Origin of the sequence: Jezberella montanilacus, from assembly GCF_003003055.1 — a bacterium.
Classification (GTDB): Bacteria; Pseudomonadota; Gammaproteobacteria; order Burkholderiales; family Burkholderiaceae_B; genus Zwartia; species Zwartia montanilacus.
Map to the genome: position 1 here is coordinate 287,179 of NZ_PVTV01000013.1, position 55,763 is coordinate 342,941.

Consider the following 55,763-nt stretch of genomic DNA (forward strand, 5'->3'; position numbering starts at 1 on the left):
CGCAGTTATTTGACTGTTGCAATCGGCTGTACGGGCGGTCAACACCGCTCAGTTTATGTGGTCGAGTCGCTCGCCAGGCGGTTTGAGGGTCATGAGCACACGCTGGTCAGACATCGAAACCAGGTCGAGGTGGGGTAGCATGACGGCAAGATGGCGCACCCTGCGCTTAGTTCTTTTTTGCTTGCTCGTCGCGGTGCTGACCGCCTGTTCGTCAACAGGCTCGCGCCGAGGGGGTGGTTACTATCAAGATGACGGTCCCGATGCCAATCCACCGAGCAATCTGGATGCCGTGCCGGATGCGGTGCCCAAGATAGAGCCCTTTGCAAGTGGCGCGAACAAACCCTATACGACGCTGGGCAAAAGTTACACCCCGGACACGTCAGGCGCTCCTTACCGTCAACGCGGGCTGGCCTCGTGGTACGGGAAAAAATTTCACGGGCATCAGACTTCAATTGGTGATCGCTACGACATGTATGGCATGACCGCCGCTCACAAGACTTTACCTATACCCAGCTATGTCAGGGTTACCCGGGTCTCAAATGGCAAAACTGTGGTCTTGCGAGTCAACGACCGTGGGCCGTTTCACGAGGATCGGATTATCGATTTATCCTACGTGGCAGCCTATAAACTAGGTCTGCTTTCGCCTGGCAGCGCCGAAGTGCTTGTTGAACGGATTACGCCTGACCAGATTCGCAACTGGGATAGAAGCCAACCAAACAATGCCGTGGCCGACGCTCAACCAGTCGCGCCACCCCCCGCGGCTGCGCCTATGCCACCCAGCAGAACAAGCGAATCCTGGCAAAGCACCTCTCAAGATAGCGCCCAGAGTGGCTCTCAACGCCCCAGTAGTAGCCTGCTGCAGGGGCGGCCGCTCGACCCAGTCGCGCCGGGCAACACAGCCCCGCCTAACCAAGCATCGTCTCAGCCCAATCCTTCATCTGGTGCTTCACCCAGCACTTCAGGGTCAAACAGTTCGTCAACGAAAGCGCTACCCGCAGGGTCCATGTTCTTGCAAGCAGGTGCCTTTAGCGATCAGGCCAAGGCCCAGGCGTTGGCGGATAAATTGAGTGGGCAAATCACCAGTGGCTTAGGGCATCCTGTCTTTGTTGAACAGACGCCAAGCAATCTCTACCGGGTCAGGATAGGCCCTTTTGCTAGCCGCGCCGATGCCAATGCAGCAATTGCCCCGATCCAGTCAGCGACGGGTTTAACTACCAGCCTTACTGCTCCTTAGCCCTGGACAGGGTCCGTGCGTAAACGCTGTCCCGGGTCACGCCCGTCGCTTGCGAGATAATTTTGGCAATATCTCTTACCGATACAAGCGGCAGCATCGCGTCAATCCAATGATCCAGACTAGCGGCCACTTCCTGCTCGGTATCCGCTTGACTGTCGGCGCGCAACTCAGGATGAAGGATAACCACGTACTCACCCTGCTCGCGATGAGAATCCTCTGCAATCCAGGTCTCGGCGTCGCTCAGCGCAATCGTGCAGAGCTGTTCAAAACGCTTGGTCAACTCGCGGGCCAGCGTGACTTTTCTGTCAGACCCGACGGCGGCATAAAGATCTTTTAGGCTTGCCGCAATGCGATGTGGCGTTTCGTAATAGACCAAGGTGTGGGGCTGCGCAACCCAGCGTTTAAACCATTTTTGGCGCGCCATCGCTTTAGCGGGGGCAAAACCTGCAAACATAAACTCTGGGTGTTGATCATCTGTCACGCCCGCCGCCATCAGCGCACAAATCAGTGCGCTCGCACCGGGCAACGGGATGACGCGAAATCCCGCAGCAAGCACCGTAGCCACGACTCGCGCGCCCGGGTCACAAACAGCCGGGCTGCCCGCATCAGAAACCAAGGCCACACGCTCACCGGACTGCAGTCGCTGGACAATGGAATCCGCAGCTTCTGCCTCATTGTGGCGGTGCGAGGCCATCAAGGGCGTTTGAATCCCCCAAGCATCAAGCAAGACTCTTGTCGCGCGGGTGTCCTCTGCAGCAATAACATCGGCGCGACATAGCGCCTGCCAGGCTCGCAAGCTTAAATCACCCAAATTACCAATTGGCGTTGCCACAACATAGAGGCAAGCGCCAGGCCAAGATTGGGCATCTACTCGACTGACCAGGCGGGACCAGTCAGGCGCAGGCTCGGCGGGATGGATATTTTCAGTCACAGCGCATCACATTGAGGGAGTAATCGTGGCAGTGTAGTCCGACCCGCCCCCTGCGTCATACCAAAGCCTATGCACAAATTAGAACCACTCTCAGATTTTGACCTTTGTCATCTCGCCCAACAAAAAGCCCGATGCAAAAGGCGTAGCCAGTTGCGCCGACGGTCAAAAGCCACGACGGCGCCAACAAAGCCACGGGCAAAACCTCAAGGAGCACCCCGTCCACCGACGACACTCCAGTTGACAGGCCTATATTTTGAAAAAAAAGCTGAAGCGCTTCTTTGCAGCCAAAATTACGTGATTCTGGCGCGCCGTATCAGCTGCCGCGTGGGTGAAATCGATCTGGTTGCCAAGGAGGGCGCAGTGCTTGTCTTTGTTGAGGTTCGCTGGCGCAATCGCAGCGATTTTGGGGGCGCTACTGCCAGCGTTCATTCAAAAAAACAGGGTCGACTCATCCGGACTGCTATGCGGCATCTTCCGGAATTAACGCGGTCTCATTTTGGTGGACAAACCCCCGTTTGTCGGTTTGATATTATCGGCTTCGAACCAGGCAGAACCAGTTGGCTCAAAAATACAATTCAGGATCACCTATCAATGCGATAATTGTCGCAATTAACTCAAAATACAGCTATGGATTTCACAGACAAACTCACTGCCCACTTCGAGGATCACATTGTTGCCACCCAGCGCAGCATGGCGCTGACCGCCCCACTCGGTCAAGCCATTGAGATGTGCTTTTCTGCGGTCACCAATAATGCCAAGATTCTTGCTTGCGGCAACGGAGGCTCTGCTGCCGACGCTCAGCACTTTATCGCCGAACTGGTTGGTCGTTTTGAGCGAGATCGCCTGCCCCTGGCGGGCATCACACTTAATACCGACACGTCGATCATGACCGCAGTCGGCAACGATTACAGCTTCAACCAGATATTCTCGCGTCAAATCACCGCGCTCGGGCAACCCGGCGACGTGCTTGTTGCGATCTCAACCAGCGGTAATTCAGTCAATGTCCAGCTCGCCATACAGGCTGCTCATGAACGCGAAATGCGAGTCATCGCACTCACTGGCCGAGGCGGTGGCCTCATCACCGACTTATTGAAACCAGAAGATGTGCATTTGTGCGTACCGCATGATCGAACCATGCGAATTCAAGAGGTTCACATTCTGTTGCTGCACATGTTATGCGATGGTATCGACGCATTACTCTTAGGAGACCCCGTCTAATGATAGACCGATCCCCACTGGTTAAAGGCCTACTTTGGATAAGCGTCGCAGCAGCGACTTCCTTGCTGCTGCAAGCCTGTGTCCCGCTTGTGGTTGGGGGTGTTGTCAAAGGTGTGTCAATGGTCAGAGATCGTCGGTCTACTGGCCAGCAGGTGATTGATCAGGGGATAGAACTCAAGGCGGCGGGTAAGTTCTCCTCAGAATTTGCCTCAACCGCAAGCATCTCGACCAACAGCTATCAAGGCAAAGTCTTATTGACTGGTGAGGCCTTAAGCGAAAAATCCAAACAAAAAGCAGCTGAGATTGTGACTAGCCTCGACGGGGTGAAGTCTGTCATCAACGAAATCACCGTTGGGCCAACTTCGTCCTTCGGCGACGTCTCACAAGATGCGTGGATTTCCAGTTCGGTGTTTACCGTCATGAGCACCGCCAACGGCGTCCCCTCCAGGACGATCGTGACCGTGGTCAGAAAAAGTAATGTGTACCTCATGGGCCTGGTGACAGAAGCAGAAGCCACTCTCGCGACCACAGTCGCCTCGCGAGTCAATGGGGTCAAAAGCGTCAATAAAGTGTTCGATATCATCAGCGCGCAACAAGCAGCTAAGCTTGATGAGCAGGCCGGATCGACCGCATCGGGCAATAATGGTGCGAATAACGCTGCAGCGCCTATTAAAGATACCGATACATCGGCTAGCTCAACAACAACCAGCTCTGGCACCGACGTTCAGGTCATGCCAATCAAATGAAAAAGATTGTTAGTCTAATCCTCGCGGTTGCGGTTACAGGCATCATTGCCTGGTTGATAGTAAAGCCCGCCGCGCAAGCCCCCGAAGTCGCTTTCTCTACCTTGACAGGCCAGAAGGTAAAGACCTCTGAACTCAAGGGCAAAGTCGTTTTGGTCAAGTTCTGGGCAACCAGTTGTGTGACCTGTATTGCACAAATGCCGCAAACAATCGAGACCTACAATCGCTATCACGATCAAGGCTTCGAGACCATTGCAGTCGCGATGCAGTACGATCCCGCCAACTATGTCATCAATTACACCGAAACCAAGAAGCTGCCCTTTACCGTTGCCTTAGATCCAATCGGTGAACTGGCAAAAGCTTTCGGTGACGTCAAACTGACACCTACTGCGTTTCTAATCGATAAAAACGGCAAAATTATCAAGCGCTATTTAGGCGATTATGATTTAGCGGATTTTCACAATACCCTAGAAAAAGCGCTTTCCGTTCAACCCAGTTGATGCACTTGAAATCACCAACATGACCACAATCAACAGCCATTCCCTGCCCTTGGACGTCGTTGCACAAGTTCTGGCCGAAAGCCTGCCATACATCAAACGCTTTCACGGTAAAACCATCGTCGTTAAATACGGTGGCAATGCCATGACAGAAGAAGTCCTACAGCGCAGTTTTGCCCACGATGTCGTCTTGCTCAAGCTTTTTGGCCTGAACCCCGTTGTTGTCCATGGTGGCGGCCCTCAAATTGACGATGCACTCAAGCGTATTGGTAAACAGGGTACGTTCATTCAAGGCATGCGCGTGACGGATGAAGACACGATGGAGGTCGTTGAATGGGTACTGGGTGGCCAAGTGCAGCAAGACATCGTCCTCATGATCAACGAGGCAGGTGGCAAAGCGGTCGGGTTAACCGGCAAAGACGGCAGCATGATTCAAGCCGTCAAAAAACTGATGCCGAACAAGGAAGACCCTAGCTTGCCCATCGACATCGGTTACGTGGGCGACATCGCCAAGATCGAACCCGCTCTAGTGAAAGCACTGCAAGATGACCAGTTCATCCCCGTGATTTCACCGATTGGTTATGGCGAGGACGGTTTGGCTTACAACATCAACGCCGATGTCGTTGCAGGCAAAATGGCTGAAATCCTTGGTGCAGAAAAACTGCTGATGATGACAAACATTACCGGCGTACTGGATAAAAACGGTTCCTTGTTGCGTGTGCTCTCAGCCAAGACCATTGATGCGCTGTTTGAAGATGGGACGATCTCGGGTGGCATGTTGCCCAAGATTTCTTCTGCCGTTGATGCCGCCCGCAATGGTGTCAAGTCGGTGCATATTGTTGATGGTCGCGTCCCTCACTGTCTGTTGCTTGAAATTCTGACTGACCGTGGTGTCGGCACCATGATCACCTCTGATTAAACAGGGATGCGACGATTGCAACGACCGTCAGTTCGCAAACGTCGCTCAAAGTCGACAGCTTGCAATCCAGCACTTTGGCTGTTCGATCTTGACAATACTTTGCACGATGCTTCGTACAAGATTTTCCCCAAAATAAATGTCGGCATGACCGCCGCGGTCATGGAAACCCTTGGTGTCGACGAGCTGACAGCAAATCATCTTAGAACCAAATACTGGAAGCGCTACGGGGCAACCATGATTGGTATGGTCAAGCATCATCAAATTAACCCTGAGCGATTTTTGCGGCGCAGTCATGATTTTGATGTCGGGCCGTTAATCCGTGCAGAAAAACACCTCGCGCGAAAGTTGACCCAGTTACCCGGCAGAAAGATTCTCGTCACGAATGCACCGTTTCACTACGCCTATGCCGTCATGAAACATCTTGGGATCTTGCGCTGTTTTGACGGCGTCTGGGCAATTGAACATATGCGTTTGCATGGTCATTTTCATCCTAAACCCGCCCCTAAATTAATGCGACATATCCTTGCCCACGAAGGCGTGAGTGCCCATCGCGCAGTACTGGTAGAAGACACGCTCGAGAATTTACGGGGCGCACGCGCGGCTGGGCTTCGAACCGTACATGTTTATCATCCGGGTACACCGTTCGCGAAGGGTCAACGAGGTCGTCCAGATTTTGTGGACTTGCGCGTCAACCGCGTTGGCGACCTGCTCACGCAAAAACGGTCGGTTAGACACCACACGATTGAGGGATGAAACATGGCCAGCCGAACAGGTGAGCGTCGCACTGAGATCTTGCAAACCCTAGTCATGATGCTAGAGCAACCGACTGCCGCTCGGGTTACCACGGCCGCACTGGCTGCCAAGATAGGCTTATCCGAGGCAGCGCTTTATCGCCATTTTGCAAGCAAAGCGCAAATGTTCGAAGGTTTGTTTGAATTCATCGAAGCCACCATCTTCGGTTTGATCAACCAAATTCAGGCTGCAGAGCCCAGCACCCTCGAGCGATTGCGACAGACGACAGGCATGTTGCTGTCTTTTGCCAAACGTAATCGTGGCATGACCCGCGTGCTGACCGGCGATGCGTTAGTCAATGAAGATTTACGCCTGCAAGAGCGCGTCAACCAGATCACCGGTCGGCTAGAAACCACCTATAAGCAATTGATTCGCGAAGGGATTGCAGAGGGTCAACTCAACCCAGCAATAGACGTTGTGGCGATTGCCAGTCTGTTAACACACTATGTCATGGGTCGTTGGCTGCGCTTCACGCAAAGCGGCTGGCAGATTGATCCAACAGATCATATGCTCGCCAACATGAATATCGTATTGCAGTCCGCCATCCTCGACTCGTAGGCTCAGTCAGTTTGAGTCTGGATCTTGCCCTGTGAGGTTTTGCCGTGACCACACACTTGGCAAGCCGGATCGCGATGCACTCGAACACTATGCCATTGCATATCCAGCGCATCAAGCAATAAAAGCCTGCCATTCAATGAGCGACCAATTCCTGCCAGCAACTTGATGGCCTCTGCTGCTTGCATACTCCCAATAATCCCAACCAAGGGGGAAAACACGCCAGTTGAGGCGCACGTCAGCATTTCACCCTCCCCAGTGGCCGGGAACAAACAGCTGTAGCATGGGGCATCTTCCTGCCGCCGATCAAACACGGTGATTTGACCGTCAAAGCGAATCGCTGCGCCAGAAACCAGCGGCTTGGAGAACGCAACACAGGCCTGATTAATTGCGTGCCGCGTGTCGAAGTTATCGGTGCAATCCAGCACCAGGTCAACCGTGGCTACCAGATCGCCAAGCGCCTGAGCGTCCAGTCGTTTAGCCAGCGCCTCAAGAGTGATATCAGGATTGAGTGCATGCATCGCCTCGCAACCAGACTCAGCCTTCAGTTGACCCAAGCGGCTGGTCGTGTGCATGATTTGACGTTGCAGATTACTGATTTCAACGGTGTCGTCATCCGCAAGAATGATGTGCCCTATGCCGGCTGAAGCGAGATAGAGCGCAACGGGAGAACCCAATCCACCCGCCCCGACGATGAGCACTCTCGCAGCCAAGAGCTTTTCTTGGCCCTCGATACCCAGCTCATCCAACAGGATGTGCCGGGCATACCTGAGCAGCGCTGCATCGTTCATTTGGGCGTTGCCGCGCCTCCGGGTGACGGGGCAGGAGCTGTTGCAGGAGCTGTTGCAGGAGCTGTTGCAGGAGCGCTGGGTTTGCGAGCTGCCTGCGGTTTTTCAAGCTTATCTAGCTTGGCAACTGGCGTGGTCACGCCTTTCTGGATGGGCTTGCCTTCCAGGTAATTGACACCCTGTTGTAATTGAAAATCGTCAGGTGTACCAAACTGAAAAATCTTGGTCGAATCAGCAAGTGGTGGGTCGTCTGCGTTGCCCTTGACCTCACCATCCTTAGCTTGATCATTGCCAAGGTGACGCTGCAAGTCAGCCTCGCGAGGCACTCTGAACAAATCCCCTTGCGCGGTGTCAGTCACAATAAGATCCGGCGCGATACCCGTTGCCTGAATCGACCGACCAGACGGCGTGAAATAACGTGAGGTGGTGAGCTTAATGGCGGTATTTTCCGAAATGGGCAAAATCACCTGAACAGAGCCCTTACCAAAGGAGCGATTACCCATGATGGTTGCACGCTTGTGATCTTGCAGCGCACCAGCCACGATTTCTGACGCTGATGCAGAGCCAACGTTAATCAGTACGACCATCGGTACGGTCTTCGCCCAGGCTGGCAATTTAGATAAGTAGTCCCCCTCGCCGGCGTCGTAATCCTTGGCCGCGGCGACATACTTGCGCTTTGCGTCGGCCGTCCGCCCGTCAGTTGAGACAATCAGTGTGTTTTCTGGCAAAAAAGCACCAGCCACGCCGATGGCCGAGTGCAAGAGCCCACCCGGATCATTACGTAAGTCGAGGATAAAGCCTTTTGGTGCAGCTTTTGCACCTAGTTCATTCATTTGTTTAACCAGATCGGTGCCAGTGCGTTCTTGGAACTGCGCAATACGCACGTAAGCGATCCCGTTATCAAGCATTTTGCTGCGTACGCTTCGAACGCGAATGGTGTCCCGAATCAGTGTAACCACGATGGGCTTATCCATGCCCTGACGAACGATGGTCAGGGTAATTGGGGTCTTGACCGGACCGCGCATCGTCTTGACTGCTTCAGTCAAGGTCATGCCTTTGGTTGAGGCGCCGTCGATCTTCACGATCAAGTCGCCCGCTCGAATACCCGCTTTGGCAGCTGGGGTATCCTCGATTGGCGAGATAACTTTCACTGCGCCTTCCTCAGCGCCCACTTCGATACCAAGCCCCCCAAACTCACCTTGAGTCGAGCTCTGCATCTCTTTAAAAGCATCCGCGTCAAGATAGGCTGAATGAGGGTCCAGATCGGACAGCATGCCTGCGATGGCCCCATCAATCAGTTTTTTATCGCCCACCGGCTCAACATAATTATTTTTAATGGTGGAGAAGACGCTGGAAAACTGCCGAATCTCATCCAAAGGCAAGGGAGCGCCGCGCTGCGCCACTGCACTGAGCCCGAGGCTCAATAAAACCCCTGCGAACAAACCAGCCGCTAGCAGACCTAAACTTTTTAACTTACTGGGGCTCATGCACAATCCTGGAAATAGACGTTATTGCGAACACCAACCAAAGAAGCGAATCTCACTACTTTTCCAGATAGGGGGTAGGATCGATTGCAGCGTTGCGGCGTCTCAATTCGAAGTATAGGGCGGAATCTAATTGACCGCCGGTATTACCCACAGTTGCAATAGTGTCACTGTCAGTGACAGCATCACCGACTTGCCTGAGCATGCTCTGCAGATAGGCGTAAATACTCAGGAATTGTTGGCCATGATCGACAATGACGATGTTGCCAAAGCCGCGAAGCCAGGTGGCATACACGACCGTACCACTTGCGATCGGCTTCACGGGCGCCCCCTCGGGCGAGGCAATCAACAGCCCGCGCCAAATACCACCTTCAGGCCTGTCCGTGCCAAAACGCGCCATCACATTGCCGCGAACTGGCCATTTGAAGCCAGATTTCAAAGTACTGGGCTCAGCGGGCAACACGTCTGGTCTTTTCTTGTTCGCTTCGGCCGCTTGCCGAGCAGCCTCGGCTTTTTTTGCCTCCTGGTCTCGCTTCACCGCCTCTGCAAGCTGGCGAGCGACCACAATTTGTTCATCCAGGCTAGAAATTAGCTGATTCAAATGTTTTCCGTCGCGATCAAGCCTGTCAGCCTCTGCACGCTGCGCGGCAAGCTGCCCTTCGATCTGAGCTAACAGCGTCGCCCGATCTTTTCTCTGAGCATCGAACAAGGATTTTTGTTCGTTCTCATCGCGAATCAAGCCAGCTATCTCAAGCTGCTTCCCGTCAGCCCGCGCTTGAAGGTCGGCTAAACGGGACAATTGCTCTTGCACCCGGGCGACCGAGGCTGTCCGCGCTTTCGCGACGTAATCCAGATAAGCCAGGTTGCGGCCAAGTATTTGAGGATCATTGCCAGAAAGCCACGCCGATAGCGGTGACAAGCCACTTTGGTATTGTTTTCTCAACTGTTCGCTTAACGCTAGTCGAATTTGAGTAAGCAACGCTTGTTGGGTCGCAATCTGGAGGTTCAGCTCGTCCAGCTCTGTTTGCGCCTTTTTTTGCTTAATACTCAGATCATTTAACTTTCGAACCGATACAGAAATGGCCGATTCTGATGCTTTGAGCGCGTCACTGGCTTCTTTGCGCGAGCTTTCTTTGGACTCGATTTCCTTTTGGATCAAAGCGATTTTGTCGCGCAGCTCGGTTTGCTCCTGTTGACGCTGGGCAAGCGCGCTAGCCGTGTCGTCTGCATAAGCCGGCACGGGCAGGCTAAAAAGCCAACCGCAAAGCAAAGCCAACCACCACCCCGAGCTGTTGCGCACGTCAGTCTTTTTTAGCTTTACCCTGCGCAGCCACAGCAGCCATCGCGGCTTCGATCTCAGCAGGATCCCCCAAATAATAGTGCCTGATCGGTCGAAGCTCATCGTCTAGCTCGTACACCAATGGTTGCCCCGTTGGAATATTGAGGTGAACAATATCATCGTCTGAGACGTTATCCAGATGCTTGATCAAGGCTCGTAAGCTGTTGCCGTGTGCTGCGACGAGCACGCGACGACCGGCTTTGATGGCGGGCGCGATGCTTTCGTTCCAGAAGGGCAAAACACGCGCCACAGTGTCCTTCAGGCATTCGGTAGCCGGCAGTTGATCTGCGGGGATCTTGGCATAGCGTTTATCAAATCTCGGATGACGGGGGTCATCCAAAGCGATCGGATTAGGCGCGATGGCGTAGGCGCGGCGCCAGATCAGCACCTGCTCATCACCAAATTTGGCTGCAGTCTCAGCTTTATTGAGGCCTTGCAAGTCGCCGTAATGACGTTCGTTAAGACGCCAATTGCTATGAACAGGCAAATACATCGTACCCATCGCGTCCAGCGCGATCCAGAGCGTGCGGATCGCCCGGGTCAACATGGATGTGCAGGCAAGATCGAATTCGAAACCCTTCTCTTTGAGCAACAAGCCCGCCTGGCGGGCCTGTTCACGTCCGGTTTCAGTCAAATCGACGTCATACCAGCCAGTAAAACGGTTTTCGAGATTCCATTGGCTTTCGCCATGACGCATGAGTACAAGTTTATGCATGACAGACACAGGTTAAAGTTGCAGATGTCAGCATTTTATAATTGTTATGAACTTTGCCCCGAATCGGGTGCCAACCAACCTGGACTTACCGTGGATTTCTTTCTCGCCCCTACCAATCTTGTCCTGATCGCTGTCGCCCTCGGCTCTGGTCTTTTACTCGCTTGGCCCGCCCTCGCAAAAGGCGGGGCTGGCGGTGCAATCAGCACGACGCAAGCCGTGCTCATGATGAACCAGCAGCACGCTGTGCTGGTCGATGTCAGACCCTTAGAACTGTTCAATAACGGCCATATTGCTCAGGCACGGAGCCTGCCAGCAAGCGACCTGCCCCTGAAGGCCAATAGTCTGCCCAAAAACAAGCCTTTGATTATCGTCTGCGATCTGGGCAAATCAGCCGTTTCAGCGGCTGCTGAGCTTAAAAAGCTGGGTTTTGCTGAAGTGTCCGTGCTCGAAGGTGGCCTTAAGGCCTGGGGCGAAGCGGGTTTACCGATTACTGCAAAAAAATAAGGAATGATCATGAATAAAGTCTTGATGTACAGCACCGGCGTTTGCCCTTATTGCACGCGTGCAGAAATGTTGCTGAAGCAGCGCGGTGTCACAGAAATCGAAAAAATACGTATCGATCTTGACCCCGAACAGCGCGACGCAATGATGACGCGCACAGGGCGCAGAACAGTCCCGCAAATCTATATTGGTGACACACACGTTGGCGGCTTTGACGACTTGGCGGCCTTGGATAAAGCAGGTCAACTCATGCCCTTGCTGAACCCTGCTACAAATTAATCTGGCCTAACGCGACTTTGCTTGCCCCCTGAGGCAAGTGATTTCACCTTCTCAAACATTGTTTATCCGCTAACCACTTACCTGGAAACCTTCATGTCTGATCAAAACGCTCAAGCCGGTAACGCGCCTATTTTTAATATGCAGCGCGTCTACATCAAAGATCTGTCGCTTGAAATGCCCAACGCCCCCAATATCTTTCTTGAGCAAGACGCGCCAAAGGTTGAGGTCAATATCAACGTGGGAGCCAACCCTCTGGCTGATACGATTTTCGAATCAACAATTACCGTCACAGTGACGACCCGTATCAACGACAAGGTGCTGTATCTGATTGAAGCCACCCAAGGCGGGATTTTCGAGATGAGCAACATCCCCGAAGATCAGCTGGATCCTTTGCTCGGGATCGTGTGCCCAACCATGCTCTACCCCTATCTGCGCGCGAATGTTGCGGATGCGATTACCCGCACGTCAGTGCCACCTTTGCATTTGGCAGAAGTCAATTTTCAAGCACTCTATGAGCAACGCATGAGCGAGCTTGCTCAGCAAAACGGCGAAAGCGGCAATAGCTCAGAATCTGGGTTGATCCTGCCGGCCAGCGCAACGCGTCAATGAGCTTAAGACTTGGCAACAACGTTTCGCCAAGCTTCGATGAAAAAGCCTGAAGGACCTAAGCGGCCCGTCCTCGTTCTCGGGGCGGGGGCTTGGGGTTCAGCCTTGGCCATCGCTGCAGCAAGGCAGAGCGCCACGACGCTATGGGGGCGCGACCCCCTGCTGATGCAGAATATGGCTGACTACAACCAGAATCGCCAGTATCTGCCCAATATTGAATTCCCTGACTCGTTACAAGTAACCAGCGATTTCGACGCCGCACTGGCAGCTGTGTCGTCATCCACCTATCCGGGCCTGATCATCATTGGCACGCCCATCGCGGGATTGAGGGCCACCTGCCGCGACATAGCCGACTGGCTCGGCCAAGCTAGTCGCTCAGTCACCTCAGTCGTTGGCGTTATCTGGACTTGCAAAGGACTCGAAACGGGCAGTGGCGAATTGCCTAACGAAATTGCCCGTCAGGCATTTGCCTCGCAACCAACGCTAGCGACGGGCGTGCTGTCAGGACCATCGTTTGCCAAGGAAGTCGCAGCTGGATTGCCGGTCGCGCTCACCGTGGCAAGCCATCACGCGGCGCTGCGCACCGCGACGATAGAGGCCTTGCACGGTGGTGCGGTGCGGGTGTACGCCAGTGATGACGTCACGGGCGTAGAGATAGGCGGTGCACTCAAAAATATCATGGCCATTGCCTGTGGCATCGCCGACGGATTGGGACTTGGTACAAACGCCCGTGCCGCGCTGATCACACGCGGCCTAGCTGAAATTACCCGCTTTGGCTGCGCGCTCGGCGCACAAGCTGCAACCTTTGCAGGCCTAACCGGCTTAGGTGATCTGGTCTTAACCGCGACAGGTGATCTGTCCCGCAACAGGCAAGTGGGCTTAGCGATCGGTCAAGGACAGTCCGCGATTGAGGTGCTGGGTCAAGGCTTGACTGCGGAGGGTGCTCGCTGCGCCTTAGCCGTCAGAGAACGGTCAAATCAGATGGGCTTGACGTTACCCATCACCGAAGCGGTCTGCGCAGTGCTTTTCGAAGGAATGCCGCCCAGGGATGCAGTCGGTCAATTGTTGTCTCGGGAGGCCACAACCGAATGAACCGCTTTGCTCGCAATCTTAAATTAGCGATCATGGTCACCATGTCCTTGATCGCGGCCGGTGCCATCACCACGGCCAGAGCCGCTTGGCCTCAAGATAGACCGATCCATTTGGTGGTGCCTTTCCCCCCGGGATCATCGCCGGATTTGTTAGCACGAACGATCGCAGAGCCTCTCAGCAAAGCCTTAGCCCAAGTAGTGGTGGTAGAAAACAAAGTAGGGGCGGGAGGCAATATCGGTACACGGGCAGTTGCAAAAGCAGCCGCAGACGGCTACACCCTGCTCTACACCATCAATGGCCCCCTGGTGACTGCGCCTAAGCTTTTCAAGACCAAACTCGGCTACGAACCTTCAACCGATCTGGCACCCATCATGCTGGTGGCCTCGAGCCCAAACATTTTGGTGGTGTCCAAAAGCCTGCCGGTCGATAACCTGGCTGACTTTATTAAACAGGCCAAAGCGCAGGCTGGCCAGATGAATTATGGCTCGGTCGGCAACGGCAGCGCATCTCACTTAGCCATGGAAATGTTCATGCAAGCGGCCGGCATTGATCTCAAAAACATCAATTACCCCGGGTTTAATCAAATCACACTCGCTATGTTGGCGGGCGATATACAGGCCGGATTCATGGTTCCCTCAGGTGTGATGACCCAAATCAATGAGGGCAAACTGAAAGCCTTGGCGATCAGTAGTAAAACTCGAAATGAACTACTACCGACCCTTGAACCGATTGCGACAAAGGGTTACCCAGATTTTGAAGTGATATCCTGGAACGCCTTGTTGGCCCCGGCGGGCACGTCAGGTGAAGTTATTGACCGGCTTCAGCGCACCTTGACAGAGATCCTTGCGCAGGATGAGGTTCGCAACAAATTTAAGCTGCAATACTTTAATGTCGTTGCGTCATCGCCAGAGAAGCTGACTCAGCAGATGCGCGACGAGCGGGCCCGGTCAGAAGCGCTGATCGATCAGCTCAAATTATCGCTGGATGATTAATCGTCAACAAGAGCGACACAACTACACGCCGCCAACGTATCCTTGCTGCCGCCAAGCTTCAAAAACCACGACAGCCACTGAATTGGATAAATTCAAACTGCGCTGTTCGGGCAGCATAGGCAACCGGATTTTCTGGTCATCCCCGAACAGCGCCCGTTGCTCTGGCGATAAACCCGCCGTTTCGCGACCGAACACAAATACGTCGCCAGGCCGAAACTCAACTTGATCGACAAGTTTGCTTGCTTTAGTAGTCATGGCAAAACAACGGTTGGCAGGTGCGCCAGTAGCGGCCAAGGCTAGCTCAAGCGTGTCATGGATTTTGACAGGTTGCCACTCGTGATAATCAAGACCCGCGCGACGTAAACGCCTATCGTCAACCTCGAACCCTAACGGACGAACCAAATGAAGTCTTGCGCCCGTATTGGCACAGAGACGAATCACATTGCCTGTGTTGGGCGGGATTTCAGGCTGGACAAGGATGACATCAAACATGCTGCGTATTGTGCCAGACAAGTCTTGGAGTACGCATGGCCGATAGAGCGACCACCCCAGCAGCACCGCCCCGGCGTAAGGCAAGCGCCGCGAAATGCATCGTGCTGCCCGTCGTCATGACATCATCGACCAACCCAATCCAAACTGCGGGCAAATTTGGCCGACTTTCGTAGGCGTGCTCGGTAGCCAGTCGCCGGGCTTGCTGATCAAGATGTTTTTGGACACCACCAGCTTGCGTTCGGCGCAGCCAACTGACCTGACAAGGTAAGCCGAGCGCCTTGGCCAGGACTCGGGCGATCTCACCCGGTGGATTAAAACCTCGACGCCTGATCGACACATCGCTTGAGGGGATCGGCACAATACAGGCCAGCTTAGCCAGCGTATGCGGCTCTTCGCGGATAGCGCCAGCCAGCATCCGTCCCATCAGAGCCGCCAGATGCAACTGCATACGTTTTTTTAGCTCATGCATCAGTGCGTCTGTCGGGAAAGCATAGCGCATGGCGACAATTGAGCTTTCAAACGCTGGGGGGTTTTTTGCACAGCCCTCACAAAGGATCCGACTCGAGCTGAGCGAACGGGGCGCGGCTAGTGCACTGGGCAACTCATCGGCGCAAATGGCACACGTCAAGCATGCTCGCCTGGCTGCGGTGACTTCGCCCAAGCAAGCACGACAGAAATCACCGCCGCGTGCCGCCAGCCCGCATAGTGGGCATGGTGTCGTGAATTGCAATCGCAAAAAGTTCTGGATCAGGTAAAGTCTGGCTTGTCGTGGCTGGTTTCGCATCAAGGCATTTTGGGCGACCGTCACACCACCTGGCAAGCTAACCATGACAGACTCATCCACCCATCCCCTACTTCCTCTCTCAACCACAGCAGTGAAGGCGCAATTTGCGCGCAGAGGTGACTTGAGCGATGCTCAGTTTTTGTACGCCGAAATCGCGAACAGAATGCTGGATCGGCTCACACTGATTCGTATGCAACCCGAAAACATCCTCGATGCGGGCTGCGGCCCAGGGTCAGGCATTACTTTGCTAAAAAACCGCTACCCGACAGCACGAATAACCGGCCAGGATTTTAATGCCCAAGCGTTAGCGATCGCACAAAAAATGCACGACCAGGGCTGGTCGGGTTTATTCAAAAAACTCACAACGGGCAAATCCAACTCAATGCGGTGGGTAACCAGTGATCTTGCTGACACGGGATTGGTGCCAGAAGCACTTGATTTGATCTGGTCCAACCTCGCCGTGCACTGGCACCCAGCCCCGCATGACGTGTTGCGTGAATGGGCGCGTATCGTCAAGCTTAATGGGCTTGTATTTTTTTCTTGTTTTGGGCCCGACACCTTGAAAGAAGTGCGACAAGCGCTCGTAACCGCAAAGTTAGTGACGCAAACACCCTCGTTCGTTGATATGCATGACTTTGGCGATTTACTGGTCGAAAACGGATTTGGCGATCCAGTGATGGATCAAGAACGACTGACCTTAACGTACAACTCAGCAGAAAAACTTTTACAAGATGTCCGCGCGCTGGGTGGCAATCCCAGTTCGGGTCGACGAGCCGGTCTGGTCGGGCGCCAATGGCGCCAGCGACTAATCGAAGCGCTTGAGTATCAACGCCACACAGATGGCACGATCCATCTGACTATTGAGGTAGCTTACGGGCACGCTTGGCGCCTCGGGCATAGCCGTCAAAAAGACGGCGAAACCCGTGTCAGCATTAGCTCGATTGGCCGAAAGTCTAAATAAACGCGGCGTAAGCTTTGTATGCCATATAGGCAGACAAGCCAAACAGCAGATAGGCGAACACACGTTTTAGTTGTTTAACGGGCAGTTTATGCGCCAGCCGGGCACCGACTGGCGCAGTGAGCACACTGAAGGCCGCCAGGATCAATAAAGCAGGCCAGTAGACCAGGCCGATCATGCTATTGGCCAGGACACCGTCACTCATTTGTGCGTATTGAATCGTATTGAACAAGGCGATAGGAAATCCCAGCGCAGCTGACGTGCCAATCGCTTCACGCAAAGGCACGTTGCACCAGGCCATAAAAGGGACCGAGACAAAGCCGCCGCCTGCACCAACCAGGCCGGATAAGAAACCAATCCCCGTACCTGCAACAACCGTCCCGGCAGGACCCGGCATCTGTCTGGTGGGCTTGGGCTTTTTATCCAGCAGCATCTGCAAGCCAGAGTAAGCAACGAAAAGCGCAAATAACAAAGCAAGCCAAGCAGTAGGCAGCGTTTCAAACACATACTTGGCAAAGAGGCTGCCGATAAAAATACCTGGCGCAAAGGCGAATACCAGCTTCCAGCGAACAGCGCTCTTCTTATGATGGGCCGTCACACTCGACACGGAGGTGAAAAGGATAGACGCCATCGACGTAGCAATCGCCGCCTTGACGACAAGATTCGGATTGAGGTCAGTCCAGCCGAGCAGAAAGGTTAGAAACGGCACCAGAATCATGCCACCGCCAATACCCAGCAAACCCGCGGCCAGCCCAGTCACCGCGCCGAGTACGCCCAAAGAAATGATAAAAACCGGATCCATGTCAAACCCTAAGATGACGTCAAGAGTGACGATCAGTATACTGACCGGCGAGGCGGATGGGCGCTGTCACAATAACAATCACTCAAGATAAAAATGAACTCTCTCGACACCGAAGTACTACGACAGGCGTTCGACTGGCTCGAAGCGGGTCATCGCGTGCATTTGGCGACCGTCGTTAAAACATGGGGATCTGCGCCCAGGCAGGCCGGTGCGATGGCGGCAATCCGGGGCGACGGCAGGCTGGTCGGATCGGTTTCAGGGGGCTGTATTGAAGATGATCTGATCGTCAAAGCACAAGCGGGCGAGTTGCCAACCCGGCCCTCTCTCGTCAACTACGGGGTGACACAAGACGAAGCGGCAAAATTTGGGCTGCCCTGCGGGGGCAGCTTGACGCTCGTCATCGAAGCATTGGATCGCTTCGAGTGGATAGCATCGGTTGTTGAATCGACCGAAGCACAACAGCTGGTCGCTCGACTGATTAATCTCAAGACCGGCCAATCGACCACAGCGCCAGCAAGACCGGGGCAAAAGACCGAGCTGACCGGTGATAGCTGTCAATTCGTTTATGGTCCTCACTGGCGCTTATTGATCATTGGCGCAAATCAAACGGCGCTCGCGCTTGCTGAAATCGCGCATATGCTCGAATTTCAAGTCGTTGTATGCGATCCGCGCGAAGAATTCACAGCTGATTTCAATCTGCAGGGTATTGCACTTGAGCGTGGCATGCCGGACGACGTGGTCCTATCCATTCGAACCGATTCAAGGACTGCCATCGTTGCGTTAACTCACGACCCCAAGTTAGATGATATGGCGCTGCTCGAAGCACTCAAGTCATCCGCTTTTTACGTCGGCGCGCTAGGGTCGGTTCGCAACCAGAGCAGTCGCCGTGAACGTCTGAAGCTGTTTGAGCTCACCGATGCCGAAATCAATCGATTACATGGCCCAGTCGGGCTGCAAATCGGCAGTCGAACACCGGCAGAGATTGCCGTTGCAGTAGCGGCCGAACTCGTTCAAGTCAGACGAACGCTTGAAGACGAGCGGGTGCAATTAAAAGGGGCAGACCAAGAGGCTTGAATTAGGCGTCAGCTACCGCGCTTGCGTGACTCAATGCCTAATTGCTTGAGCTTGCGATAGAGGTGCGTACGTTCAAGGCCCGTTTTATCCGAGACCTTAGTCATACTGTGGTTCTCATTGGCCAGGTGATATTCGAAATATACCCTTTCAAAGGCGTCTCGCGCATCTCGAAGGGGCTGATCCAACGAGATATCACCCAACAGGCTTTGATCCACCTCTGGGAGTGGTTCAATCACGGGGGGCTCTTCACGCTTAAATACCCCCGACGTATCGAGAGGGCGTGGCGTAGCCGCAGAAGTCATCGCCGCAGTTTTCGGCGTTGTGAAACGTCCGCGGGCTAAACCGGACGAAACGGTTTTTAATAGTCGTTGCAGCGTGATAGGTTTTTCAAGAAAATCAACTGCCCCGATACGAGTGGCTTCTACCGCGGTATCGATCGTTGCATGACCGCTCATCATGACAACAGGCATATCCAAAAGGCCCTGCGATCCCCACTCTTTGAGCAAGGTCACGCCGTCAGTGTCAGGCATCCAGATATCGAGCAGAACCAAGTCAGGTCGCATACGCATACGAGCCGCTCTTGCCTCGGCTGCGTTTTCGGCGAGCTCGACTGTGTGCCCTTCGTCATAAAGGATTTCGGACAATAACTCGCGGATACCTACTTCGTCGTCAACAACCAAAATTCTGGCCATGTTCTTTTTCACCTGTTGCGCGGCGGAATTATCGCTGCATCATTTGTCTAATTCTACTCGGGTAGCCAGTCGCGTAAATAATATAGAAACTCGAGCACCACCATCACGCCGATTCGACACGTCAATTCGCCCGCCATGTTCTTCAACTATCTTCCGAACGATCGCCAGGCCCAAACCCGTGCCCTGAGCCTTGGTTGTGACGTAGGGCTCAAAAACCCGCTGCAAGACATGCGCGGGGAAGCCGGGGCCACTATCCATCACCGTCAAGCGAACAGATTGCTGGGGCGGCCCATCCTGCGGCTGCGCCTCGGCTACCTGCGTTGCCACCATCATTGCACCGGCCTCAGGCATATCAGCAAGTGCGTCGCGAGCGTTAGCCAGCAAGTTATGAATAACTTGACGCAATTGTGTCGAATCACCTTCGATCAACGGCAGATTCGGCGCTAAAGATACCTCAAGATGCCACGGCATATTGACATCTGCGGGGGACGCTTCATCGGGATCCCAACCATAAAGGGTCAACACTTCGTCGACCAACTCGTTAAGATCAATCGGTAGCATCGCGCTAGTGGGCTTACGCGCATATTCTTTAAAGTCGTCAACCATGTGTTTGAGCGAGGTCACTTGATTGACAATGGTCGTGGTCGCGCGCTCAAGCAGTTGCGCATCTGCGGGCTCAAGTTTATGCGTGAGTTTCATCGCCAGTCTCTCGGCCGATAGCTGTATGGGCGTGAGCGGATTCTTGATTTCATGTGCGAGCCGGCGTGCCACCTCACCCCAGGCAACGGTTCGATTGGCGGAGATGACTTCACTGATGTCATCGAAAACCACCATATAACCGTTGTTGCGATTATCGACTCGCAAATGGGTGCCACGAGCCAGTACAGTGACGGTGTGTTCGCTATCACGCTTCCCCGTGGCCTCAATGGTGAGCTCAAATTGTTCTTGCCAATGGGTCCGCTCAGAACCCACTGCAGAATGCTCAGCGAAGGCTTGTCGTATCCTGCCAGAAAACTCGAGCAGGCCATCAATCGTTTCGAGAGGTCGCCCAGGACTCGCCCTTAAATCGACCGCAAGTATCGTCTGAGCGCCCTGATTGAAGGTCGTGACACGAAACTGTTCATCAAAAACCAGCACCCCAGCCGATAAATTCGCCAAGACGCTCTCTAAATAGACATTGGATCGTTCCAGCTGGTTGCGATTGGTTTCGACAAGCCGCCTTGCATCGTCCAACTGCTTGGTCATCGCATTGAATGACCGGGTCAACTGCGCCACCTCATCGCGCGTCGTGGGTTCCGGCAAAGGGCGATAGTCACCAACGCTGACTGCGTGTGTGCCAGACGCCAAGGCGAGCAGAGGGCTCACTAGCTTCTTAGATAAATACAGTGCAACTGCAATCGCGGCAAACACCGCTAGCAGTAACGCTAAGGTCAAGGTGATGCCATAGAGATTGCGCAGACTGCGTCGCGATAAAGCAAGCTCTTGATAGTCGAGATTACCTGCCTGCACTTCAGCTGCATTGCGTGCGATTTTGTCCGATAGCGGTTGTATCAACTGAAGCCAGCGTGCATCAGCGGTAACGCCAAGCGACACGTCGCCACGGTCCTGAGAGCCTAAGGGGACAATTACCCGCAATTGCAAAGCAGCCTCGACAGGGCCTGCTGCCGATTCATCCATTGCGGCTGCAGAATAGCCACGCGTCAAACGCAATTGGTTGAGTACGGATGGTGGGGGCATAGGAGGCAACAGCGTGCCCAATTTGTCTGTTGAAAAAGCGATGAGCCTGCCGGTACTGCTGAACACCATGACATCATTAAGCCCGTTCGCTTCTCGTAGCCGCGTAATCACGGAGGCCATATCGGAGTCGGACGTTGTCGTCAGTTCTGGCATCATGGCGCGCGCACGCGAATCGAGTTCTGCGAGCTGCGCATCAATGGCTGCCCGGCCTAATGCAAGCCCGGATTCAAGGGCTGTGTCCACTCTGACGTTAAACCAGGATTCAATCGACCGGGACATGAACTGAACCGACAAGGTGTAGATCAAAGCGCCGGGCAACACACCAATCAAGGCAAAGGCAAGCGCAAAACGCGCGGTTAACCTTGCGCCAAATTGACCCCGGCGCAATTGTCCCAACAGATTGGCCGTCAACGCAACGACCCAAATAAACAAGGCAAGTGCCAGCGCGCCGTTTAGCCATAACAACAAAGTTTGATACTGAGCGACACGCGAGGCGTTACCGGTTGACCAGGCGAGCAGGCCGAACAAGGCGAACCCGCTCACGATGCCGACAACCATCGCCAGGCGCAACAACCGGTTCATTTGCGATACTCGTAGGTTCGAACTGAAAAATCGAATGGTGCCCATTCACTTGTCAGCAACCAGGCACCGCGATTCAGCGCATCAATTTGAAGTGGCCGGGCAAGCTGAGAATTATCCAGTCTTATCCGGACTTTGCCGTCATATTTAACGTTGGGATCAAACCGGTCGATTGGTGCGATGGGCCAATCTCGCAACTGTTGCAGTGCGGCCAGACCTTCTTTAAAACTGGCCATGGGGATACCCAAATCCCCTGCCGCCAAGCGCCATTGCCGAGTCAGGGTGTTATAGGTCAATCTGCGTATCAACGATGTTTCAACCACTTTGTGATCAAACCACCACCACCGCGACTGACCAATCTCAATATCAACCGTGAAATAAAGCGGTACCCCTCGCTCAAGGGCGTCGATCATGACGCGATTGAGTTCGAGTGAGAAATCTACATCCAGATTTAACTGGCCTTGAACTACCCTGGGCTCAATCTGGGTCACCTTAGCTTCTGCCGCGTGTGAGACGTGAGGGACGAACACGCACAGCAATAGCAAAGCGAGCACCATAGACAAGTGCTGCCGGGCGCAAGCCCGTTTTTGCTTACTCGACATCCAGGCAAAAGCTGTCATGGTCACCCTGTGGATCAGGCGTTACGGGAAAACAGCGCGTAAAAAAAGCCGTCGTGATCAGTCTGAATATTATCCACTGTGCGTATGACAGGCAACAACTGCCCTGGCGCAGGCAACCTCACTGCGTCCTCGTGCTGCGTGGCAAACTCAGCGGCAAGCAACTCGCCTTCTTGTGGGAAAACGGAACACGTTACTAATAGCAACTTACCACCAGGTGCCAAGGTTTGCCATAGCTGGTTCAGGATTTCCCGCTGCAACTTAGCCATCCGATCAATGTCTTTTTCTTGTCTGAGCCAACGAATATCAGGATGTCTGCGCACGATGCCAGATGCCGTGCAAGGCACGTCAGCCAGGATTGCATCGAAAGGCTTCTTATCCCACCAAGTATTCGTCTTGCTTGCATCGGCCGCCTTTAAATGTAGGGCGGGGGTCGACAAGCCCAAGCGTTTGAGATTGTGCTGAACCCGCTCAAGCCTTGCCCCATCGACGTCGATGGCGGTCAGTTCAATGGCGGCCAACTCAAGCAGATGCGCAGCTTTACCACCAGGCGCAGCACAAGCATCCAGCACCCGCATCCCATCTTTTACGTCCAGCAATCTCGCAGCCAACTGCGCACCGGCATCTTGAACAGACCACCAGCCTTCTTGATAGCCAGCAAGCGACGTAATCGCACGCGGTTGATCCACAATCAGACCAAAGTCATCAAGCAGTGTGCAGGTCAAGCCTTGTTTGGTCAGCGCATCCACTGCCGACGCGACTGTGGCGCGACGTCGATTGACCCGCAACGTTAAAGGGGGAGGCGTATTGGCAACATCGAGAATACTTTGCCATTGATCCGGGTAAGCACGACGCAATCGATGCACCCACCAGCTTGGATGGTTGTAGCGCGCCTCCAAGTTTGTACTGAGCTTTGCCAGCAACTGATCACGCTCGCGCTGAAACCGGCGCAATACCGCATTAACCATGCCTTGGTAGGACATCAAATCGCGCTGGGTCTGAGTTGCGGCAACGCTCTGGTCGACCAGGGTATGGACGGCATATAAAGGAGTGCCTGGCATGCTCGCGCCTTTTGCTGCTTGCAACGCAGCCTCGAGTAACACGAGGCTCAAACCCAATAAAGCGGACACCACGGCATTTGGCGGCGCCCGTTGCACCAATAAACCAGTCAAGCCTTTGGCCAGGCCCCAATGGCGCATGGCGTAAAACGCCAAAGCCTGCGTTGAAGGCCTCAATTCAGAGGGTATGTGGGTAATGGCTTCGGTCATGGAGCGACCGTTTTCAACATCGGCAAGCACATGGGCTGCCGCGACCAAACTGTCTGATAGCGCTGGGGCGTGATTCGTCATAGGTGCAATTGTAGGCTGACTCGCCCATTCACACGGTAAAATCCACTTCTTTTCTGAATGAGGGCGCAAGCCCCCAAGGTCTCTTTCATGTCATCCCCCAAAGTCGGTTTCGTCAGCCTAGGCTGTCCCAAAGCGCTAGTCGATTCAGAACGTATCTTGACGCAATTGCGAACAGAGGGATATCAGATCGTGCCGGATTACGATGGCGCAGACGTGGTGGTCGTCAATACCTGCGGGTTTATCGATAGCGCAAAAGCTGAATCCCTGGACGCCATTGGTGAAGCGATTGCCGAGAATGGTCGTGTCATCGTGACAGGCTGTATGGGCGTCGATGAATCAGTGATTCGAGCGGTGCACCCCAGCGTGCTTGCAGTGACTGGACCACAGCAGTACGAACAGGTTGTTCGTGCTGTCCATGACGCGGCTCCACCGGATTTGTCACACGACCCGTTTGTTGACTTAGTACCCCCTCAAGGGATCAAGCTGACACCGCGGCATTTCGCGTACTTGAAAATATCAGAGGGTTGTAATCATCGTTGTAGCTTTTGCATCATCCCATCGATGCGTGGCGACTTGGTGAGCCGCCCCGTTGGCGATGTACTCGATGAGGCGCAACGGCTCGTTAACGCCGGGGTCAAAGAAGTTTTGGTGATTTCTCAAGATACCAGCGCCTATGGCGTTGACGTCAAATACCGTAGCGGTTTTTGGGGTGGTCGCCCAGTTAAGACTCGCATGACTGAACTGTGCGCTGCGCTCGGCGAGCTGGGTGTGTGGGTAAGACTGCACTACGTCTACCCTTACCCAAGCGTGGATGAAGTGATCCCGCTGATGGCTGAAGGCAAAATCCTACCCTACCTGGACATCCCTTTTCAACATGCCAGCCCGCGCATCCTCAAGTTGATGAAACGCCCTGCATTTGAAGATAAAACCCTGGCGCGTATCAAGAAGTGGCGTGAGCAATGCCCTGAGCTGACGATACGCTCGACGTTTATTGTTGGCTTTCCCGGTGAGACTGAAGAAGATTTTCAGTATCTGCTGGATTGGATGACTGAGGCGCAACTTGATCGTGTGGGCTGTTTTCAATATTCACCCGTGGATGGTGCGCCAGCCAATGAGCTTGCTGATCCAGTACCGGATGAAGTGAAGCAGGATCGCTGGGAGCGCTTCATGGCGCATCAACAACTCATCTCAACCGCCCGCCTCGCCCGCAAAATCGGCACTGAAATCGATGTGCTCATTGACGAGGTCGATGAAGACGGCGCGATTGGTCGCTCAAGCGCTGATGCGCCTGAGATTGACGGCTGCGTCTATGTAGATAGCGAACAGGTGCTTAAGCCTGGCGATATCGTTCGCGTACGCGTCACCGAATCGGATGAATACGATCTGTGGGGCGAGAAGATTTGAGCAAAGGTACTGGGATAGGCGTGCGGGCCGGCGAGGATACCCTCAGCTCCCTCAAAAGTACTGAACCAGTGAAGGTCGGCTTCGCGGGTACGCCCGAATTCTCTCGTGTGGCACTGCAAGCGATTGTTAACGCTGGGTTTAGCGTTCCGCTGGTGCTGACTCAGCCGGATCGACCTTCAGGTCGTGGATTGAAATTAACCCCAAGTGCGGTGAAGGCTTGTGCCCTTGCGCTTGATATCCCCGTGATCCAACCACGTAGTTTGAGACTGGATGGCAAGTATCCGGAGGACGCACAAGCAGCTCAACAGGCATTGATTGACGCTCAGCTGGATGTCTTGGTTGTAGCGGCCTACGGACTGATTTTGCCCAAGGGGGTGCTTGAGCTGCCTCAATACGGCTGCCTGAATATTCACGCCAGTTTGTTGCCACGCTGGCGAGGCGCTGCCCCGATACAACGTGCGATTGAAGCGGGTGATCGCGAGACTGGCATCACCATCATGCAGATGGATGAGGGTTTGGATACCGGCGATATGTTGCTGGTTGAAGCTTGTCGGATAGATGACAACACAACTTCCGCTACCTTACATGACAAGCTCGCCGACATGGGCGGGCGTCTGGTGGTTCAGGCGCTCTCTGCGCTTGCTAAGAAGTCTCTCATTGCTACCAGGCAACCCGCAGAGGGTGTGACGTATGCGAGCAAGCTCGATAAGGCCGAGGCGGCTTTAGATTTGTCCCTACCCGCTGCTGTGCTTGCACGTCGGATTCGTGCCTTTAACCCAGTGCCGGGCGCGACCTTGGTGCTGCCTGGATTGGATGCTGCGGTGAAGGTGTGGGATGCGAGAGCGCTGCCCACCAAGGCGGATGCCGTCGCGGGTTCGGTCTTACAGGCAAATGCTCAGGGGGTGGATATCGCAACGGGCGATGGGGTGTTGCGCTTACTTGAATTGCAACGGGCGGGGGGTAAACGACAGCCCGTTTCGGTCTTTATACAAGGCTATGAATATAAACAATGAAGCCGGAGTTAGTGGCGACTTTGTCATAAAGCATGCGACCCGCTGCATTGGTTTCGTGAGTCAACCAATACACACGGCTATACCCGCCTTCACGCGCGGCGGCGTACACCGCTTCAATTAAGCTGCGACCCACCCCCTTGCCGCGCACGGATTCTTTGGTGAAAAGATCCTGCAAATAACAGTCTTTGAGCCGGCTGGTGCTGCGATGAAACAGGTAATGCACGAGCCCCACCACTTGTCCTTCGTATTCAGCTACAAAAGCGTTGACTGGTTCACCTGGGTCGAAAAACCGGCTCCATGTGGTCAATGTGGTGTTGAAATCGAGTGCCGTTGTGCCATGGCGACCGTAAAAGGCGTTGTAGCCGTCCCAGAGAGGTAGCCAGGCTTCGTAGTCAGTTTTTGCGATCGGTCGGACAAGGATAGCGTTTGTCATGGGTGAGCAAATAATGGCAAGCTGTTTTTTAATCAGTTTGATCTTTGTCGCTCAAGTCGAGCTGAGGGCGCTCTTTTAGTTTCAGCAACAAAATGATGCTTGAAAAAACAAGCGTGATCAGATTTGCGGACACCACCGGCACGGATTCGATCATCAAGCCATAGACGAGCCAGAAGCACACACCCGTCGTAAACAACAAGTACATGGTGAGAGAAATCGACTGCGTGTCGCGAGTTCTAATGACTTTAACGGTTTGCGGCAAGAAAGCTGTCGTGGTGAGGATCGCCCCGATAGTACCAATGGTCTCGTGGCTGATGCCGGACATCAGGCTTTAAGCGCTTCGCGCTCGGCTTTTCTGAGTTTGGCCTTGAGGCGTGTTTGTTTAAGCATTGAAAGGTGCTGCACAAAAACCTTGCCGTTCAAGTGATCGATCTCGTGCTGAACGCAAACTGCTAACAAACCCTCTGCATCGAATTCGTAGGACTCGCCCGATAAATCAAGTGCTCGCACCCGCACGGTAGCAGGACGCTCGACATCGTCGTAAACGTCAGGCACAGATAAGCAACCTTCTTCGTAAATCTTTTGCTCTTCGGACTTGTCCAAAATTTCTGGATTGATCAGAACCCGCAAATCGTTTTTTTCTTCGCTGACGTCTATGACAACGACTCGCTTATGCACGTTAACCTGCGTTGCCGCCAATCCGACGCCCGGTGCGTCGTACATGGTTTCAGCCATGTTTTGTACCAGGACGCGAATACTGTCGTCGACCGTATCCACCGGTTTGGCAACCTTGTGCAAACGCGGATCGGGGTAATGCAGAATTTCTAGCAGTGCCATGGTCGTCATAAAGGCGCTGGTCTGACGCAGCGTTTTATTGTGTTCAGTGAAGGTAAGTCCTTATTTTAATTGATTTGGTTAGGACAAGATAGCTAGTTGTTTTTACCCAGCCAACCGCTCACACGGACGCGCACTATGACAAACTTGGGCAATGAGCCTACCTTTTGCATCCCAACAAATTCTCACGTTTCACGATCCTGAATATCCAGAGCAACTCCGACAAATAAGCGGCGCCCCCAAAACGCTATTTGTTTGCGGTAACTTGGCACTGTTACAAAGCCGTATCCTTGCCATCGTCGGCGCTCGCAATCCGACCCCTGATGGCCTCGACAATGCCTACGCCTTTGCTAAACATCTCGCCATGAATGGCTTTTGCATCGTCAGCGGCTTGGCAAAGGGCATCGATGGCGCCAGCCATATCGGCGCGTTAGATGCCGGCGACGCAGGCGCAAGTACCATCGCGGTTCTAGGCAGCGGTCTGGATGTGATCTATCCCTCTTGCCATCTCAGTCTTGCCAAAAACATCTTGAATAAAGGCGGGCTCTTGATGACCGAGTTTGCGCCGGGCACGCCGCCTTTGGGGCGCAACTTTCCTAAGCGCAATCGCATTGTTGCCGGACTGGCACTAGGTGTGATCGTGGTAGAGGCAGCTAACAAAAGTGGCTCACTGATTACTGCCCGTTTAGCGAACGATATGGGCCGCGAAGTCTTTGCGATACCGGGGTCGATACACTCGCCTCTCTCACGCGGCCCGCACGCCTTAATACAGCAAGGGGCCAAACTGGTGGAAAACGCGACTGATATTCTGTCTGAGCTCGCACCAGAATTAAGCCGTGTCAGCGGGCTCGATTTAAGCTCACCCGACGATACTAACGAACCTGACGCGAACCCGTCGCCGCTATTTCAAGTAATCGGCTACGATCCAGTGTCAGAAGACGTCTTATTACGCCGATCGGGGATGTCTTTCGGCCAACTCGGTGCAGAATTGCTAGCACTTGAACTGCAAGGTCTTGTTTCGCGGCACCCCGACGGTAAGCTAGCCAAAGTCCGTCGCAAACCATAATCCGATCAGGTTGTTTAACTCGAGAGATTTACGATCATGTCACTTCCCCAATACGTCAAAGTCGTTGAGGTTTCGCCCCGAGATGGCTTACAAAACGAAAAAATGTTCATCGATACGTCGATTAAAGTCGAACTAGTCAATCGCTTGAGTAACGCTGGTTTCGTTAATGTCGAGGCCGCGTCTTTTGTCTCGCCAAAATGGACACCACAAATGGCGGACGCAACCGAGGTGATGGCCCAGATTAAACGTCGACCCGGCACGATTTACTCGGCTCTGACGCCCAACATGAAAGGCTTTGAGGCAGCTAAAGGAGCGGGCGTGGACGAAGTCGTAATTTTTGGTGCTGCGAGCGAATCGTTTTCGCACAAAAACATCAATTGTTCGATCGCAGAATCAATCGAGCGCTTTGAGCCAGTTGCTCAAGCAGCCTTAGCCTCAGGCCTTCGTCTTCGTGCTGCAGTAAGTTGTGCGTTGGGATGCCCCTATGAGGGAGCCGTATCCATAGACCAGGTGGTCGCCGTCGCCAAGAAGTTTGACCAGATGGGCTGCCACGAAATCGATATCGCAGACACGATTGGCGTTGCCACACCTAAGCTCGTGACCCAGGTCATGAGCGCTGTCACACAGGTCGTTGACCCCAGAAAACTGTCAGGGCATTTTCATGACACGTATGGGCAGGCTGTAGGCAACATCATGGCAGCGCTTGAGACGGGGATCACCATTTTTCATAGTTCGGTGTCCGGGCTGGGTGGCTGCCCTTATGCCAAGGGTGCGACCGGCAACGTCGCAACCGAAGATGTCTTGTATTTGCTTAGAGGTTTGAATATCGATACTGGAATCGATTTTGATGAGGTGGTCAACATCGGCCAGTGGATGTCATCGCATTTAAATCGGGCGGGTGGTAGCCGGGCCGGTAACGCTAGCTTTGCGAAACGAGCTGCCTGATGTCATTTTTAAACACACGAGCCCTGGCAAACGTGGTGAAGGTATTAGCGTGTGTCGTGGGGGCAGTTTTCTCTTTGGCCGCAACCCAAGCGCAAGCCACTGACAAAAACTCTGCTGCTGCAACTTGCTCAGTCACCATTCAGGCCGACGACGCCTATCACTTCATCCCCAACCACGTTGATGTGCCCCAGGCATGCCAGGACTTCACAGTAACCCTCAAACACACGGGGCATCTGCCGAAAGCGGCCATGGGTCATAACTGGGTTCTGACGACTAAGGCTGATGCCCCGAGAGTCGCCAAGGATGGCCTGATCGCTGGTTTGGACAACCAATTCATCGCACCTGGCGATAAACGGGTGATTGCAGCAACGCCTGTCATCGGCTCAAATGAAACGAGTCAGGTCACGTTCTCGGTCTCTGAGTTGAAACCCAATGAAACCTATGCCTTTCAGTGCACCTTCGGTGGCCATTCCGCGCTGATGCAAGGCAGTTTACGCCTTGAGTAAACGAGCTAAAGCGTCACACTGAAGCTGGGTCAGCCTAGTCGTAAGCGCGCACATCTTCAATGACCTTGCCGTCATTGGGCAGCTGGTTCGGGTCGACAAACTCGATGTCCGCGCGCAACTTCGTGACATCCCGGACGGTTTGTTCAAGCCGAGTGGCAAGAGCGGGGGGTTGAGAAGTGCACTCAACCTTCAAGGTCATCTGATCCGCTCCCATCCTGCCACTGACCACCAGTCTTGCTTTGATGAGTTCGGGATATCTGGCGATCACTTGTGCGACCTGCGCGGGATGCACAAACATGCCCCGCACTTTCGTGGTTTGATCTGCTCGCCCCAGCCAGCCTCGAATTCTTGTGTTGGTGCGACCACAAGGCGACACGCCAGGCAGAATCGCTGACAAATCTCCCGTACCAAACCGAACGAGCGGATAAGCGGTATTAAGCGCGGTGATGACAACCTCACCGACTTCCCCTTCGGGCAGTACAGCACCCGTTCCTGGCCTGACGATTTCAAGCAGTAAATCCTCGCTCAGGACAAGCCCGTCACGTGCTGACGTCTCGTACGCAATCATGCCCAGATCGGCGCTGCCATAGGCTTGATAGGCCTGAATATCTCTAGCGATGAACCAATCTCGCAAGGAAGGCGGAAAAGCTTCACCCGACACCAGTGCACGTTTAATCGATGGCAAGTTCACGCCGAGTTCATCCGCTTTTTCAAGGATGATTTTGAGAAAGCTTGGCGTGCCGGTGTAGCCAGAGGGTTCTAAATCCAGAATGGCTTGCACTTGCTGTTCAGTTTGCCCAACCCCAGCTGGGAACACCGTACAACCCAGTGCATGAGCTGCGGTCTCAAACATTGAACCTGCGGGCGTAAAGTGATACGAGAAGCAGTTGTGCACCAGATCGCCAGACCTGAACCCCGCTGCGAACAGCGCACGCGCAAACCGCCAATAATCGGGCGTTGAGCCCTCGGGCTCGTAAAGTGGCCCTGGCGAGGCAAAGACCCTCCGGGTCTTCGATCCCCACCCAACGGCGGAAAACCCGCCAAATACTCGTTCACGAACATCTCGTTGCACCTCAAACGCTGCGCCCCCCATGCGAGCTTCAGTCTGCAGCGTCAGCAAATCCGACTTACGAATCACTGGCAATTGGCTCAAGGCTTCACGGGTGTGGATGTGCGTGGCGTCCACGCCTTGTAATTGCCGCGCAACCGCTGGGGCATTGGCAACGGCATGTCTTAACGCGTGCGGCAGGGCAAGCAGTAATGCCTGCTCGCGTTCAGCCTGATGACGTGTCTCAGCTGAATCATAAAAATCTGTCATGTTAAATCCCGTGTTACGCCAACCACCGTTTGCGGCGACGATAGAACTTGGTATCCTTGAAACTCTTGCGCGCGCCACTTGAGATGCCCAGATAAAACTCTTTGACATCTTCGTTAGCGGCCAAGTCTTCGGCTGTGCCGTCCATCATGACACGACCGTTTTCGAGAATATACCCATAGTCGGCGTAACGCAGCGCAACGTTGGTATTTTGCTCAGCGAGTAAAAAACTGACCCGCTCGCGTTGATTCAAATCTCTGACGATTTCAAATATTTCTTCGACGATCTGCGGGGCCAAGCCCATGGATGGCTCATCCAGCAGAATCATACTGGGCTGCGCCATCAAGGCCCGACCAATCGCGCACATCTGTTGCTCACCTCCCGAGGTGTAGCCTGCCTGGCTGGTGCGACGCTGCTTTAATCTGGGGAAGTATGCATAGACGCGTTCAAGCGCGATGGCCAAATCCGCTCTCGATAACTGACGTGTGTAAGCCCCCGTCAATAAATTATCCTCAATACTCAGGTGGGCAAAGCAATGTCTGCCCTCCATGACTTGCACCACGCCGCGCTGCACCAGATCCGCTGGCGAGAGGCTTTCAATGCGCTCACCCCGGTAGGTAATATCGCCCTTGGTCACATGGCCACGTTCTGCCCGCAACAGGTTGGAGATTGCTCGTAACGTCGTCGTTTTGCCGGCACCATTGGCGCCAAGCAAAGCGACGATCTTGCCTTCGGGTACCACCAACGAAACCCCTTTTAACACCAGTATGACGTGGTTATAAATCACCTCAATACCGTTGACGTCGAGTAGGACGGCACCGGATGGGCTAAGTGAGGGACTCGAAGTGGCTGTCATCGCTTACCTTAGTCCGTGCAAGTTACTGGTGTGACATTTTTGTCTTTGGCATATTTGGCTGCAGCCTCTTTGATCAAAGGTTCAATCACGGCTTTGTCAGAGCGATACCAATCCGATACGAGTTGGAACTTCGCCCCGTCCCACTGCACGATACGAGCCCAGTCATCGCCCGTATGGTTGGAGCAGGATGTTTTGACAGGACGCATTATGTCGGTGAAACCGATTTCATCTAACCGAGCTTGTGTCAGATCAAGATGCTCCAGGCCCCAACGAACCTGCTCTGGTGTCACGGATTTACCTTTCCCGTATTTCTCTTGCGCAGTCCGAATGGCTTCGACGGTCAGCATAGAGATGATCATGCCGCGCGTGTGGGCAAGGGTTCCGACGGTGTTACCTGCAGTATCCGTACCGTCACCCTTGTCATAGACCTTAGCCTTTAGCTCATCGTGAACCTTGCCTTTAGCAACGCTATTGGCGATCGTAATGACGTTGTAACCTTTTGCCACTGCACCGAGATCCTTCACATCACCTTCTGAACCGGCCCACCAAATGCCGTACATCTTCTCGCGCGGATAGCCAACCCCTTGCGCTTCACGCAGTGCGGTAGGCGTCATGATGCCAGCGCTCCAGAGCAGGACATAGTCAGGCTTGTTCTGGCGAATTTGCAACCAAGTCGATTTTTGCTCAACGCCTGGGGCGGTGACGGGGTAAGGCAGAAACTCAAAGCCAAGCAGCTGCGCGCGTTTCTGGAGCAACGGGATAGGCTCTTTGCCATAGGGCGAGTCATGGTAGACCAAGGCTATTTTTTTGCCTTTAAGTTTGTCCATACCGCCCTCTTTCTTGGCGATATCCTGAATCATTATGTCAGCTGCGGTCCAGTAGGTGCCAAGCAGCGGAAAGTTCCACGGAAACACCGAACCGTCGGTCGATTGCGACAAGCCGTAGCCAACCGTCAGAATCGGCTCTTTATCGCCAGGGGCTTTATCGCTTACGGCGAAGGTAATCCCCGTAGACTGAGGATCATAGGCTGAGGCACCTGTCGGTGCGTGCGCTTTCAGTCGCTCGTAGCACTCAACGCCACGGTCGGTTGCATAAGCAGTCTCACATTCTTCAAAAATGATTTTCACGCCGTTAATACCGCCTCGGGCATTGACCAACTTGAGATAATCCATCTTGCCATCCGCCCATGGGATACCCAAGGGCGCGAACGAACCTGTGCGATAAGTCAGCAAAGGCACAAACTGTTCATCTGCCATGGCCGGTGCAGATAAGGCAAGCAAGCCACCTGCCAGAGCTAACCCGGTCACCAATGTTTTGATTCTTTTTACTTTCATGTGTATCTCCATTTGATGCGCTAAAACACGATGTTGAATTAAACCGATCTTCGCCGGATACATAAAATTAAAACGCCAATACTCAATGTGGAAACGGCCAAATCCGAAGCTTCTCTTTACCGATAGTCCAGAGTCGTGCCAACCCATGCGGCTCAGCGATCAAGAAAAACACGATCAACGCCCCGAAAATCATCTGTTCAATATGTGTCGCAATGTCCACAGCAATTGAAAGACCAAACCAAGCAGGAATACGATTCAAAAAGACTGGAATCAACACGATAAACGCGGCACCGTAGAAGCTGCCGACGATTGAGCCTAAACCGCCAATAATGACCATGAACAACAATTGAAACGAGCGATTAAGGTCAAACGCCAAAGGCTCCCAGGACCCCAGATGCAAAAATCCCCATAAGGCCCCTGCGACGCCCACGATAAACGAGCTCACAGCGAAGGCAGTGAGCTTCGCATGCATCGGTCTGATGCCAATCACGGCTGCAGCAACGTCCATATCCCGAATGGCCATCCACTCTCTTCCAATTGCTCCTCTCACGAGATTTTTGGCAACAAGTGCAAACACAACCACAAATGACAAGACGAACAAATATTTGGCTGACGCGGTTTGAAGGGACAGACCGAAGGCTGACAATGCGGGAATCGATACGCTGCCGGACGATGAGTTATTGGTAAAGAATGGAATACGTAAAAAAGCCCAATCAACGAAGAACTGAGCCGCCAGGGTGGCGACCGCTAAATAAAGTCCGCGGATGCGTAGGCTCGGAATACCGAACAGCACACCAATCAACGTCGCGAAAAAGCCACCAATCAGTATTTGAAACACCAACGGTACAAAAGGCAATCTCACCGCGATGTTCCATGCGGCATAGGCACCTACCGCCATGAAGGCACCGCTACCCAGCGATATCTGGCCGCAATAGCCAACCAGAATATTCAACCCAACTGCAGCAAGCGACAAGATTAGAAACGGAATCAAGATCGCTTTAAGAAAATAATCCGACGCCAGGAAAGGCACGACTAAAAAAGCGATCAGCAACAATACCGCCATGAAGACACGATCTTGCCTGATCGGAAAAATCTGCTGATCCGCTCGATATGTTGTTTTAAATTGGCCGTTTTCGCGATAGAACATGGTTGCTTATCCTTGATCCTCAGACTCGGTCGATGATTTTCTCGCCGAACAGACCCTGCGGCCTGAACAACAAAAACACCAAGGCCAGGACATAGGCAAACCAGATCTCGATCCCGCCCCCCACCATAGGTCCGATGTACACCTCGGATAACTTCTCTCCCACGCCAATCAGCAAACCACCAATGATGGCACCCGGCACCGACGTTAAGCCGCCCAGGATGACGACGGGAAGCGCCCTTAAGGTTGCCGTCGCCAAGGTGAATTGGACGCCAAATTTCGATCCCCAGATGATGCCTGCCACCAAAGCAACCAGCCCGGCAACGGTCCAGACAATTACCCATATTTTGTTGAGTGGGATGCCGATCGACTGTGCCGCCTGATGATCATCAGCGACAGCCCTCAGTGCACGGCCTGTCGCGGTCACTTGAAAAAATAACGCAAGACCCGCGACCAATAGAGCAGAGATCAGCGCTGCAGTCAGATCCTCAAGATTGATCAACAGGCCGCCTTGAAAAACCGAATCAAGAATAAATGCTGGCTCTTTTGGCATGCCGACGTTGACGCTGTAGACCGAAGAGCCAAAAGCGATTTGACCAGAGCCTTCAAGAAAATAAGCGATGCCAAGCGTTGCCATCAATAGCGTGGTGGCCTCCTGGTTAACCAGATGCCGCAGTACTAGCCGTTCAATGGCAACGGCCATCAGCCACATGACGCCTGCGCTGACGATAAACGCAAGCACGTTCGCGAGGATCAAGTGATCAAAGCCCAGCCAGTGAGGTATCCAGACTGAAAAGCGCGCCATCGACAAGGCGGCTACCAAGACCATCGCGCCTTGCGCGAAATTAAACACGCCCGAAGCCTTAAAAATCAAGACAAAGCCCAAGCCGATGAGCGAATACAGCATCCCGCTCATCAAGCCACCAAATAAGGTCTCAAGAAAAAATGACATGTTTCATCAACCTCAGTGCGCCACGCCAAGATAGGCGCGAATCACATCTGCATTCTGGCGCACTTCATCCGGGGTGCCATCACCGATTTTCTTACCGTAATCCAGAACAACCACCCGGTCCGAGATATCCATCACGACACCCATATCATGCTCGATCAATACGATTGTCGTGCCGAATTCGTCGTTAACGTCGAGGATGAAGCGGCTCATGTCTTGTTTTTCTTCAATATTCATCCCCGCCATTGGTTCATCCAATAGCAAGAGGCGAGGCTCCATTGCCAGGGCACGACCCAGATCAACGCGCTTTTGCAGACCGTACGACAAGCGTCCAACCGGTGTCTTTCGGTACGCTTGTATCTCAAGAAAATCGATGATGGTCTCAACGTATTCCCTGTGAGCGATTTCTTCACGCTCGGCCGATCCCATCCGAAACGCCTGAGCAAAAACGCCCGATTTCATCCTGAGGTTTCTGCCCGTCATGATGTTGTCAAGGACGCTCATCCCTTTAAACAAGGCAAGGTTTTGAAACGTTCTGGCTACACCCATTTCAGCAGCCCGCCGGGGAGTCATCCTGGAAAAGGTCGCCCCCTCCAGACTCACGTGGCCCTGCTGAGGCGTATAAACGCCATTGATCACATTCAACATTGAACTCTTGCCCGCCCCATTGGGCCCAATGATGGCGCGAATCTCATGCTCACGGACATTAAACGAAATATCTGTCAGTGCTTTGACCCCGCCAAAAGACAACGAGATATTCTGTAGTTCGAGAATGACATCGCCGATCTGACGAGTCGTAGCAGACTGTTCTATTTCGTTCATCATGCTCATGCCGCTTGCCTCAATTCAGTTTGCGAACGTGCAACGAGCTTGATCTTGAGATCGGCGGCTATCGTCCCTTTTCGGCCATCTTCGAATTTGACCTCGGTTTCAATGTATTGATGGTCCAATCCATTGAAAAGTGCATCGACAAGCACGGCGTATTTTTCTGCAATGAAGGCACGTCTGACTTTGCGTGTCCGTGTCAGCTCATCATCATCAGGGTCTAATTCCTTATGCAGGATAAGAAAGCGGCTTACTTGAGATTCGGATAGCTTTGCGTCATCGCACAAATCACGATTGACCTGTTCGACGCAGTCAGCTATGAGCTGATAGACCTCGTCTCTTTGCGCCAGATCTGTATAGCCTGCGTAGGCTAAGCCTCTGCGTTCAGCCCAGTTGCCGACAGCTTCCAAGTCAATATTGATGAAAGTACACACCTCATTGCGATCGGCCCCAAAGGCGACCGCTTCTTTGATATACGGAAAAAATTTCAGCTTGTTCTCAATGTACTTGGGTGCAAACAACCCGCCACCGGCCAGCTTGCCAACATCTTTGGCACGGTCGATGATCTTGAGGTGCCCTGTATCGTCAAGATAGCCCGCATCGCCGGTGCGAAACCAGCCATCAAGCGTGAACGCCTCTCGCGTTGCAGCCTCATTGCGGTAGTACTCTTTAAACAAGCCTGGGCTCTTGAGCATGATCTCGCCATTTTCGGCGACGAGGATTTCAACACCGGTCACAGGTGGTCCGACCGTATCGGCTTTGACTTGTCCGTTGGGTTGAACACAGACAAAAACCGAAGTTTCAGTCGAACCGTACAACTGTTTGAGGTTGATGCCTATCGACCGATAGAACACAAACAGATCAGGCCCAATTGCTTCGCCGGCCGTGTAGGCAATGCGCACTCGGCTCATGCCAAGTGAATTTCTGAGCGGGCCATAAATCGTGAGGTCACCGATTTGGTAGAGGATTCGGTTCATCCAGCCAACGGGGTCTTCATCTAATATTTTTGCGCCAATCCTTTTCGCCACGCCCATCGCCCAGTGATAGAGTCTCTTTTTCAGGTGACCCGCGTCTTCCATGCGGATCATCACTTGCGTGAGCAAGCCTTCAAGCACGCGCGGTGGGGCGAAATAATAAGTTGGCCCGATATCACGCAAATCGATCATGACGGTTTCAGGCGATTCGGGGTGATTGACCGTAAAGCCCGTCACCAGCAGTTGGGTGTAGGAGAACATGTTCTGGCCAATCCATGCAGGGGGCAAGTAGGCGAGCACATCCTCTCTGTCTGTCAGCCCTTCCATCACTTCAACCGCCCGAGCTCGGTCGATCAAGGCGTAATTGGTTAGCACGACCCCTTTGGGCTTGCCTGTCGTGCCAGAGGTATAGAACATGGCGGCGGTATCTTCAGGCCTATTGGCCGCCACAGATTTTGCAAAAAGCTCGACATGTGCGGCTTGGTGCTTCTCACCGCGTTCAAGCAATTGTTTGAACGAGATGAGCCCGTCGTCCTTGTAGTGCCTTAATCCCCGGGGATCTTCGTACACAATGTGCTTGAGGGTTGGGCATTGAGTGCTAATCTCAAGCATCTTGTCGACTTGCTCTTGATCCTCAACCAAGACAACGGCGATGGCGGCATCCTGCAGCACATAAACCATCTCTTGAGCGACCGCGTCCTGATACAGCGGCACTGGAATAGCCCCAAGGGCCTGAGCAGCCATCATGCCCATGTAAAGCTCGGGTCGGTTTTCGCCGATGACGCCAACGTGATCCCCTCTTGCCACCCCCAGACCAACTAAGCCATGTGCAAGCTTCTGCACGTTTTCATAAACATCCGCCCAGGTAAATGTCCGCCAGATACCCAGATTTTTTTCGCGCAAAGCAGGACGACTGGCTCTGTCGCGCGCGTGCTCCAACAATAGCCCTGCAAAGGTATTGGATCTTGTTACGGTCCTGGATACGCTGCTGATCAAAACTGGTCGCCTCTATTTATCTTTTTTATGCCGATCTTCAATAGGGATCTTTTTACTACGCCGTCAAGTATCTAACTATTATGCAAGACCCTAATGAAGGGGCCGTTATCGTCAGACCTAGGGTATCCCCGATGCGTCACGATGGCTGTCCGTTAATATTCAGTTTTAGGAGAACACCTATGCGCATTTTTACCGCCGTATCCGGTTTATTTTTGATTGTTGGCTTCACCAGTGCTGCTTTAGCAGCGGATTCAAGCAAAACCAGCGAGTTGACGATCTCGCAGGCGTGGGTGCGTGCATCGGTTCCCGGGCAGACAAACGGAGCAGGTTATCTCACCATCGCGAACGGCACTGGCAAGGACGACAGGCTGCTCAGTGCCTCGTCGACTGCTGCCGGCAAACTGGAAATCCACGAGGTAGTAAGTGAAGGCGGCAATGCCAAAATGCGCGAAGTCAGCAGCGTGTCGATTCCCGCTAACGGCTCGGTGACCTTCGCTCCAGGCGGGTATCACATCATGTTTTTACAGTTGGCGACCGGTTTTAAGCCTGCCACTGCTGTGCCCGTCACCTTGAAGTTTGAGCAGGCAGGCGAGGTGTCGGTCACTTTTGATGTCAAGCCAGCAACCTACAACCCGAGTGCGGCCTCTGGGCATCAAATGCATGGCGGACATGAGCAAATGTCTGGCATGAAGCCTTGAAAATCCTAGATCGGCTTGGTTCGCGAACCAAAGATTGCTGAGCCAATCCGGACTTCCGTTGAACCTTCTTCTATGGCCAATTCAAAGTCCCCGCTCATGCCCATGGACAGCCTTGCTAGCTCGATGCCCGCAGGAGCCTCTTGTGCGGCTTGATCACGCAGCATTCGCAGCTTGGTGAAACAGGCTCTGACGGCTGTCTGGTCAGGCGTCAATTCAGCCATCGTCATCAAGCCCTTTACTTTCAGGGTTTGAAACTGAGCGAGTTGTTGTAAAAAGTCCTGAAGATGCGCTGGGTCGAGCCCTGCCTTTGATTCTTCGGGCGACGTTTTTACCTGTACCAGCACATCGATCGAGCGTCCCTCAAGTTGTAATCTGCGCTCAAGTGCTTCGGCTAATTCGAGCCGATCGAGCGACTGCAACTCGCTCGCAAGTTTGGCAACCTCCTTTGCTTTGTTCGTCTGCAGTTGTCCGATGACGACCCATTCGATTGCACAATCGAGCAGGACAGGCGTTTTTTGGGCAATCTCTTGTGTGCGGTTTTCGCCAAAGCGATGGAAACCCAGACCGACGGCTTCTCGGATGGCAGACTCATCAAACGTTTTGCTGACCGGCAACAAAACAACCTCGGCTGGATTGCGTCCAACCCGCGCGCACGCGTGGTCAATTCTTTGACGGATAGCCGCAATACGATTTGCCATCGTATCGGCGACAGGATTTTCTAGTGAGTTGGGAGCTGCGTTTGGATTCATCATCGGTCAGGTTCTCCAGGCTTCAAGCCATGCGTCTGGTACTTCAATGCCCTGCGTCTGGGCTTGCAATTTGAGGGCTTCGCGTCGGGCGCCTGGTAAGCGCACGCTCTCATCCACCAGCATCTCAGACACAAGCACCTCGATCCGATCCAGATATTGGTCGTTTCCAGCTAACGCTCCAGGATCAATTACGATAAATGCCTGTCCAATCCCTGGTCGATTTCCCTCGTCGACAAAAAAGCTCGAGGCTTCAAAACCGAATTTTCCTCCTATCAGGGCAGTGACCAACAGCTCAACAATCAAGGCCAACATGGCACCCTTGGGCGACGACGCAGCCCCCAGTGGGAGCATGGATCCTTCTAACCCCGCTTTAGGATCAGTCGTTGGTTGGCCTTGAGCGTCAAGCGCCCAGCCCAGGGGAATCGATCGCCCTTCTTTGGCGGCGACCATCAATTTGCCACGGGCAACTTCGCTCAAACTCAAGTCGATAGCCAACGGGCTTTTATCCCGACGCGGGAACACAGCCGCGATGGGGTTAGTACCAAAGATTGCGTGTCGACCACCTGCTGCTGGCATGGCCGCGGGCGAATTGGCGAAACCCAACCCCACCATCCCAGCCTCAGCGGCGGCACTCAGATGATCCACCACCACCCCGCAGTGATGGCTGCGCGCGACGCCCACCAGCGCAACACCGAACTGCTTTGCTGCCTCGACCGCCTCGCGCACAGCAAGCTCGCAAGCGGCAAATGCCAAACCTTCTTCGGCGTCTATGAGTAAGGCACCCCCTTTACGATTGAGAACCGTCGGAATAGCCTCACCATATACGCGGCCGTTACGCAAGTGACTGACATATTGCGCCACTCTTGACAAGCCGTGCGAACTCAATCCTTGCGCTTCAGCCAGCACCAGCGAGCGAGCGGTTGAGTCAGCCATAAGCTGATTGGCCCCTGCACGCCTTAACTGATCCGCGACCAGGGTCTGTAATTCGGTGATCGCCACTTTCATTTCACTGCCTCCCGCACCTTTTCAGGCGAAATTCGCGCCCAGTTCTGTGCGTTTCGCACCACAACGGTGATTATTGGCGATTTTGGTGCAAAACAGCGCTTGCTAATTGGCTTATTCATATCTTGCTCACACTCAACTTTGGGTTGTACGTCATTCGACGCATAGACAAATCAAAAATCTGGCACGAGCCTTGCTTGTAGCCAATCAACCTGAGCGACTCTCTCGCTAGGTATTGTAAGTTCAACCCGACCGGCCAAGCCGGCACATTTTGTCGTAGGAGCACTAATAATGAACCGCAGATTAGTTCTTAAACAAGTTACAGCTGCCAGCGTATTGGCAATGGCTGGTTGGATGCCTCAGTCTTTTGCCGCTGAAGGTACGATCAAAGTAGGTATTTTGCACTCTTTGTCTGGCACGATGGCTATCTCTGAAACAGCGCTGAAAGATGTCGCGTTGATGACCATTGACGAGATCAACGCTGCTGGCGGCGTTATGGGCAAGAAACTCGAGCCTGTGATTGTTGACCCCGCATCAAACTGGCCTTTGTTTGCTGAGAAAGCACGCGGCCTGATTTCACAAGACAAAGTTTCAGTGGTCTTCGGATGCTGGACATCCGTATCACGTAAATCAGTATTGCCCGTGTTCAAAGAGCTGAACAGCCTGTTGTTCTACCCAGTGCAATACGAAGGCCAAGAACTTGAAAAGAACGTGTTTTACACCGGCGCAGCACCTAACCAACAAGCTATCCCTGCCGTTGAATACCTGATGAGCGAAGATGGTGGCAGCGCCAAGCGTTGGGTTCTGTTGGGTACTGACTACGTTTACCCACGTACAACCAACAAAATCTTGCGCGCATTCTTGCTCAGCAAAGGCGTCAAAGAAAGCGACATCATGGAGACCTACACACCGTTCGGTCACTCTGATTATCAAACCATTGTTGCCAATGTCAAAGCCTTCTCACAGGGCGGCAAAACTGCTGTCGTTTCAACCATCAATGGTGATTCAAACGTTCCTTTCTACAAAGAACTGGGTAACGCTGGCCTGAAAGCAACTGACGTGCCTGTCGTAGCCTTCTCAGTGGGTGAAGAAGAACTGCGTGGCGTGGACACCAAGCCACTGGTTGGTCAAATGGCTGCCTGGAACTACTTCCAGTCACTCAAGAACCCAGTCAACGACAAGTTCGTTGCTCAGTACAAGGCCTACGCTAAAGCCAAAAACCTGCCTAACTACGCAACGGCTGTAACCAACGACCCAATGGAAGCAACCTACGTCGGGATGCACATGTGGAAACAAGCTGTTGAGAAAGCTAAGTCAACAGACACCGACAAAGTTATCGCTGCAATGAGCGGTCAAACTTTCGCGGCACCTGATGGCTTCACGATCAAAATGGACGAAACCAATCATCACTTGCATAAGCCAGTCTACATTGGCGAAGTGCAGGCTGACGGTCAGTTCAAGATTGTCTGGAAAACCAAAGCGCCCGTTCAAGCTGCACCTTGGAGCCCATTCGTTAACGGTGGCAAGCCTGAGTAAGGTTGGTTGAGTCAGATTGTTTAAGCAAAGCTGTTTGTTGAGTATCGGAACAAGCCCCGCAGGGGTTTGTTCCGAGTTAACCTACACGGCGTCATTAAAAAAATATGAGACCGCAAACCAATGAAGTCGATTTACCCCTCCTGGCAACGGCTGTTGCTCATCATGCTTCTGATTTTGCCCATGCATGCGGTCATGGCGCTGGATCTGGTCGAGAAAACGATCCTGGCGGGATTGGCGAGCGACAACAACAACGAGAAGATCGAATCTATCACTGCACTGGGGCAACTTACCAACCCGGGCGCGGCGGCGATTTTAGAAGCGCTTGGTAACGACAAGGTATTCGTCACCACTGACGGCACGATCCTGATTTCACAAGACGGCGGCAAGGCCTACGACCCCGCGACTGGTAACTCGATAGATACCCCTGCTGGCGCCGACACCATTACGATCAACAACAGACTGCGACGTGCCCTGCAAGCGGCTCAGGCAAGCGCTGAACTGTATTCTCCCTCAGCAGCAGTCCGTTTAGCTGCAGTGATGCGCTTACAAAAAGAAGCTGATGCTTCGCGCTCACCGATCATCAGCAAAGCCTTAGAGAAAGAACAGGACCCCCAGATCAAACAAGCCTTGAAAATTGCCCTGGCATCGTCAACCATCAAGGGCGGCGATACTGCCGCGCGTCGCCAAGCCGCTTTCACCCTGGGAGAAAGCGGTGATGCCGGCTTTAGGCCAATCTTGGCAGCCATGCTACAGAAAGATGCAAACGGTAAATTTAACGAACCTGAAAACGATGTCCGTCTTGCCGCTGAAACAGCGATCAATCAGATTGACCGGCATCAGACAATCGTTGCTTGGGTCGGGAATATATTTTTTGGCATCAGCTTAGGCAGTGTCTTATTACTTGCCGCGCTGGGGCTCGCCATCACGTTTGGCTTAATGGGCATCATCAACATGGCTCATGGCGAACTTCTGATGATTGGCGCGTACTCAACCTATGTCGTGCAATCTTTATTTAAGGCCTATTTACCTGGCATGCTTGATTGGTATCTCGTTGCAGCATTACCTGTTGCCTTTCTCGTTACAGCACTTGTGGGTATGGCACTCGAGCGAACCGTAATCCGCTGGCTTTATGGCCGCCCCCTTGAGACACTGCTTGCAACTTGGGGTATCAGTCTGATGCTCATGCAAGCGGTTCGTAGTTTTTTTGGGGCACAGAACGTCGAAGTGGCCAACCCCAGCTGGATGTCAGGGGGGGTCACCGTCTTGGGTAACTTAGTGCTCACCTACAACCGCATGGTCATCATCGCCTTTGCCTTATGTGTCGTAGGCATTGTCTGGTTGGTGCTGAATCGCACACGCTTAGGCTTATTTGTTCGAGCCATTACTCAAAATCGGCGGATGGCTGATTGCGTAGGGGTCGCGACTGGAAAGATCGATATGCTTGCCTTCGGCCTCGGCGCTGGCATCGCAGGCCTTGCAGGGGTGGCCTTATCGCAATTGAGCAACGTCGGGCCTGACTTGGGTCGGGGTTATATCGTTGACTCTTTCATGGTGGTGGTTTTGGGTGGCGTCGGCCAACTGGCCGGCACCGTAGTCGCAGCAATGGGTCTGGGTATGCTCAACAAATTCATTGAGCCCTTCTGGGGCGCGGTAATCGCCAAAATCGCGATCTTGTTATTTATTGTCCTGTTTGTGCAGAAGCGCCCGCAAGGTCTATTCGCACCGAAAGGCAGGAGTGCCGAATAATGACCGCCTTATCCTTAAACCTTCGCCCTCGTTCGATGGATGGCCTCTTTAGCCCCAAGGCCTGGCTGGCGCTGATTATGGTGCTGGCCTTATTTGCCTCGCTGCCAATACTGAATTTGAGCTTTCCTGAGGGACATGCTTTGCACGTTTCAAGCTATGCAATCAGCTTGATTGGCAAATTCACCTGCTATGCAATGGCTGCCCTCGCTCTGGATCTCGTCTGGGGCTATGCCGGCATCTTGTCGCTCGGTCACGGCCTGTTCTTTGCGCTTGGCGGCTATGGTATGGGCATGTATCTGATGCGCTCTGGCAAAGCATCGCCAGACATCGTGCCAGATTTCATGACTTTCCTAAGCTGGAAGTCCTACCCCTGGTTCTGGTCGTATACCGAGCATTTTTGGTATGCCCTACTGTTGATTTTGCTTGTACCCGGTTTGTTGGCCTTTATATTTGGTTTCTTCGCCTTCAGGTCTCGAATCAAGGGTGTGTATTTTTCTATCATTACGCAAGCGCTTACTTTTGCTGCAATGCTGCTGTTTTTTCGCAACGAAACTGGGTTTGGCGGCAACAATGGGTTTACGGACTTCAAACGTATTCTGGGGTTTGATATCACCTCACCTCAAACGCGCGCAGTGCTTTATTGGGCATCGCTCTTAGCGCTTACAAGCGCCTTGATTTTGGGTCGTGCGATCACCAAATCCAAATTGGGTCGAGTGCTGACCGCGGTTCGTGACGCTGAGAGCAGGCTGCGTTTTTTGGGCTATGAGCCCCTCGGCTTCAAGTTATTTGTATGGACCGTCTCAGCCATGATTTGCGGCGTGGCGGGGGCTCTGTATGTGCCACAAGTTGGCATCATCAATCCAGGCGAAATGTCGACAGAAAACTCAATCGAAATGGTGATTTGGGTCGCAACAGGTGGTCGCGGCACCCTTATCGGCCCAATCATCGGCGCAGGCGTGATCAACGGCCTTAAGACTTGGTTCACCAGTGCTTTACCCGAGTTCTGGCTCTATGCACTTGGCCTGATTTTTGTACTCGTCACCTTGTTTTTGCCCCAGGGCATCGTCGGACTGATCCGTCGCATCACCCGTCAGGATAAGGCGTGAGCATCATGACAACTTCACATACGACGAATCCGCACTCATCAAATAGTCAGGACGCCAGCGCAGGCGGGGAGGCCTCCTATGGCCGCTTTAAAACTCGCGGCGTTGACACTACTCATGGTGCCATCCTCTATCTAGAATCAATCAGTGTTGTATTTGACGGGTTTAAAGCACTGAACGATTTGTCGCTCGATATTGGTGTTGGTGAATTGCGTTGCATCATCGGCCCCAATGGCGCGGGCAAAACAACCATGATGGATGTCATCACGGGTAAAACCAAACCCACATCCGGCACCGCATTCTTTGGTCAAAGCATTGATCTCACCAAAATGCACGAGTCTCAAATCGCAGATATCGGCATTGGCAGAAAGTTTCAACGGCCGACTGTTTTTGAACAACACACTGTGTTCGAAAATCTTGAACTCGCCATGAAAATGAACAAGGGTGTTAAATCTACTTTGTTCTCGCGCCTGTCCGGCGAGCAGCGGGACAAGATCGGTGAAACGCTCGAGCTATTGCGTTTAACCAGCGAATATCAACGTGAGGCCGGTCTGCTTTCTCACGGACAAAAACAATGGCTAGAAATCGGTATGCTGCTCATGCAAGAGCCTCTGCTTCTGTTGTTGGATGAGCCGGTTGCCGGCATGACTGACGCAGAAACTGAGCGCACAGGTGAATTACTGAACGATCTGCGCGGCAAGCATTCACTGGTGGTGGTTGAACATGACATGGATTTTGTGACTCAGATTGCCCAACAAGGCAAAGTCACGGTGTTGTGCGAAGGCTCTGTTTTGGCCGAAGGCACCATGGCGCAAGTGCAAAGCGACGAACGTGTCATCGAAGTGTATTTAGGGCGCTAGCATCATGCTGACTGTGAAAAATATTGATCAATACTACGGTAGCAGTCACACGCTCAAGGGTGTGTCGATGGATGTTAAACGTGGTGAGTGCATGGCCTTGCTCGGGCGAAACGGCGTGGGCAAAACCACTTTGCTCAAGTGCCTGATGGGCGTTGAAAACATTCGCAGCGGCTCGATCAGCTTCGAAGACCAGGAAATCAGTCAGTTCAAACCACACATGCGTGCAGCACTGGGCATGGCCTACGTCCCCCAGGGACGTGAAATATTTGCACGCCTGACTGTGGAAGAGAACATCCTGATGGGTATGGCAACAAAATCAGGTCGCCAGGCGAAGCAAATCAAAGAAGAGATCTACGACCTTTTCCCCATTCTTAAATCCATGTTGCACCGTCGAGGTGGGGATTTGTCAGGTGGTCAGCAGCAACAGCTAGCGATTGCCCGTGCGCTGGTTGCAGAACCTAAGCTTATTATTTTTGATGAACCGACTGAAGGTATTCAACCTTCAATCATCAAAGATATCGGTCGAGTCATCCGACTGCTGCGCGATCGCGGCGATATTGCCATCCTGCTCTGCGAGCAATACTTCGACTTTGCGCATGAACTGGCGGATCGGTTTGTCGTGCTCTCTCGGGGCGAAGTCGTGGCGTCAGGTGATAGAGAGGCGATGGACGGCGACGACGTAAAAAGGCACTTGTCGGTTTAACCCTGACCCGTATTATCTGCTCCGAGCGCTGGCGCTCTAGCGTAAAACCTCGCCATCTGGTTAGATCGCCTCCAGATAAAATGATCGGACGATCATAGAGATTTGAGGCAAATCATGATTTGGGATGTCATTGTGGTGGGTGGCGGCAATGCCGCACTATGTAGCGCGCTCATGGCCAGAGAGGCAGGTGCCACCGTGCTGCTGCTCGAATCCTCTCCCAAAGCCTGGCGTGGCGGTAACTCGCAACACACCCGCAACTTACGTTGCATGCACGATGCGCCTCAAGACGTATTGGTGGATGCCTATCCCGAAGAAGAATACTGGCAAGATCTGCTCAAAGTAACCGGTGGGCAAACGAACGAAGAGCTTGCTCGCCTGGTGATCCGCGAATCCTCGACTTGTCGTGACTGGATGCGCAAGCATGGGGTGCGTTTTCAACCACCCTTGTCAGGCACTTTACATGTCGCAAGAACCAACGCGTTCTTTATGGGTGGCGGCAAAGCTTTGGTCAACGCCTATTACCGCAGCGCAGAAAATCTCGGTGTCGATATCCTCTATGACTCGCCGGTTGATGATCTTGAGATCAAAGACGGCTTGTTTGTCGCAGCTAAGGTCGGTGACAAAAGGTACGAAGGTCACAGCGTGGTGCTGGCCTGTGGTGGCTTCGAATCGAATATTGACTGGATGCGAGAGGCTTGGGGTCAGAACCAATTTGGCGAGTATCCAGCTGATAATTTTCTGATCCGGGGTACTCGTTACAACATGGGGTCAGTGCTTAGAGTCATGATGCGCGAAGGCGCCGACACAATGGGCGATCAGACTCAAGCGCATTGCGTCGCGATTGACGCTCGCGCCCCCTTGTACGACGGCGGCATCTGCACGCGACTCGATTGCGTATCGCTTGGTGTGGTGGTCAACAAAGAAGCCAAGCGCTTTTATGATGAAGGCGAAGACTTCTGGCCTAAGCGTTATGCGCTCTGGGGTCGTCTGGTGGCTTTACAGCGAGGGCAAACTGCTTACGTTGTGATTGACTCAAAGGCTATTGGTCGCTTCATGCCACCTGTGTTTGAAGGTGTAATCGCCGATACCCTGCCAGAGCTCGCGCACAAGCTTGACCTCGATGTCGAGACCTTCATGCAAACCATCAATGATTTCAACGCGGCCTGTCAACCAGGCACGTTTGATCACAATATCCAAGATGATTGTTTCACCAAGGATCTCACGCCCGCTAAAACCCACTGGGCGAGGCCGATCAACCAGGGCCCCTTCTATGGATACGCCCTGAAGCCCGGAATCACCTTTACCTATTTCGGCTTACAGACGGATAAGCAGGCAAGCGTATTTTTTGGTGGCAAGGCAAGTCCGAATATGTTTGCAGCGGGTGAAATCAACGCAGGTAATGTTCTGGGTAAAGGCTATACAGCGGGCGTGGGGATGTCTATCGGTACTGCCTTTGGCCGTATCGCAGGCACACAGGCCGCAAAGGCAGCAGCGCGCATTAAAGCACTGCAAACCAAGCAACAAGGGGTAGCACATGCAGTCGCTTGATTCACTGACCCGCGAAGCACAAGACCTGGCAGGCAAAAGCAACCGGGAATCGGCAGAACACACCATCACTTGGCATGACAAGAAGCTGACGCACAACGAATCTGAAGTCGCCAGACAGATGCAGATTTGTAACGCCTGTCGCTATTGCGAGGGGTTTTGCGCTGTCTTCCCAGCGATGGCGAGACGGCTTGATTTCAAGAACAAAGCAGATCTCAATTATTTGGCTAATCTTTGTCACAATTGCGGCGCCTGTCTGCATGCGTGTCAATACGCGCCGCCACACGAATTCGCCGTCAACATCCCACAGGCAATGGCGCGCGTGCGTCTTGAGACCTATACGGATTTTGCTTGGCCGGTCAGTTTCGGCAAGCTTTACAAAAACAATGGTGTCACGGTAGCGCTTGCAACGGCCTTCGGTCTAACCTTATTTTTAATCCTGACCATCTTAGCGAACGGCTCTTTGGTGAGCCCACCGGGCAATGGCGGTAACTTCTATTCGATTTTTCCGCACAACACACTGGCGCTGATGTTTGGCATCGTGTTCGGTTATGCAGTGCTTGCGCTAGGGATTGGCGTGGCTCGCTTCTGGAAAGAAATCACGCCGGGTCAGGCAAGCGCGGTCGCTGCGGGTGAAGCGCTGCACAACGTCTTGCAACTCAAATACCTCGACGGTGGTCATGGCGAAGGCTGTAATGACGAAGATGACAAATTTACCCTGCGCAGGCGTAATTATCATCATCTGACGTTCTACGGCTTTCTACTCTGTTTTGCAGCGACCTCGACCGCCACAATCTTTCATTATGTCCTCGGTTGGGAAGCGCCCTACTCCTACACCAGCCTACCGGTCATTTTAGGTACGCTGGGCGGCGTCGGTTTGCTGATCGGCCCGATAGGACTGATGCGCTTGAATATTCGGCGGGCACCCGCGCATGGCGACAAAGCCCAAAAGCCCATGGATCATGCCTTTATCAGTTTGTTGATTTTGACCAGCGCTTCGGGATTAGGCTTGTTGATCTGGCGCGACTCAAGCGCGCTAGCGGTATTGCTCGCTCTGCATCTCGGCATCGTGATGGCGTTATTTTTGACTATGCCTTATGGCAAATTCGCTCACGGGATATTTCGCAGTGCTGCGCTACTCAAATGGTCGATTGAAAAGCGTCTGCCAAATAAACTGGGGCTGGGGTCAGAGTAAAGGCAGTCAGCCCAGACCCACCATACGCTTTAACCCCAACCACTGTTGCGCAAAGAAGCCACGGCCGTAATCGCGGCCACCGGCTTCAGGCAACTGATCATGGATGCCAGTCGCTGGATAGTGATTGTCGAAATGTCCCGTACTGAACAGCACATCCCAAACGGGAAACAACACCGCAAAGTTGTTTCCCTTTGCGGGCCCGGCCGAAGACACGTCAAAAGCAATTGAATGGTGCTGCCGATGAAAGCGCGGGCTGACTAGCAAGCGCTCACCCAGGCGACCAAAACTCAGACGCACGTTCGAATGCGAAAAGCTTTCGACCAACTGGGTAAATACAACGATCATCACGAACTGTGCCGGTGGCACACCAATCGCCAAAGAGACAAAAACGATCACGGAGTCGTGCAAAACACTATCCAACAAATGATTGCGGTTATCGCTCCACATCGTCATTTGTCTCTGACTATGATGAACCGCATGTAATGCCCATAACCATTCAAAGCGATGCTGAGCGCGGTGATACAGGTACTCAACTAAATCGAAGGCGATCAAATAGATGATCAAGCTCATCCAGGGCCGATCAGTCACCCCAGGCCAGACTTCGTCCAGACTAAAGGGAGAAAATCCCATCACGTGCGCCCAACCCGCGGTCTCATCCCAAAGAGGCCGAATCAAGAAAAAAAGTACGATACGGAAAAGCGCCAAGCGGTGGATGAGCGTATAAACAATGTCGAGACGCACTTGCCCGCGATCAATCACAGGCTCGACTGGACGCCATCTCTGCAACGTCCCGAAAACAATTAATAAAAAGCCAATTTGCAAGAGACCAATCAGCAACCACATGGTCCAATCGTAGGCCTCTTCGATCACACTGCCCAGGCCAACGTTAAATAAAAATGGCTGCACCACTGCCTCAAAGAGCACCTGCTGCACCACGTCGAACCAATCCAGAACATTACTCACTGCTGGTCCCCTTCAGACGCATAAGACCCCGATACTCAGGGTGCTGATCAAGCGTTGCAAAACAGAAGCCTTTGTCCTTCAAACCTGCAATCAGCGGCTCGAAAACTGCCGGAGCCCACGGATCTTTTCTTGACCAAATGCCCAGATGAACCAAAATAATTTCGCCTGGCTTGACTGTATGCAAAGCCCTATCTAATAAGGCGCTATTAGGATATTTCTCGCTTGGCAACTCGTCGCCCATGAACCCTGCCGGCGTCCAAGGCACATGGGTATAGCCACAAGTCTTTGCAGCAGCCAACAATGCAGGCGAGGTTTTACCTCCGGCAGACCGAAATATTGGCACCATCTTTTTACCTGTCATTTGCTCGAACCGATCACGCGATCGATCCAGTTCTTGACAGTATTCATCACCACTGATGATTTTGACTTTATTGGCATCAGGCCCCGCACTGGGTTTGACACGAAACGTGCCGTCAGGCAAGTCGGCCTGCCAATACACATGATCGAAGGTATGCGAACCAAACACGTGCCCTTGATCCGCCAATTGCTTCCACCACGGGGCCCAGACATCATCCATGCTTGAGCCACCTGTTTTAGTGCGCTCGTTTGCTAGAAAAAAAGTTGCCTTGACGTTCTGTCGATTGAGCACATCGATCATTTGGGTCGCTACCCCCATGTGCCCCGTATCTATCGTTAAATAGACAGGCTTGTCACAGGCTTGATTGGCTTGGTCATGCGTCTCATTTTGTGCAATCGAGGCAACATGGCCTGCCATCAAAACAAGCAACCCTATGGACGCTGCCGCGTTACGACCGGCTCGCATAATTCAGTGTCCAGACACCATGGGGGGATTTGCCCACTGCCACTGTCTTGACCACCACTTTCTTTTCAAGATCGATCACGGCAAGCTTGCCAGCCCAGCGTGCGGTGACAAGCAGGGTTTTACCGTCAGCCAGCACTTCCATGCAATCGGGCCCGGCAGGCGTTTTATAGGTATCCACGACTGTCATGGTCTGCAAATCGATACGACTAATGGTATTAGCCGAGCGATTACTGACAAATAAATGGCGTTTATCGCCTTGCGACCGAAAGGCGTGAGCGCCGTCGCCAGTTTGAATGGTTTTGACCAACTTGGCGGGACCGTTCGACACGTCATAAACCTGCACGCCTGTGCCACCCGTCAAGGCAACTAGGATATTTTTATCATCTGATGTCAGAAAAATATCTGCAGGTGTTTTACCAACAGGCACGACCCACAAGGGTTTCTGGGTTGCTAGATCCACGGCCATTAATTCGTCGCTATCTTGCAAAGAAGCGTAAACAACAGTGCTTGTCGTGTTGATCGCAAGATGGCTCGGTGTTTTACCGGTTGGAATACGTTTGGCCAAGACAGGTTCGAATCCGCTGCCTTTTGCTTGCCATTTGTAAATATCCACATGATTCAGACGGTTAGCTGCGGTCACAAACCATTTCATATCTGGCGAAAATCGCAGGTGATAGGGATCAACCATATCCGCAAGGGTGCGCTGGATATCACCGGTCTTCGGATCAATAAAGGTAATCGTGTTGCCTGTCGCATTGGCGACCAGGGCAGACTTACCATCTGGTGTCATATAAATGTGGTGAGGCTCTTTACCGACAGGAACTCGTTTGATCTCTGTATAGGTGACCGGGTCAATGATGCTCACGCTTGCGCTTAGCGAATTCAAGACCAAAATGGGAGGCGCTGCCCATGTCAGCGCAGACGACAAAAGACTCGCCAAAACGAGACCTGCACGAAGAATCCAGCGACTATTAAACATTTACATCCTGATAAAAAACCTTACATACATTTTCTCACAAAGCCCTTGGACATTGTTTATTTGCCTAGTATTGTTCCCAATCTGGTGAATTTCACTAAAATATTCACTTAGTTCAAGTTTTTATGAGGGCTCTCATGGTGATGCGCGAACTAGACCGAATTGATCTCAAGATTCTGGACGTCCTTCAGCGCGACGGCAGGATATCAATCACGGATTTGGCTGACAAGGTCAGTTTATCTGCGACCCCCTGTTCCGAGCGAGTGAAACGCATGGAGCGCGAAGGTGTGATAACTGGCTATTACGCTCGGGTAAATCCCGCGGCTCTGGGCAAAAACTTGCTGGTTTTTCTCGAAATCAAGCTATCTGCCAAATCAGGCGAAGTGTTCGACAAGGTCAAAGAGGAACTGCTTTACGTGCCGGAAGTGATGGAATGTCATCTGGTGTCGGGTGACTTCGATTACCTGGTCAAAGCCAGATTGCCAGAGATGAATAAGTATAGACAACTGCTCGGTGAGATTCTCAAACGCCTGCCTGCTTCGGCTGAATCACGCAGTTATGTTGTGATGGAAGAGATTAAAGAAACGCTCTACTTACCGGTTGATCGTTAAGATTCAGGTGCAAAGCCGAGCCATCTGTATTACAGTAAGCAATATTAGGAAATTTCCTACCTTTAACAACGGGTTACGACAGTTTTGTAGCCAATACTCCGGTATGAACACCGCAACGAGGTTCGCATGAACGCAATTACAGAGCACATGAGTCTGTCCACTGAATTGGATATGTCCAACTATTGGATGCCTTTCACGGCCAATCGTCAGTACAAAGCCCAACCGCGCTTACTCAAAGGCGCGAAAGGTATGTACTACACGACAGCGGACGATCGCAAAGTGATTGATGCGAGTGCGGGACTCTGGTGCGTGAACGCTGGCCATGGCCGCGATGAAATTATTGAAGCCGTACATAAGCAAATGATGGAAATGGACTACGCGCCCTCCTTCCAGATGGGGCACCCCATCGCGTTCGAAGCAGCAAGCAAAGTGGCGGCTGTGATGCCTGCAGGCCTTGACCGTATCTTCTTTGCGAACTCCGGCTCTGAAGCCGTTGATACTGCCCTGAAGATTGCCCTGGCATATCACCGCGCGCGAGGCGAGGGCACTCGCACCCGGTTGATCGGTCGCGAGCGTGGCTACAACGGCGTTGGCTTTGGCGGTATCTCAGTGGGTGGCATTCCCGCCAACCGCAAGGCCTTTTCTGCCAATCTGATCCCGGGCGTTGATCACCTGCCACATACACTCAATCTTGAACATGCAGCTTTCAGCAAAGGTCAGCCAGCGTGGGGTGAGCATTTAGCCGACGAGCTCGAGCGCATCGTTGCTTTGCATGATGCCTCCAACATTGCAGCGGTTATTGTTGAGCCAGTTGCCGGTTCCACCGGCGTGCTGATCCCACCACAGGGTTATCTGCAGAAGTTGCGCGATATTTGTACCAAGCACGGCATTCTGTTGATCTTTGATGAAGTGATCACAGGTTTTGGTCGCCTCGGCGCAGCGACGGCCAGCGAATTGTTTGGCGTGACGCCCGACCTCATTACCCTTGCCAAGGCGATTAACAACGCATCGATCCCGATGTCTGCCGTTGCCGCCTCGCAAAAGATTCACGATACCGTCATCAACAGCGGCGCCGCCAATTCAATCGAACTCTTTCACGGCTACACCTACTCTGCTCATCCCGCCGCGGCAGCAGCGTGTATCGCGACACAAGACATTTACCAGCGCGAAGGTTTGTTTGGCCGCGCCGCTTTGCTGGCTCCGAAATTTGAAGCAGCGATTCACAGCTTGCGTGGTGAGCCTTTCGTCAAAGATATCCGTAACCTTGGTCTCATGGGTGCGGTTGAACTCGACTCGCGTGAGGGTGCACCAGGTGCTCGCGCCTACGAGGCTTTCTTGAAGTGTTTCGAGAACGGTGTTCTGCCTAGATTTACAGGCGATATTCTGGCCTTCTCGCCACCATTGATCGTCAGCGAAGCGCAGATCGACGAGATCTTCTCAACTGTCAGAATGGCCTTGCGCAGCATCAAATAATTTATAGCGCATCAGTCAGATAGCTGTGCCCGGCCAGGCTGGTCGGGCATTTTTTCTCGTGACGAGCTTTAGCTCTCGGACTGAATGTTGGCGTCTCGTGCCACCTTGGTCCACAGCTCAATGTCGCGCTGCACGAGTTGTTTAAACTCTGCTGGACCCGCTGCTTGAGCGACCAAACCAAAGGATGCCAACATTGAGAGGCTATCTGCTTGAGCGAGTATCTTTCTAAATTCATCGCTCAACCGACCAACAATCTCTGCCGGCAATCTGGTCGGGCCAAAAATGCCGTACCAACTATCCGCAATAAACTTGATCCCCTGCTCATCAAAAGTTGATATGTCTGGCAAAGCAGGCGAGCGTCTGGTGCCCGCGGCCGCCAAGGCGATGATCTTGCCGGCTTTTACCTGAGGTGGCGATGCACCTCCATCCCCAAAAGCAACCACAATCTGGCCACCAACTAGATCATTAATCATGGGCGCTACGCCTTTGTACGGTACGTGCTGCATGTCAAGCTTAGCGATTTTCTTGAGATATTCACCGGCAAAATGACCACCTGAGCCGTTACCCCACGATCCGAAGCTATAGACACCAGGATGCGCTCGCACAACCTCAATGAACTCAGCAACCGTCCGCGCCGGGAAGCTCGGATGCACCAGCAGGAAATTAGGTGAATATCCCAGCAGACTAATCGCCGTGAAATCCCCAATCGGATCATAAGTTTGTTTAACGCCCATCGCGACGGGCAACGCGTGCGTGCCCGTGATGCCAACAGAAATTGTGTAGCCATCAGCCGGGGCTGCAGCACACGCCTGTGAGCCAATCATGCCGCCTGCCCCCGATCGATTATCAACAATCACAGATTGATTTAAAGCGACCGATAGCTGTTTAGCCAGGAAACGTCCGATCAGATCCGTCCCGCCCCCGGGCGGAAACGGCACGATCAGTTTGATGGGTTTATTTGGATAATCTGCCTGTGCCGCGTGGACCGACCTACCAGCAAAGGTCGTTAAGCTTGAACCGATTGTTGCCGCTCCTGCCAGGCCAATTAAATCTCTTCTATTTTTATCCATGATTTATTGTCTCCGCTACAGCAATTCATTATTCGATTTTTATATTTGCCGCCTTAATCACTTTAGACCAACGGTCAGTTTCTTTTTGAATCATGGCACCAAACGCTTCTGGCGTGCCGTAAACCAGATCAACGCCCTGATCGCTTAACTTGGCCGCAGTCGCCTTATCAGACAAGACGGCATTCAATTCTTTGTTGAGGCGCTTAACAATCTCTGGGTCCATTTTGGCAGGTCCGACGAAGCCATACCAAGTCCCCACGTCGTAGCCTGGTAAACCTGCCTCAGCGATAGTAGGTATCTCTGGCGCCACTTGCGAGCGTTTGGCCGTCGTTACCCCCAAAGCACGT

At 53.1% G+C, this 55,763-nt stretch carries 60 protein-coding genes (2 of these 60 only partly in view); 31 read left to right on the forward strand and 29 right to left on the reverse strand.

Going from position 1 to position 55,763, the window contains the following annotated elements; genetic code table 11:
- Together rapZ and BCM14_RS08960 are read left to right on the forward strand one after the other, a co-directional pair.
- Positions 1–138: the 3' portion of an RNase adapter RapZ gene (gene rapZ / locus BCM14_RS08955; RefSeq protein ID WP_106227668.1), read on the forward strand. Its footprint begins 735 nt before the window's first position; the window shows 138 of its 873 coding nt (coding positions 736–873); the start codon falls outside the window, past its left edge; its stop codon occupies positions 136–138.
- 1 nt (position 139) lies between these two features.
- The gene (locus tag BCM14_RS08960) at positions 140–1,234 is read left to right on the forward strand and encodes a septal ring lytic transglycosylase RlpA family protein (RefSeq protein ID WP_106227669.1); all 1,095 of its coding nucleotides are present in this window, start codon (positions 140–142) and stop codon (positions 1,232–1,234) included.
- On the opposite strand, the gene rsmI is transcribed toward BCM14_RS08960, so the two are convergent.
- Positions 1,221–2,165: a 16S rRNA (cytidine(1402)-2'-O)-methyltransferase gene (gene rsmI / locus BCM14_RS08965; RefSeq protein WP_106227670.1), complete on the reverse strand. Its 945-nt coding sequence runs from the start codon at positions 2,163–2,165 to the stop codon at positions 1,221–1,223. The two genes, BCM14_RS08960 and rsmI, sit on opposite strands and share 14 nt — an antisense overlap.
- Positions 2,166–2,234: 69 nt before the next feature.
- On the opposite strand from rsmI, the gene BCM14_RS15420 reads away from it, so the two are divergent.
- From BCM14_RS15420 to slmA, 7 genes are read left to right on the forward strand one after another with little or no spacing between them, the layout of a single operon-like run.
- Entirely contained in the window at positions 2,235–2,765 is a 531-nt protein-coding gene (locus tag BCM14_RS15420) for a YraN family protein (protein ID WP_106227671.1), read from the forward strand.
- A 27-nt stretch (positions 2,766–2,792) separates the two neighbouring features.
- The gene (locus BCM14_RS08975) at positions 2,793–3,383 is read left to right on the forward strand and encodes a phosphoheptose isomerase (protein ID WP_106227753.1); all 591 of its coding nucleotides are present in this window, start codon (positions 2,793–2,795) and stop codon (positions 3,381–3,383) included.
- Positions 3,383–4,129 (forward strand): BON domain-containing protein, encoded by a 747-nt coding sequence (locus BCM14_RS08980; protein ID WP_259673514.1) that lies wholly within the window; start codon positions 3,383–3,385, stop codon positions 4,127–4,129. Before BCM14_RS08975 ends, BCM14_RS08980 begins: the two co-directional genes overlap by 1 nt.
- Entirely contained in the window at positions 4,126–4,626 is a 501-nt protein-coding gene (locus BCM14_RS08985) for a TlpA disulfide reductase family protein (RefSeq protein ID WP_106227673.1), read from the forward strand. The genes BCM14_RS08980 and BCM14_RS08985 overlap by 4 nt, the downstream gene beginning before the upstream one ends.
- A 19-nt stretch (positions 4,627–4,645) precedes the next feature.
- Positions 4,646–5,542: an acetylglutamate kinase gene (argB, locus tag BCM14_RS08990; protein ID WP_106227674.1), complete on the forward strand. Its 897-nt coding sequence runs from the start codon at positions 4,646–4,648 to the stop codon at positions 5,540–5,542.
- A gap of 6 nt (positions 5,543–5,548) precedes the next feature.
- Positions 5,549–6,295 (forward strand): pyrimidine 5'-nucleotidase, encoded by a 747-nt coding sequence (locus tag BCM14_RS08995; protein ID WP_106227675.1) that lies wholly within the window; start codon positions 5,549–5,551, stop codon positions 6,293–6,295.
- Between the two features lie 3 nt (positions 6,296–6,298).
- Positions 6,299–6,892: a nucleoid occlusion factor SlmA gene (gene slmA, locus BCM14_RS09000; RefSeq protein WP_106227676.1), complete on the forward strand. Its 594-nt coding sequence runs from the start codon at positions 6,299–6,301 to the stop codon at positions 6,890–6,892.
- Positions 6,893–6,894: 2 nt separating this feature from the next.
- Here slmA and BCM14_RS09005 read toward each other — a convergent pair whose 3' ends face one another.
- Genes BCM14_RS09005 through gpmA form a run of 4 tightly spaced genes read right to left on the reverse strand, consistent with a single transcriptional unit; the run spans position 6,895 to position 11,215 of the window.
- Positions 6,895–7,680 carry a HesA/MoeB/ThiF family protein gene (locus BCM14_RS09005; RefSeq protein ID WP_106227677.1) on the reverse strand — a complete coding sequence of 262 codons (786 nt, stop codon included), beginning with the start codon at positions 7,678–7,680 and terminating at the stop codon, positions 6,895–6,897.
- Positions 7,677–9,164: a S41 family peptidase gene (locus BCM14_RS09010; protein ID WP_106227678.1), complete on the reverse strand. Its 1,488-nt coding sequence runs from the start codon at positions 9,162–9,164 to the stop codon at positions 7,677–7,679. The genes BCM14_RS09005 and BCM14_RS09010 overlap by 4 nt, the downstream gene beginning before the upstream one ends.
- 55 nt (positions 9,165–9,219) lie before the next feature.
- Entirely contained in the window at positions 9,220–10,461 is a 1,242-nt protein-coding gene (locus BCM14_RS09015; RefSeq protein WP_106227679.1) for a murein hydrolase activator EnvC family protein, read from the reverse strand.
- A gap of 1 nt (position 10,462) precedes the next feature.
- The gene (gene gpmA, locus BCM14_RS09020) at positions 10,463–11,215 is read right to left on the reverse strand and encodes a 2,3-diphosphoglycerate-dependent phosphoglycerate mutase (protein ID WP_106227680.1); all 753 of its coding nucleotides are present in this window, start codon (positions 11,213–11,215) and stop codon (positions 10,463–10,465) included.
- A gap of 24 nt (positions 11,216–11,239) precedes the next feature.
- Here gpmA and BCM14_RS09025 point away from each other — a divergent pair, with 24 nt between their 5' ends.
- The 5 genes from BCM14_RS09025 to BCM14_RS09045 all read left to right on the forward strand — a co-directional run bounded on the left by BCM14_RS09025 (position 11,240) and on the right by BCM14_RS09045 (position 14,685).
- Positions 11,240–11,719, forward strand: a complete 480-nt coding sequence (locus tag BCM14_RS09025; protein WP_106227681.1) for a rhodanese-like domain-containing protein — start codon at positions 11,240–11,242, stop codon at positions 11,717–11,719.
- Positions 11,720–11,728: 9 nt separating this feature from the next.
- Positions 11,729–11,995, forward strand: a complete 267-nt coding sequence (gene grxC / locus BCM14_RS09030) for a glutaredoxin 3 (RefSeq protein WP_106227754.1) — start codon at positions 11,729–11,731, stop codon at positions 11,993–11,995.
- A gap of 93 nt (positions 11,996–12,088) precedes the next feature.
- Entirely contained in the window at positions 12,089–12,604 is a 516-nt protein-coding gene (gene secB / locus BCM14_RS09035) for a protein-export chaperone SecB (RefSeq protein ID WP_106227682.1), read from the forward strand.
- A gap of 36 nt (positions 12,605–12,640) precedes the next feature.
- On the forward strand, positions 12,641–13,693 hold the full coding sequence (locus BCM14_RS09040; protein WP_106227683.1) for an NAD(P)H-dependent glycerol-3-phosphate dehydrogenase: 1,053 nt from the start codon (positions 12,641–12,643) through the stop codon (positions 13,691–13,693).
- Complete coding sequence (locus BCM14_RS09045; protein WP_106227684.1) at positions 13,690–14,685, forward strand: Bug family tripartite tricarboxylate transporter substrate binding protein; 996 nt, start codon at positions 13,690–13,692, stop codon at positions 14,683–14,685. Before BCM14_RS09040 ends, BCM14_RS09045 begins: the two co-directional genes overlap by 4 nt.
- 21 nt (positions 14,686–14,706) lie before the next feature.
- On the opposite strand, the gene BCM14_RS09050 is transcribed toward BCM14_RS09045, so the two are convergent.
- Entirely contained in the window at positions 14,707–15,177 is a 471-nt protein-coding gene (locus BCM14_RS09050) for a tRNA (cytidine(34)-2'-O)-methyltransferase (protein ID WP_106227685.1), read from the reverse strand.
- Positions 15,170–16,006 carry a ComF family protein gene (locus tag BCM14_RS09055; RefSeq protein WP_106227686.1) on the reverse strand — a complete coding sequence of 279 codons (837 nt, stop codon included), beginning with the start codon at positions 16,004–16,006 and terminating at the stop codon, positions 15,170–15,172. Before BCM14_RS09055 ends, BCM14_RS09050 begins: the two co-directional genes overlap by 8 nt.
- Here BCM14_RS09055 and BCM14_RS09060 point away from each other — a divergent pair.
- Positions 16,005–16,922, forward strand: coding sequence for a methyltransferase domain-containing protein (locus tag BCM14_RS09060; RefSeq protein WP_106227687.1), 918 nt, complete (start codon positions 16,005–16,007; stop codon positions 16,920–16,922). The genes BCM14_RS09055 and BCM14_RS09060 overlap by 2 nt on opposite strands.
- On the opposite strand, the gene BCM14_RS09065 is transcribed toward BCM14_RS09060, so the two are convergent.
- Entirely contained in the window at positions 16,915–17,721 is an 807-nt protein-coding gene (locus BCM14_RS09065; protein WP_106227688.1) for a sulfite exporter TauE/SafE family protein, read from the reverse strand. The genes BCM14_RS09060 and BCM14_RS09065 overlap by 8 nt on opposite strands.
- A gap of 93 nt (positions 17,722–17,814) precedes the next feature.
- On the opposite strand from BCM14_RS09065, the gene BCM14_RS09070 reads away from it, so the two are divergent.
- Positions 17,815–18,795, forward strand: a complete 981-nt coding sequence (locus BCM14_RS09070; protein WP_106227689.1) for an XdhC family protein — start codon at positions 17,815–17,817, stop codon at positions 18,793–18,795.
- An 8-nt stretch (positions 18,796–18,803) separates the two neighbouring features.
- Here the strand turns inward: BCM14_RS09070 and BCM14_RS09075 are convergent, their stop codons facing one another.
- Genes BCM14_RS09075 through rsmB form a run of 4 tightly spaced genes read right to left on the reverse strand, consistent with a single transcriptional unit; the run spans position 18,804 to position 23,769 of the window.
- Positions 18,804–19,487 carry a response regulator gene (locus tag BCM14_RS09075; protein ID WP_106227690.1) on the reverse strand — a complete coding sequence of 228 codons (684 nt, stop codon included), beginning with the start codon at positions 19,485–19,487 and terminating at the stop codon, positions 18,804–18,806.
- Positions 19,488–19,526: 39 nt separating this feature from the next.
- A complete protein-coding gene (locus BCM14_RS09080; RefSeq protein WP_106227691.1) occupies positions 19,527–21,806 on the reverse strand; it encodes a sensor histidine kinase in 2,280 nt (759 codons plus the stop codon).
- Positions 21,803–22,423: a DUF4390 domain-containing protein gene (locus tag BCM14_RS09085; protein ID WP_106227692.1), complete on the reverse strand. Its 621-nt coding sequence runs from the start codon at positions 22,421–22,423 to the stop codon at positions 21,803–21,805. The genes BCM14_RS09080 and BCM14_RS09085 overlap by 4 nt, the downstream gene beginning before the upstream one ends.
- A 14-nt stretch (positions 22,424–22,437) precedes the next feature.
- A complete protein-coding gene (rsmB, locus tag BCM14_RS09090) occupies positions 22,438–23,769 on the reverse strand; it encodes a 16S rRNA (cytosine(967)-C(5))-methyltransferase RsmB (protein ID WP_106227693.1) in 1,332 nt (443 codons plus the stop codon).
- 87 nt (positions 23,770–23,856) lie between these two features.
- On the opposite strand from rsmB, the gene rimO reads away from it, so the two are divergent.
- Complete coding sequence (gene rimO, locus BCM14_RS09095) at positions 23,857–25,173, forward strand: 30S ribosomal protein S12 methylthiotransferase RimO (protein WP_106227755.1); 1,317 nt, start codon at positions 23,857–23,859, stop codon at positions 25,171–25,173.
- A 68-nt stretch (positions 25,174–25,241) separates the two neighbouring features.
- The gene (fmt, locus tag BCM14_RS09100) at positions 25,242–26,186 is read left to right on the forward strand and encodes a methionyl-tRNA formyltransferase (protein ID WP_106227756.1); all 945 of its coding nucleotides are present in this window, start codon (positions 25,242–25,244) and stop codon (positions 26,184–26,186) included.
- Here the strand turns inward: fmt and BCM14_RS09105 are convergent.
- The 3 genes from BCM14_RS09105 to def are packed head-to-tail and all read right to left on the reverse strand — an operon-like array spanning position 26,158 to position 27,456.
- Positions 26,158–26,619: a GNAT family N-acetyltransferase gene (locus tag BCM14_RS09105; protein ID WP_106227694.1), complete on the reverse strand. Its 462-nt coding sequence runs from the start codon at positions 26,617–26,619 to the stop codon at positions 26,158–26,160. The two genes, fmt and BCM14_RS09105, sit on opposite strands and share 29 nt — an antisense overlap.
- Before the next feature lie 28 nt (positions 26,620–26,647).
- Entirely contained in the window at positions 26,648–26,944 is a 297-nt protein-coding gene (locus tag BCM14_RS09110) for an SWEET family sugar transporter (protein ID WP_106227695.1), read from the reverse strand.
- On the reverse strand, positions 26,944–27,456 hold the full coding sequence (def, locus tag BCM14_RS09115) for a peptide deformylase (protein WP_106227696.1): 513 nt from the start codon (positions 27,454–27,456) through the stop codon (positions 26,944–26,946). Before def ends, BCM14_RS09110 begins: the two co-directional genes overlap by 1 nt.
- A 151-nt stretch (positions 27,457–27,607) precedes the next feature.
- On the opposite strand from def, the gene dprA reads away from it, so the two are divergent.
- From dprA to azu, 3 genes are read left to right on the forward strand one after another with little or no spacing between them, the layout of a single operon-like run.
- Positions 27,608–28,519, forward strand: a complete 912-nt coding sequence (gene dprA, locus BCM14_RS09120; RefSeq protein WP_106227697.1) for a DNA-processing protein DprA — start codon at positions 27,608–27,610, stop codon at positions 28,517–28,519.
- A 36-nt stretch (positions 28,520–28,555) separates the two neighbouring features.
- The gene (locus BCM14_RS09125; RefSeq protein WP_106227698.1) at positions 28,556–29,464 is read left to right on the forward strand and encodes a hydroxymethylglutaryl-CoA lyase; all 909 of its coding nucleotides are present in this window, start codon (positions 28,556–28,558) and stop codon (positions 29,462–29,464) included.
- Positions 29,464–29,970 carry an azurin gene (gene azu, locus BCM14_RS09130; RefSeq protein ID WP_106227699.1) on the forward strand — a complete coding sequence of 169 codons (507 nt, stop codon included), beginning with the start codon at positions 29,464–29,466 and terminating at the stop codon, positions 29,968–29,970. The genes BCM14_RS09125 and azu overlap by 1 nt, the downstream gene beginning before the upstream one ends.
- A gap of 34 nt (positions 29,971–30,004) precedes the next feature.
- Here azu and BCM14_RS09135 read toward each other — a convergent pair whose 3' ends face one another.
- The 7 genes from BCM14_RS09135 to BCM14_RS09165 form a co-directional block, all read right to left on the reverse strand.
- Positions 30,005–31,288, reverse strand: a complete 1,284-nt coding sequence (locus BCM14_RS09135; RefSeq protein ID WP_106227700.1) for a phenylacetate--CoA ligase family protein — start codon at positions 31,286–31,288, stop codon at positions 30,005–30,007.
- A gap of 13 nt (positions 31,289–31,301) precedes the next feature.
- The gene (locus BCM14_RS09140; RefSeq protein ID WP_106227701.1) at positions 31,302–32,141 is read right to left on the reverse strand and encodes an ABC transporter ATP-binding protein; all 840 of its coding nucleotides are present in this window, start codon (positions 32,139–32,141) and stop codon (positions 31,302–31,304) included.
- Positions 32,142–32,149: 8 nt separating this feature from the next.
- Positions 32,150–33,475: an ABC transporter substrate-binding protein gene (locus BCM14_RS09145; RefSeq protein ID WP_106227757.1), complete on the reverse strand. Its 1,326-nt coding sequence runs from the start codon at positions 33,473–33,475 to the stop codon at positions 32,150–32,152.
- Positions 33,476–33,557: 82 nt separating this feature from the next.
- Positions 33,558–34,622, reverse strand: a complete 1,065-nt coding sequence (locus BCM14_RS09150; RefSeq protein WP_106227702.1) for a branched-chain amino acid ABC transporter permease — start codon at positions 34,620–34,622, stop codon at positions 33,558–33,560.
- A 19-nt stretch (positions 34,623–34,641) separates the two neighbouring features.
- A complete protein-coding gene (locus BCM14_RS09155) occupies positions 34,642–35,571 on the reverse strand; it encodes a branched-chain amino acid ABC transporter permease (RefSeq protein ID WP_106227703.1) in 930 nt (309 codons plus the stop codon).
- A gap of 12 nt (positions 35,572–35,583) precedes the next feature.
- Positions 35,584–36,390 carry an ABC transporter ATP-binding protein gene (locus BCM14_RS09160; protein WP_106227758.1) on the reverse strand — a complete coding sequence of 269 codons (807 nt, stop codon included), beginning with the start codon at positions 36,388–36,390 and terminating at the stop codon, positions 35,584–35,586.
- A gap of 5 nt (positions 36,391–36,395) precedes the next feature.
- Positions 36,396–38,363: an AMP-binding protein gene (locus BCM14_RS09165; protein WP_106227704.1), complete on the reverse strand. Its 1,968-nt coding sequence runs from the start codon at positions 38,361–38,363 to the stop codon at positions 36,396–36,398.
- A gap of 179 nt (positions 38,364–38,542) precedes the next feature.
- Between BCM14_RS09165 and BCM14_RS09170 the strand changes: the two genes are divergently transcribed.
- On the forward strand, positions 38,543–39,061 hold the full coding sequence (locus tag BCM14_RS09170; RefSeq protein WP_106227705.1) for a copper chaperone PCu(A)C: 519 nt from the start codon (positions 38,543–38,545) through the stop codon (positions 39,059–39,061).
- A 5-nt stretch (positions 39,062–39,066) separates the two neighbouring features.
- Here BCM14_RS09170 and BCM14_RS09175 read toward each other — a convergent pair whose 3' ends face one another.
- Positions 39,067–39,813: a YggS family pyridoxal phosphate-dependent enzyme gene (locus BCM14_RS09175; protein WP_259673516.1), complete on the reverse strand. Its 747-nt coding sequence runs from the start codon at positions 39,811–39,813 to the stop codon at positions 39,067–39,069.
- A gap of 3 nt (positions 39,814–39,816) precedes the next feature.
- Positions 39,817–40,815 carry an Ldh family oxidoreductase gene (locus tag BCM14_RS09180; protein WP_106227706.1) on the reverse strand — a complete coding sequence of 333 codons (999 nt, stop codon included), beginning with the start codon at positions 40,813–40,815 and terminating at the stop codon, positions 39,817–39,819.
- Positions 40,816–41,103: 288 nt separating this feature from the next.
- Here BCM14_RS09180 and urtA point away from each other — a divergent pair, with 288 nt between their 5' ends.
- From urtA to tcuB, 7 genes are all read left to right on the forward strand, one after another.
- Complete coding sequence (gene urtA, locus BCM14_RS09185) at positions 41,104–42,348, forward strand: urea ABC transporter substrate-binding protein (protein WP_106227707.1); 1,245 nt, start codon at positions 41,104–41,106, stop codon at positions 42,346–42,348.
- A gap of 120 nt (positions 42,349–42,468) precedes the next feature.
- Complete coding sequence (gene urtB, locus BCM14_RS09190; RefSeq protein ID WP_106227708.1) at positions 42,469–44,094, forward strand: urea ABC transporter permease subunit UrtB; 1,626 nt, start codon at positions 42,469–42,471, stop codon at positions 44,092–44,094.
- Positions 44,094–45,200: an urea ABC transporter permease subunit UrtC gene (gene urtC, locus BCM14_RS09195; RefSeq protein ID WP_106227709.1), complete on the forward strand. Its 1,107-nt coding sequence runs from the start codon at positions 44,094–44,096 to the stop codon at positions 45,198–45,200. The genes urtB and urtC overlap by 1 nt, the downstream gene beginning before the upstream one ends.
- Before the next feature lie 5 nt (positions 45,201–45,205).
- Positions 45,206–46,057 (forward strand): urea ABC transporter ATP-binding protein UrtD, encoded by an 852-nt coding sequence (gene urtD, locus BCM14_RS09200; RefSeq protein WP_106227760.1) that lies wholly within the window; start codon positions 45,206–45,208, stop codon positions 46,055–46,057.
- A gap of 4 nt (positions 46,058–46,061) precedes the next feature.
- On the forward strand, positions 46,062–46,760 hold the full coding sequence (urtE, locus tag BCM14_RS09205; RefSeq protein WP_106227710.1) for an urea ABC transporter ATP-binding subunit UrtE: 699 nt from the start codon (positions 46,062–46,064) through the stop codon (positions 46,758–46,760).
- Positions 46,761–46,877: 117 nt separating this feature from the next.
- A complete protein-coding gene (gene tcuA / locus BCM14_RS09210) occupies positions 46,878–48,308 on the forward strand; it encodes an FAD-dependent tricarballylate dehydrogenase TcuA (protein ID WP_106227761.1) in 1,431 nt (476 codons plus the stop codon).
- Complete coding sequence (tcuB, locus tag BCM14_RS09215; protein ID WP_106227711.1) at positions 48,295–49,500, forward strand: tricarballylate utilization 4Fe-4S protein TcuB; 1,206 nt, start codon at positions 48,295–48,297, stop codon at positions 49,498–49,500. The genes tcuA and tcuB overlap by 14 nt, the downstream gene beginning before the upstream one ends.
- A gap of 6 nt (positions 49,501–49,506) precedes the next feature.
- Here tcuB and BCM14_RS09220 read toward each other — a convergent pair whose 3' ends face one another.
- From BCM14_RS09220 to BCM14_RS09230, 3 genes are read right to left on the reverse strand one after another with little or no spacing between them, the layout of a single operon-like run.
- A complete protein-coding gene (locus BCM14_RS09220; RefSeq protein ID WP_259673517.1) occupies positions 49,507–50,463 on the reverse strand; it encodes a sterol desaturase family protein in 957 nt (318 codons plus the stop codon).
- Positions 50,456–51,238 carry a polysaccharide deacetylase family protein gene (locus BCM14_RS09225; protein ID WP_259673528.1) on the reverse strand — a complete coding sequence of 261 codons (783 nt, stop codon included), beginning with the start codon at positions 51,236–51,238 and terminating at the stop codon, positions 50,456–50,458. Before BCM14_RS09225 ends, BCM14_RS09220 begins: the two co-directional genes overlap by 8 nt.
- 31 nt (positions 51,239–51,269) lie before the next feature.
- Complete coding sequence (locus BCM14_RS09230; RefSeq protein ID WP_106227713.1) at positions 51,270–52,265, reverse strand: YncE family protein; 996 nt, start codon at positions 52,263–52,265, stop codon at positions 51,270–51,272.
- A 140-nt stretch (positions 52,266–52,405) separates the two neighbouring features.
- On the opposite strand from BCM14_RS09230, the gene BCM14_RS09235 reads away from it, so the two are divergent.
- Both BCM14_RS09235 and aptA read left to right on the forward strand, forming a co-directional pair.
- Positions 52,406–52,873 carry an Lrp/AsnC ligand binding domain-containing protein gene (locus BCM14_RS09235; protein ID WP_106227763.1) on the forward strand — a complete coding sequence of 156 codons (468 nt, stop codon included), beginning with the start codon at positions 52,406–52,408 and terminating at the stop codon, positions 52,871–52,873.
- A 126-nt stretch (positions 52,874–52,999) separates the two neighbouring features.
- The gene (gene aptA, locus BCM14_RS09240) at positions 53,000–54,346 is read left to right on the forward strand and encodes an omega-aminotransferase AptA (protein ID WP_259673518.1); all 1,347 of its coding nucleotides are present in this window, start codon (positions 53,000–53,002) and stop codon (positions 54,344–54,346) included.
- A gap of 68 nt (positions 54,347–54,414) precedes the next feature.
- On the opposite strand, the gene BCM14_RS09245 is transcribed toward aptA, so the two are convergent.
- Positions 54,415–55,416 (reverse strand): Bug family tripartite tricarboxylate transporter substrate binding protein, encoded by a 1,002-nt coding sequence (locus tag BCM14_RS09245; RefSeq protein WP_106227715.1) that lies wholly within the window; start codon positions 55,414–55,416, stop codon positions 54,415–54,417.
- A 28-nt stretch (positions 55,417–55,444) separates the two neighbouring features.
- Positions 55,445–55,763, reverse strand: the end of a protein-coding gene (locus BCM14_RS09250; protein WP_106227716.1) for a Bug family tripartite tricarboxylate transporter substrate binding protein. The gene runs 659 nt beyond the window's last position; the window shows 319 of its 978 coding nt (coding positions 660–978); its start codon lies off the right edge, out of view — the gene reads right to left on this strand; it ends in the stop codon at positions 55,445–55,447.

Excerpts from the sequence above, each read along its gene's own strand:
- argB (WP_106227674.1), top strand. The coding sequence starts at position 4,646 with ATGACCACAATCAACAGCCATTCCCTGCCCTTGGACGTCGTTGCACAA.
- BCM14_RS08995 (WP_106227675.1), top strand. The coding sequence starts at position 5,549 with ATGCGACGATTGCAACGACCGTCAGTTCGCAAACGTCGCTCAAAGTCG.
- def (WP_106227696.1), bottom strand. The coding sequence starts at position 27,456 with ATGGCACTGCTAGAAATTCTGCATTACCCCGATCCGCGTTTGCACAAG.
- BCM14_RS09025 (WP_106227681.1), top strand. The coding sequence starts at position 11,240 with ATGTCAGCATTTTATAATTGTTATGAACTTTGCCCCGAATCGGGTGCC.
- azu (WP_106227699.1), top strand. The coding sequence starts at position 29,464 with ATGTCATTTTTAAACACACGAGCCCTGGCAAACGTGGTGAAGGTATTA.
- urtC (WP_106227709.1), top strand. The coding sequence starts at position 44,094 with ATGACCGCCTTATCCTTAAACCTTCGCCCTCGTTCGATGGATGGCCTC.
- BCM14_RS09060 (WP_106227687.1), top strand. The coding sequence starts at position 16,005 with ATGACAGACTCATCCACCCATCCCCTACTTCCTCTCTCAACCACAGCA.
- BCM14_RS09135 (WP_106227700.1), bottom strand. The coding sequence starts at position 31,288 with ATGACAGATTTTTATGATTCAGCTGAGACACGTCATCAGGCTGAACGC.
- BCM14_RS09085 (WP_106227692.1), bottom strand. The coding sequence starts at position 22,423 with ATGACAGCTTTTGCCTGGATGTCGAGTAAGCAAAAACGGGCTTGCGCC.
- BCM14_RS09160 (WP_106227758.1), bottom strand. The coding sequence starts at position 36,390 with ATGAACGAAATAGAACAGTCTGCTACGACTCGTCAGATCGGCGATGTC.
- BCM14_RS09070 (WP_106227689.1), top strand. The coding sequence starts at position 17,815 with ATGAACTCTCTCGACACCGAAGTACTACGACAGGCGTTCGACTGGCTC.
- BCM14_RS09010 (WP_106227678.1), bottom strand. The coding sequence starts at position 9,164 with ATGAGCCCCAGTAAGTTAAAAAGTTTAGGTCTGCTAGCGGCTGGTTTG.
- BCM14_RS09050 (WP_106227685.1), bottom strand. The coding sequence starts at position 15,177 with ATGTTTGATGTCATCCTTGTCCAGCCTGAAATCCCGCCCAACACAGGC.
- BCM14_RS09170 (WP_106227705.1), top strand. The coding sequence starts at position 38,543 with ATGCGCATTTTTACCGCCGTATCCGGTTTATTTTTGATTGTTGGCTTC.
- dprA (WP_106227697.1), top strand. The coding sequence starts at position 27,608 with ATGAGCCTACCTTTTGCATCCCAACAAATTCTCACGTTTCACGATCCT.
- rimO (WP_106227755.1), top strand. The coding sequence starts at position 23,857 with ATGTCATCCCCCAAAGTCGGTTTCGTCAGCCTAGGCTGTCCCAAAGCG.
- BCM14_RS09155 (WP_106227703.1), bottom strand. The coding sequence starts at position 35,571 with ATGTCATTTTTTCTTGAGACCTTATTTGGTGGCTTGATGAGCGGGATG.
- BCM14_RS08980 (WP_259673514.1), top strand. The coding sequence starts at position 3,383 with ATGATAGACCGATCCCCACTGGTTAAAGGCCTACTTTGGATAAGCGTC.
- BCM14_RS08960 (WP_106227669.1), top strand. The coding sequence starts at position 140 with ATGACGGCAAGATGGCGCACCCTGCGCTTAGTTCTTTTTTGCTTGCTC.
- BCM14_RS09055 (WP_106227686.1), bottom strand. The coding sequence starts at position 16,006 with ATGGTTAGCTTGCCAGGTGGTGTGACGGTCGCCCAAAATGCCTTGATG.
- BCM14_RS09080 (WP_106227691.1), bottom strand. The coding sequence starts at position 21,806 with ATGAACCGGTTGTTGCGCCTGGCGATGGTTGTCGGCATCGTGAGCGGG.
- BCM14_RS09145 (WP_106227757.1), bottom strand. The coding sequence starts at position 33,475 with ATGAAAGTAAAAAGAATCAAAACATTGGTGACCGGGTTAGCTCTGGCA.
- BCM14_RS09105 (WP_106227694.1), bottom strand. The coding sequence starts at position 26,619 with ATGACAAACGCTATCCTTGTCCGACCGATCGCAAAAACTGACTACGAA.
- BCM14_RS09235 (WP_106227763.1), top strand. The coding sequence starts at position 52,406 with ATGCGCGAACTAGACCGAATTGATCTCAAGATTCTGGACGTCCTTCAG.
- BCM14_RS09180 (WP_106227706.1), bottom strand. The coding sequence starts at position 40,815 with ATGAAAGTGGCGATCACCGAATTACAGACCCTGGTCGCGGATCAGTTA.
- rsmB (WP_106227693.1), bottom strand. The coding sequence starts at position 23,769 with ATGACGAATCACGCCCCAGCGCTATCAGACAGTTTGGTCGCGGCAGCC.
- BCM14_RS09230 (WP_106227713.1), bottom strand. The coding sequence starts at position 52,265 with ATGTTTAATAGTCGCTGGATTCTTCGTGCAGGTCTCGTTTTGGCGAGT.
- BCM14_RS09075 (WP_106227690.1), bottom strand. The coding sequence starts at position 19,487 with ATGGCCAGAATTTTGGTTGTTGACGACGAAGTAGGTATCCGCGAGTTA.
- aptA (WP_259673518.1), top strand. The coding sequence starts at position 53,000 with ATGAACGCAATTACAGAGCACATGAGTCTGTCCACTGAATTGGATATG.
- BCM14_RS09110 (WP_106227695.1), bottom strand. The coding sequence starts at position 26,944 with ATGTCCGGCATCAGCCACGAGACCATTGGTACTATCGGGGCGATCCTC.
- BCM14_RS09140 (WP_106227701.1), bottom strand. The coding sequence starts at position 32,141 with ATGACAGCCACTTCGAGTCCCTCACTTAGCCCATCCGGTGCCGTCCTA.
- urtE (WP_106227710.1), top strand. The coding sequence starts at position 46,062 with ATGCTGACTGTGAAAAATATTGATCAATACTACGGTAGCAGTCACACG.
- secB (WP_106227682.1), top strand. The coding sequence starts at position 12,089 with ATGTCTGATCAAAACGCTCAAGCCGGTAACGCGCCTATTTTTAATATG.
- urtB (WP_106227708.1), top strand. The coding sequence starts at position 42,469 with ATGAAGTCGATTTACCCCTCCTGGCAACGGCTGTTGCTCATCATGCTT.
- grxC (WP_106227754.1), top strand. The coding sequence starts at position 11,729 with ATGAATAAAGTCTTGATGTACAGCACCGGCGTTTGCCCTTATTGCACG.
- urtD (WP_106227760.1), top strand. The coding sequence starts at position 45,206 with ATGACAACTTCACATACGACGAATCCGCACTCATCAAATAGTCAGGAC.
- BCM14_RS09150 (WP_106227702.1), bottom strand. The coding sequence starts at position 34,622 with ATGTTCTATCGCGAAAACGGCCAATTTAAAACAACATATCGAGCGGAT.
- BCM14_RS09225 (WP_259673528.1), bottom strand. The coding sequence starts at position 51,238 with ATGGCAGGCCATGTTGCCTCGATTGCACAAAATGAGACGCATGACCAA.
- BCM14_RS09065 (WP_106227688.1), bottom strand. The coding sequence starts at position 17,721 with ATGGATCCGGTTTTTATCATTTCTTTGGGCGTACTCGGCGCGGTGACT.
- BCM14_RS09040 (WP_106227683.1), top strand. The coding sequence starts at position 12,641 with ATGAAAAAGCCTGAAGGACCTAAGCGGCCCGTCCTCGTTCTCGGGGCG.
- BCM14_RS09045 (WP_106227684.1), top strand. The coding sequence starts at position 13,690 with ATGAACCGCTTTGCTCGCAATCTTAAATTAGCGATCATGGTCACCATG.
- tcuB (WP_106227711.1), top strand. The coding sequence starts at position 48,295 with ATGCAGTCGCTTGATTCACTGACCCGCGAAGCACAAGACCTGGCAGGC.
- BCM14_RS08975 (WP_106227753.1), top strand. The coding sequence starts at position 2,793 with ATGGATTTCACAGACAAACTCACTGCCCACTTCGAGGATCACATTGTT.
- BCM14_RS09245 (WP_106227715.1), bottom strand. The coding sequence starts at position 55,416 with ATGGATAAAAATAGAAGAGATTTAATTGGCCTGGCAGGAGCGGCAACA.
- BCM14_RS09125 (WP_106227698.1), top strand. The coding sequence starts at position 28,556 with ATGTCACTTCCCCAATACGTCAAAGTCGTTGAGGTTTCGCCCCGAGAT.
- BCM14_RS09175 (WP_259673516.1), bottom strand. The coding sequence starts at position 39,813 with ATGATGAATCCAAACGCAGCTCCCAACTCACTAGAAAATCCTGTCGCC.
- slmA (WP_106227676.1), top strand. The coding sequence starts at position 6,299 with ATGGCCAGCCGAACAGGTGAGCGTCGCACTGAGATCTTGCAAACCCTA.
- BCM14_RS09005 (WP_106227677.1), bottom strand. The coding sequence starts at position 7,680 with ATGAACGATGCAGCGCTGCTCAGGTATGCCCGGCACATCCTGTTGGAT.
- BCM14_RS08985 (WP_106227673.1), top strand. The coding sequence starts at position 4,126 with ATGAAAAAGATTGTTAGTCTAATCCTCGCGGTTGCGGTTACAGGCATC.
- BCM14_RS15420 (WP_106227671.1), top strand. The coding sequence starts at position 2,235 with ATGCACAAATTAGAACCACTCTCAGATTTTGACCTTTGTCATCTCGCC.
- gpmA (WP_106227680.1), bottom strand. The coding sequence starts at position 11,215 with ATGCATAAACTTGTACTCATGCGTCATGGCGAAAGCCAATGGAATCTC.
- urtA (WP_106227707.1), top strand. The coding sequence starts at position 41,104 with ATGAACCGCAGATTAGTTCTTAAACAAGTTACAGCTGCCAGCGTATTG.